This is a genomic window from Bacteroides sp. AF29-11, assembly GCF_003602895.1.
Lineage (GTDB): Bacteria > Bacteroidota > Bacteroidia > Bacteroidales > Bacteroidaceae > Bacteroides > Bacteroides uniformis.
This window is the reverse complement of the sequence record NZ_QTLY01000008.1, coordinates 115,343-173,013: the sequence shown is the minus strand read 5'-3', so window position 1 is coordinate 173,013 and position 57,671 is coordinate 115,343. Positions and strand designations below refer to the sequence as shown.

Sequence of the window (57,671 nt, the reverse complement as noted above, 5' to 3'; positions counted from 1 at the left end):
TCCTTGACAGGTATGAGACGATAAACTGCTATCTGGACCGGGACGAAGCCGGACGGCGAACGCTGGAAGCACTCCGAAAACGCTACGGCAACAGGATAGAGGACCGTTCTGCCTTGTACAAGGGGTTCAAGGATTTGAACGAGTACCTGCAAAACAGGTTGCCGCAGGATTAAGACAATGAAGTATAACAAATTAAAAATCAGATCGGATATGAATACATTGAACCAAAAAAGAGGACTGACGGGACTGTTGTCCGTCCTGTTCCTGAGCCTTACGGCTTTTCTGTTTACCGCCTGCAATGACGATATGGACGTGCAACAGGCTTATCCCTTCACGGTGGAAACGATGCCTGTCCCCACGCGCATAGTGAAGGGCGAGACCGTGGAGATACGCTGTGAACTCAAGCGGGAAGGGCGTTTCTCCGATGCACGTTACACCATACGCTATTTCCAGCCGGACGGCAAGGGCACGCTCCGCATGGATGACGGGATGGTGCTGCTGCCGAATGACCGCTATCCGCTCGACAGGGAGGTGTTCCGGCTGTACTACACTTCCGCATGCGAGGACCAGCAGTCAATTGACATCTATTTTGAGGACAACAGCGAACCGGTACAACTGTTCCTGCTCAGCTTTGATTTCAACAACGAGAGGAAGGATGAGACTGAAGAGGATACGGAAGGGACGGTGGTCGGTCCCGGAAGACCTTGGATCAGGGATTCGCTTGTCATTGTAGGACCGCCTGTGTCGAAATCTGAAAAGGATTCCGTATGCGAATGATTGTAGCGGCTTTATGCCTGATTATGACTTATAGCGGTATGGTGGCACAACCACGGGGAGGCGGTTCTTCGCCTCCCACCGCCTTACAGATTCCGGCTTCACTCTTCGAAAAGGCAATCGCCTGTATCAAGGAACATGAAGGATGGCATGGAAATCATTTGCCTTATGTAGGATATGGCCATAAGCTGTTGCCGGGCGAGACATTCACGCCGGACATGAGCGAGGCGCAGGCGGATTCTTTGTTGAGGGCGGATCTGATAAGGCGATGCCATACTTTCCGATATTTCAAAAAAGATGCATTGCTGCTTGCTGTCTTGTCTTACAATGTGGGAGAATACAGGCTTTTAGGTTCTAAAAAGATACCAAAGAGTACCCTTATTCGAAAACTGGAAGCTGGCGACCGCGATATCTATCAGGAATATATCAGTTATTGCTGGTTTAATGGTAAACGTCATGCAGGCCTGCTGAAACGCCGAAAAGCAGAATTTGCTCTATTCTTTATCCCATAACTTTCTAATAATATCCTTTGAATATCCAATTTTGGATTCTTCAAAGGATATTTATTACTTAAAATGAGTAACTTTGTACTCAAAAAGAGACAATGAACAAGGTGTATAAATATAGAGCCAATATTGCTTTATCAGATAATGGAAAGAAAAGAGATATATCTCAGTTACATAATAATCTTTTCTATGCTGCAACTTTTCGGGAATTAAATGATCCTTTTGAAGGTTCTGTAGAATTACCAAAATCTGATATTCATGAAAAGTGGGTGACTCCGTTGATTCAAGATACGTATAATGTGGGAATATACTCTCTTTCTAAGCCTAAAGATGATGAGAAATTTCCTTGTAATGAACTGCTATGGGCTCATTATGCCAACTCACATCAAGGTTTTTGCATTGAGTATGATTTAGATCTTCTTATGGAAAATACATCCCCAAAATTTGACATTAGAAATAAAATTAATGTAGTATATGATAGGGAAAGACCTACTGTGGTAGAAACAGATAACTTATTTCAAGTACAGCAAAAAGTATTTGGCACAAAGTCAACACCTTGGGAATATGAGAATGAGGTCAGACTTGTTTTCGATAAGAATGGAGTAAAACCTATTGCGAAAAATGCCGTAACAGCAATATACTTAGGTTTAAATATTAGTTTCGAGAATCGTCAAGAGATAATTAAAACTTTTCATTCTTGTGGAATTGACATTTATCAAATAGAACGAATAGACAATCTCTATAGATTAAAGGCAACAAAACTAAAGTTTGATTTTGATTCATTTGAAATCGTTAATGTCAACAAGCGATTGTTAGTAGATAATTATATGATTTTATATGGTTCTGAAAATAAAGACAAACATTCTCTTAAAGACTTTGTTTTACGTTTTAGAAAAACATTGAAACGGCCGTCAAATATTACAATTATAGATGATATACGAGCGAAAGAGATTTTATTAAATTATAAACCTCGAAATGAAATGTCTCAATATGAAAAAGATATACAAGCTAATCATTGGATTGGATACTCTTCTTTTGATGCCCCAGAATTAGTAATGACATATCCCGATAAATAATAAACTATCGGATATGGTATTTGTTGACATATTCTATTTTTAAGTCAGGATATTTTCATTATATATTGTAAATGTTTGCAAGTATCTCCTTTTCAGTCTTGCTAAAGGAAATATTGTTTGCACGTTGGTATTCAATGTATTCCTTCTATTTCCGTTCTGTAATGGTTATCTGCGCTTTGGCTGCGGACAACTTAGACAGGGCGGAATCAAATCCGGTGCTCAAGCCGGTTCGTTTGTCATAATAGGAAAAGTAAGGATGGATGTCCTCCTTGGGATGCAGGCATTGTAACCGCGACACACGCCAGCGGACAATCCAACTGCGACGTTCATACAATTCACGTAGAAGGTCATATGTGTGCAGCACAATACGGTCGCGTGCCTGAGTGCGGTACTCGATGGAAATATACACCCATTTTTCGATTTTAAGTTCTCGTTCCGCTTTCGCGTGTTCCCTGGCATACTCTATCCAGTCATCCATCCTTTTCTGTGCCATAATCAGTTTTGTTTAATTGCAGATTGTCTTGCCTGCCACATCTTGTGTGCAACGATGACTTCCTGCCGTTCCTGCTCCAGCAACGCTTCCGTTTCGGGAGTATAGCCGAGAAAACGGATATAACCGCCGTTATACCCTGTAAGCTTGCATTGGATGCCGGCTTTCTCCAATTTGTCCATCCGTTTCTGCGCCAGTTTCGCACTTGAATAATCCTTCGGCCAAAAGTAATGCTCGCCATGTGAGCCGTAATGGTCTTCACCGAGTATCATTTCACCGGAATGCCTCCTGTGTTCGATAAAGTCAAAACGGGCTTTGCCCAATGCCTGTCTGATAGCCTTGTGCGCAGCCCCTTCCGGATGCTTGAACTCTTCAGGTCTGTCCTTCTCCTTGCAGGCAAGTTTTGGCAACTCCACTTTATACGGTTGTTTGTAGCTGCCTATTCCGAGAGTCAGGTAAAAATTGGTGTGGAAATAGTCCGTCATCGGGTCGCTGTCATCGAAGTTGTACGACATCACGAAATCGCAGACATTCAGCATCACCTCTTTCGCACGATCAGTCAAGGACTTGTCGGATGAGATATTGTAATGGTTGATATCATCATGAACCTTCCCGGATTCTTTGGTAAAAGCCTCGAAATCCGCTTTCATCAGCCGGATGTAGATGGAATGGTAGTTCTCACGTTTGACCGAGAATTTGTATCTCGGATAGGTCTCCTTGAGCCATGACCGTACCAGTTCCACGATTTCAGGGGCGTGCTGCCCCTTGTAATTGCGGCCTTTCCAACGGTATTCGTTATACACGTACTCGGTGTATTCCTTTGCCGTGGCTCCCGAATAGTCGTGTTCATACCCGGTCGAAGTCGCGGAAACATCCGGTCTGTCCTTCCAGACCTCAAAAAGCCTTTCAAACTCGGTGTTCACCTGTTGCATGATTGCAGTATCACCACCCTTGTCGGGATGGTGCTGCAATGCCAGACGGCGGTACTCCTTTTTCAAGTCCGCCAAAGAGTGTATGTTCTGAAAATAAGTCATAGCTGTAAGTTTTTATGCCCCTGCGAGGCGGTTGATAAAATATTCCCTGTAGTCAAAGTCAAGACCGAGGTTGCTACACGCCATATCAATATCATCTTCCCTTAGATCGTCCAGTTCCTGCAACTCACGCAGGTCCCGGATTTCGGAGTCCAGATACTCCTGTGCTTCTGCCTGGCCACAGTTGCATGAACTGCAAATCAGATTAATGATGTTTGTCTGCATAATATTTGATTTTCAATGTTTATACTTTTGTTCCTGAAGCGTTGGCCGTCATAAATGGAGACGGCACGCTCCACCAATAACTTGCGATTGTTTTCCGACAGGGCGGCATAGAATCGTTCCGCCGCACCGAAGATAGAATCGTTGGCAAGAGAGTTCCATTTTTCCCAGAAATGTTTGCTCATTCCGCCGAATACGATTTCGCATTCCTCCTTGCTCCAGGCATTCCACATATAGTAAAAGAAACTGGAGACCGCGTTTTCTGCTGGATAGTTCATGATTTTTCCGTTTGTGGTTCAACATCCTTTGTTTCTTCCAACTGGTGCCATACGGCATCATACATCTCGTGAAGCCAGTCTATGTTCTTTGCGCCGAGTTCAAACGGGCTGTAACACTCCACCTCATCTCCGCTTTCCTTCTCTTCGGCAATGACGGTCAGGCTGTTGTCTGTGACCCGGAGTCCTGTCTCCTTGCACTCGTATGGATCTCCGTTCTTGTTGAACCATACCACCCAGACCGGATCATAATCCTCCTCTTCGGGAAACCGTATCGCGTTCATGGCATGGTCATGGAGCAACTGCCGTATCGCCCCGATGATGTCCTCCCGCAACTTCTCGATCCTGTCTTCAAACACCAGCTTGGGGGATTTCCCGCCTTTCTGCCTTACGGAGAGGATCTGCAAGTCCGGATGGCAGTCGAAGTCCCAGTCCGTCACCTCATCGTCATCGCGTGTCGTGTGGATGTTGCCGCCCAATACCAGCCCGCAGTCTTCCGATACCATTCTTTCCGCTTCTTCGCGGTCCTCCGCCGCCACTGTGTAGGTACCCTCGAAGATGTACCTTACTTGTACATTGTACTTTGTCATAATCTTCTATTGTTTGATTGTTAACGATTTGATTCTTGTCAGGATACAATGCGTACCGCATCCCCGAAAAAGGAATTATCCACCCCATATACATGTTGGACTGAATAGTCATACTTGGATTTTTCGTCATCCAGTCGGAAACGGAAGCCGTTACAGCCCTTGACTTCCAACTTCAGGCGTATATCCTGTTTAAGTTCCATTTCAAGCAGGCTTCCGCCGCCGAATGTAGAACTGAACAGCCCGCAACAGTTGCCCTTCGGGATGATAACTTCACTCAGCGAGAACTCTGCATTGTACAGTTCGTTCAAGTTCACACGTCCGATATAGACCAGCAGGTTCGCGCCGCAACAGGAATTTATCAACTCCTCGTAGAACTGCTCGTATGAAACCTGCTCCTTGCCGTTCCGGCTTCTGCGGTTCGGGAAACGTCCGTATGTCTTGTAGCCGTGTTCCGTCAGGAGTCTCTTCACTCTCGCCGGATTGAGGTTCAGGCAGTCTACCATGTCCCCGAAGTAGGATTCCTCGTACCTGTAACCGCCCTGTGATTCAAACCAGTTGGAGTTGATGCAGTCGTAGTTGGAGAGCATCTCCACTCGGATGGGAATGTTGTCCGTGTGCCTTATCAGGTCCTTTATCACATCCGAGTCGTTGCGGCTGTAAACCTCGTCCCGGATTTCATCCTCGTGCTCATCGAAGAAGGTATCCACATCCTCTTCACCGAAATCATTGAAAACTGTACATTCCTCTTTCAATTTGGCGATTATCTCACGGACAGCCTCCCATTCGGCATCGCTGTACCACTCGTCCGCCTTTTCCCACAAATGTTCGGGGCTTTTGCTGTCAAGACATTTTTGAACCAGCCACCGATGGTTGTCAAGATTGTCATCATAATCCGTCCAAATCAGTGTATAGGACGGTTCCATCAGGGATTTGATGAAATCCAATGTCAATGTTTTCTGTTCATCCATTTCTGTTACCTGTGTACGGCAGGGTTTGTTTTCCCGTACATACCGTTATAAATGACAGAAGCGACCTTCCGGCCGCCTCCGTGTTCGTTTCATTACCCATACAGTTCCTTTACTATCCCGTCATACTTGTCCTTTTCCATTTCCGTATTCCGGTTGAAGTGGAAATGCGCCGTGTACCGGTATCCAATCCTCGGCTCTCCTCCGCACTGCTGTATCGCCAAGTCTATGTCCCAGTCAATATCACCTATGCCAAGTGATATGCTTGCGCCATATAGCAGGCACCGGGCAAGTTTCAACGCGGAATCTTTCTTGTCTTCCTTGCGGAGCCTGTCGAAAGCCATCATCGCAATCTGGCGGTTTGAAATCTTCATTATTTCCATATGCTTTCACTTTTAGAGTCAGACAATTCCGGCCAGTTGCTTGAATCGCGCAACTATTTCATCGCGTTTGCTTCGGGCAAGTTCTTTATATTTCCGACGGATGGCACAATTCTCCTCATAGGATTTGTTAAGTTCATGTTTGTATGAATCCATAACCAGTTCGGGATATTCGCAGAAAAGGGTCTTGAACGCTTTTTCCCATTTGCGTCCTTGCCATGCACCTTCTGCCACCAATGTTATGAATCCGAACATTTGTTCGTCCGTCCTGACATCCAAAGCATAGTAATAATCGGTTCTTGGCCACACGTTGTTGGAATGCTGCCAAGTTTCTATCTGCTTGGTTTTAGCATTGTATGCCATTCTTGTTATTATCTGGTGACTCATATTGATATGTTTTAGTTCATTATCGTATTATCCCTTTCCCTGTCACGGCTTGCCAGCGTTCCGAAATGGATGCTGAATATGCGCTGTTTGAAACAGAGCGGCGAGTTGTACTCCATCCGTTGCCACAACGTGAAATGGTTGTCCGAGTAGGACCACCGGAAATGTCCTGACAGGGAACCGAAAGCGGGATTGGCATTCAGTCCGACGAGCATCCTGTTCACGTCCATGATGTTGTTCGCTGTCAGGATGATGTTCAGGATTTCCACGAAGGCCATCTGTACGAATCGGTCTGTCGGCAGGACCGGCCCGAGAAAATTGATATTCATAAGCGTGTTTTTTTTAGTCGTAATTGTCATCGAATATCTCGAAGCGGGGAATGCCCGGCTCGAAATAGTTGCCCGATATGCCCGGGTAGTACAGCAAACTATCATCCCCGCTGTCCGGGCAAGGTTCGTCATTTATATAGGTCGCGTTCCCGAAAAGTTCGATATAATGCGCCACCAGCAGGTGAGGGTCTTCCGTGCCGATGTCGTGCCCGTAACGGTCACACCAGTCGAAGAAGCAATCCTTGTCGGGTTCCTCCAGTTGTTCCATCGCTTCCCTTATTTCAAAAAAGTTGGGACACAGCCATTCCCTGTTGATGAGCGAGTCCGGAATGTCCTCCCATCTCGTGTACCTGTATTCCGGGGTTTCCTCTTCCGGAAACAGCTCGGAGCAGGTACACAGGAATTCCCCCATGTCGCCGAAGTCGGCCATTTGCAGCAGGCTGTCTTTTTCCTGCCTCGTGTCTATGAGATGCTGCGTGGTCACTGCCACTTCTGCCTGATTCAAGTCCATGATATTTTTCATTACGGTTTATGATGCGGAACCGGGGATTTCATTCCACAGGCGTATAAAGGTCCGCGCCCCGGCAGTGCAGGGTTTTTCGGGGAAATACCGGAGCCTCCGGCGAGGATGATTTGCCCGAAAACCGCCTGCGGCCTGACCTTGCTCTGCCGGAAAAGGGTGCGGGCTACCTTTGCCTGTGGAATGTAATCTGCGGTTCTCATAAGTTTCTCCATTGTTTCAACTCATTATTCGCTGGCTTCCCCAGCTGATGTGTATCTTTCCCTCGCTGTCGCGTTCCCTGACCAGCAGGCTCTCGATGACGGACATGGTGACGTCGAACTCCTCGAAAATCTCGGACTGCTCCTTCACTTCTCCGGTCTTGATGAACTCGTTCAGCCGTTCTTTGGTCAATACCAGGGCCATCAGGTTCTGCTCCACAGAATCCTTGTAGGTGACATAATGCACGTCCTTCAGCTCTTTAGAGTCAAGACGTATGAAGCGGAAATAGAACTGTTCCATCTTCGGGATGTTCCATTGGAGCGATTCAAGTATCACGTCGTTGCAGGTGGGGATGTTCACCGAGCTGCTCAGGCTCTGCTGCGTGCAGACCAGTATGCCGTTTACGGTGGAGTCGAACTCCGTCACGATGCTTTGCCGTTTCTTGAAAGCCACGTCTCCCTTGACCACGAATACCGGCCTGTCGGGAAAACATTCGCGGAGACGGTTCCCGTAGAGGTCGAATGCGGCTATGGACGTGCAGCCGACGGCCACTTTGCCGGGAATCTTCCGTATCAGTCTCTCGATGTACCTTGTTTTTTTCGGAATCCCGTCACCGGAATAGCCCTCTATCAGGTGGGGGACGGAACAGGCCTTGATGAGTAGCTTGATCTGCCGCATAAGACGTAGTCCGGCATCCTTCTTCGTGTCACCCGTGCTGTTGTAATACAACTCGCAGATACGGCAGAACTCCTCGATGATGACACGGTAAACCTCGCGTTCGCCATCGGCAGGGCTGACGGTGTGTGTCCGTATCTTGTACTTCTCGCCGGCAAAGTCCCTGAACTTGCGGGTGATGACGGTCTTCCCGATAAGCTCTGCAAGTTCCTCTTTGTTATAGACATCCTGGTTCTGTTTCTCTATTCCGAACACGGTGGATTTTCCCGGACAGTGGCAGGCGCGGAAAAGTACATGCCCCCTGAAAGCAGGGAACGGCTCACCGTAATGCGGGTTGTTTTCTTCCTCTATCTCCTTGTCCCTGTTCTCGTGGTACACCCGGCTGCTCCAGCAGATCATATTTACGGAGTTGTTGTACAGCAGCTCGAACTGGCTGTACAGTTCTGCGATGTTGTTTCGGGTGGTCGTTCCGGTATCGAGTATTTTGTACTTGAACCTGCGGAAGAGTCCGAGGATATGCCTTGTGCGCTGTGACGAAGGGTTGGTTATCTCGTCCGATTCGTCAAAAACGAGGCATAGTTTTCTTGAGGAGCGTTTGACAAATTTCGTCAGCCCCCGTTTCAGTTTGCCGAGCATGGAGGTGGAGAGCACAATGAACACGCCTTCCGGTACGGTTTCAAGGTCGGCATTGTTCCGTATAATCCTGAACCTTTCCCTGTTTATGGAGAGAAATGGTATCCATGTCATGTTGGTGGCAATGGCGGGGGCCTGTATGATGACGTTCCGTACCTTGCGGAATTTGAGCAGGTATTTGGCACGGTGATAGACCGCCGCTGTCTTGCCCGATCCCTGCTGCCAGTTAAGCAGCGCGTAGCGTTTCTGCAAAACGAGGTTCAGGTCGTGCTTCTGGAGTGCGGTGAACTCGCATACGTCACCGTCCTTGTTGATGAATGTCACCCTGTCAAGGTATTCCGCCAGTTGGGTGTCCGGCTTCATGTCGGGAAACTGCCGGTTCTGGATTTCATATTGCCTGCGTTTCCTACGGATCAGCTTCTCTGCCACATGGATTTCACGCATGTTCTTTTCTGTCAGGATTTCCGGCATGGGCAGTTCGGTGCGCCCCAACACGAGGTCGTTGATGCCTGCCGCCTTGTGCGAAACCTTGTCTAACAGTCGTGGGGCGTACTGTTTCAGTTTGAACCCGTAGGAGGTCTTTACCAATGCCACTTCCTTGCGTGGCACGACATTCTGCGAGGTGATGTACCTACGGATGACGGCAAGCACTTTCTTCGGGGTAAGCTTGTTCTTTTCCCATTGCGCGACTTGTTCCCGTGTGGCGTTCTCCGGCGGTTTCTGGTTGCGGAACTTCGTGACCAGTGCTTCCGCCTTGCCGATATGTTTGTTCAACTTGGCGTGTGCCTTCAGTTCGTACATGTACTTGGCGAGCCTATACTCGAACACTTCAAGCTCTTCCTTGTCTATCCTGTTTGTCTCGCGCATCAGGTCGAAACGCAGCCTGTGTTTCATCGTCCTTGCTTCGCTGATACGGTTCTTCAATTCTTCCGCCGTTATGAATTCCTCCGCGTTGTAAGCCTGCATCTCGATATGAACCGATTTGCGCAGGAATACCATGATTTTCGTATTGAAATCGCGGACTCCGACGGAGGCAAAGGCTGACGGAGACAGTTTTGTCTGTCCGACAAAAGAAAAGTTGTTATTGATACTGGCAACCCGTGTTTTCTCCCAAAATTCACTCTGCATAAACGAGCCGGGTACTATGGCCATCAGGATTCCTGCCGGGTTGAGCACGTCGTATGCCTTGTCTATGTAGTATTCCTGTGACAGCTTGTAATCGAACTTCAGGTTGAAAGGTGGATTGCCGATGACTACATCGAAGCGTTGTTCCGGATAATACTGCCGGATGTCACATTTTTCGATATGCGCGTCCGGATAGAGGTATCGCGCCACGCTGACGGCTTTCCCGTCTATGTCGAAGCCGTAGGTGTTGTGCTGGTTGGGCAGATGATTGAAGAAATTGCCCATACCGCAACACATGTCAAGTATCATTTCGGAAGTGTTGGGAGAAAGCATCTCCACCATATCCCTGCACACTTCATGCGGGGTGAAGAACTGTCCCATCTCAAACTCCTTCTTCGCTTCGGCGTACTCGTTGTAATTGGCGAAATCGGATTGCCTGAGGTTGTGAAGCCCTCCGATGCCAGTGTAGCAGTTATAGATGCTCTCCGCCGGAATGAGGTCCTTGCCGGAGTCTATGGCGAAAAGTATCTTCTCGTTGACCTCGGCACGCATACCTTGCGGTATCTGTTGGGGAATGATGGCATACATATTCTGTCGGTTGTTTACGGTTGAAAATGAAAACACCCCGCAAGAATCGTCTTACGGGGTGCTGTGAGTTTTTTCTTCATGATCAGTTCTCTCTTAGCGTGATTTCATCAAGGCGGAGACGCTTGAAACAGTTTTCGGCAGTCGTGCTGTCCTTGAACTTGACATCTATGCGTCCGTTCTTGTAAAACCGGATTTGCTCGGCGTTGATCGTCGTGAGGTCGTACCAGCCGGAAACATCAACATTGTCAGCCTGGAAGCCGGTAATCATATTGCTTGAACCATGAATGGTGTCATCGGCACCGAACGCGATGCCTTCACAGAAGGTTTCTATGTCGCCCCGATAGTTGTAATGAATCTGGTTACGGTTGTATGACAGATAGAACTCATCAAATCTCAGAATTTCAGGGAATGTGATTTTATCTTTCTTCAGTTCCGGCTTGACCTTGCTCCAGCATGATGGACGGACTACTTTCAAGAACCTGTTCAACAGTTCCTCCTCTGCTGTTTCCCTGAAACTTTTGCCGCCAAGATGTTCTATGACAGCATCCACGTAGGTTTCATAGATTGGACGGAAGCCCATCGGAAGGGTATTTTTCTCAATTTCCGGTACGGGGACAGAGACATTATATGTCTTGTTGAAATAGGAGATGATACGGCTGGCGAAATTAGCGTTGGCATTACAGTTCTTGTCAACCATATCATTGAGGATGTCAAACGGTTTGAACTCGTTGTGCGAATAGTCGTCCCTGTCGTTATGGTAGGAATAGAAATCACGCATGGATACCTTGCCGTTCTCCTCGTAGTGGAACTTGCGTTCCTCCCGGTACTGTTCCGCTTCCTCTTTGAAGATGGCGTACCAGCGGTCTATCCGGTCGAGTGTTTTGTAAAGCATGTCCTGTTGGTTCTGACAATAGATCCGGTCTTGCTCCGTAATCTTGTCCTCGTTTTTCACCTGCACGCTCAGGATACCGGAAAGCAGGTCGGGAGCGTTGCCGGCCTTAGTTGCTGTTGTCGTTTGCATATCAGTTGGATTTTTAAGTGTTAGAAGTTCTGTGATTTGATTCGGTAGAAGCAGGTGATGTGTTTTTCCATGTCCTTGACAATCTTCACCTGTTCGGGATAAAAGTTGAGCCTCCGTTCTTCGGCCGGAGCATCAATCTTTTCCCATTCGGCGAGAGGAAGGAAGATATATTCCCGACGGAAGCACCATACCACGATGTTGTTTTCCCAGTTGCCTTTGAATACCGTTCCCTCGTAGTCCTTCAGGAATTGCTGGAACTCTTTTTCATTACTGAAAGCTGCATCAAAACCTTGATAGAGATTTCTTGCGGAGCCGCTTGTGTCTTTGGTGAGGTAGAATTTCCGGTAAGTTTCGGTAGTGAAGCTCCCATATTTGGGACTGGGTTCGGCATAGAACCATAACGGCACTTTGGCTATGAATGTCACTGCACCATTGCCACACGCGCCGCAATGTCCCCAGTCCTTGAACGCGCCTTCCGTCCATCGCAGGAACTTCATATCTTCCGGATTCACTCCGTGGAATGCCCCTCCGCTGACGCTCAGACGGATATTCCCGTCTTGTTCCCACACGAAAGGCACATACGGCTGTTCGCATATGGAAAGATGCCCATCCTTTGTATGGTGTAAATTCTCAATGAGGGCGTTTCCGTAATAATCCCCGTCTTCGGTCACATAGACCAACCTGTCTCCGATTTGCGGTGTAATCTCCGAACGTGTCCGTTCGATGAGCTCAACATAGTTGTTGGCCATATCCACATCTTCCTGCGTCAGCCCGTGCTCGTTGTCGTATGAAACATTCCATTCTTTGAGTGTTTCGATACTGTACTTTTCTTTTGTTGCCTGCTGTAACATGACAATTGATTTTTGTTAGTCCGGCTTTTCGGGGCCGGAGTTCCCGTAACTACAGGCTATAAAAGGTCGTGTCCCGTACATGCAAGGTTGGCGGGAAAAATACCGAAAGCCCTCCGGGCGAGGATGATTTTTCCACGACACCCGGAGGGCTTGACCTTGCATTGTACGAGCAGGACACGGATTACCTTTGCCTGTGAGTTAGGGGGACTCGGCTGCGGTATGGCTGTTCTGTCCGATATGGATTATTTCATAGATTTATAACGAGATTATGCCCGGAAAATTCCGGTATTCTCGGAAAAAATGCTATCTTTGCATCAAGATAAAGAGTTATTTGAAAGCATGAGGAATATAGTGATTCTGAACAGTCTGGCATTTTCTTATCCGTTGCCCGTTCTCATGCGAGTTGAATATAATTCGTTGATAGTCAAATAAAATTCCCAAAACTATCACAAATATAAAGAAACTCTGGTATGGCTTTGTAAAGCTATGCCGGAGTTTTTTGTATGTTTTTCTTTGAGGGGCATTTCATTCACTAACCACCTTCCAATATTCAGCCATCGCCATCTTCTCCGCCAGATACGCATCAATCAGGTTGGTGTGTGCCTGCGTCCACGAGAGTTGTGCGGACAACACATCTGCCATGCTGGCTTTTCCTTCATTATAAGAGAAGGTGACAAGGCCCAGATTCTCTTCGGCGAGTATCATATTCTCCTGGGCCGTCTTGACTTGCTGTTCAGTTTCCGTCAGTTTTGTGGTGGCTGCGGAGAGCTCTTCCAGAATATTGTCCGTTACATAGCTTTGTTGCAGCTTCTGTATGCCGATATAGGCTTTCTGTTGGCGGTTTGTCTTGAAGCGGGCTCCCCAACGGAAGATGGGGATGCTGACATTGACTCCTACGACGGGAGTATGAGGTACATCCTGCCCCATATAGGTGATTCCCGTATCCCAACCGGTAGCGAGGAACATGTTGACTTGTGGGTTGTAGCGGCTGAGGGCGGCATGCCGTTGCGCTTCACTGCGGGCGATGTTCACGGAGGTACTGGCATATTCTGCCCGGCGAAGCAGCACATCGTCCAGGCCCAGAGGTATGATGGAGGCAGTCGGTATATCTATTTCGGCTATGCTGTCTATGGGAGCGTCCGGTTCCGAGCCCATAAGGATATTCAGTTTTTGCAGGGCAAGGGTATGGTTTTGGCGTGCCTTGATGTACTGCAATTCGGCTTCCTTACGTCGGGTGGAAATCATCAGCAAGTCTGTGCGGCTGATGGCACCGTCATCAAAGCGGTCTTGGATGATGTCGTACTGCTGTTGTACAATATCCTGAAAGGTAGCCGCGGCTTTCAGACCGGCACGGGCGGCAGAGGCATTCCAATAGACGGCGTCACTTTGATAGTGTATCTGGTCGAGGGTCAGCTCTGTGGTAAGTTGGTCCAGTGCCTCTTCGGCTTGCGCCACTTTCTTTTGGGCTATTAGGGAACCTCCGGTATAAAGCGGCTGCGTCAAGGTGGCAAGTGCCTGATAGGTATAAGGGTGGTAGTCTCCTTTCGGACTGTTCCATTGGTCCAGATGATTGAGATTGGCGGTACCCTCGGCAGTGATGTCAATCTGGGGCAGGAAACCGGTGGAGGCAATCTTGCGTGCCTCGGTACTGGCGAATGTTTTCAGATGCTGTTGTTTCAGAATCTGGCTGTATGCTTCTACCTTGTCGCGGTATTCTTCGCGGCTCAGATATGCTTGTTGTGCCCCGGCATTCAGTCCTGAGCACAGTAATGATAGAATAAGTATATTTGTTTTCATCATTCAATTGGTAAACTGTAAATTGTTGAATGTTCTCTCACTTGATTTTATGAATGGCGCAATAAGCCACCGGCAGCACGAATAGTGTCAATGCCGAGGCTACCAGCAAACCACCCATGATGGTTGCCGCCATGCCGCCGAACATGGCGTCGAACAATAACGGCAACATTCCCAGGATAGTGGTACCCGATGCCATAGCCACCGGGACAATACGGGTGGTCGTTGCACTGATAACGGCTTCACGCGGTGCTTTTCCGGCAGCGGTTTCCGTATCAATCTGGTCCACCAGCACGATGGCATTCTTGATATTCATTCCAATCAGCCCCAGCAAGCCGAGGATGGAGAAGAAGTCGAATGATTTCCCCAATACCACCAGTCCCAGTACAATACCTATAAAGATAAGCGGCAGCATCAGCAGGATAACAATCGGCTTCCGGTAGCTGCGGAACAGAAACAGCAAGGTGACGAACATAAGGAAGAATGTCAGCGGCAGGTTAGCTGCCAGTGCGGCATTGCTTTCTGCCTGGCTTTCCTGCTCTCCGAAGTATTTCATGGTGTAACCTTCGGGCACATCAATCTCTTCTTGCACTTGCTTCCATATACGGTTGAAGGCGGCAATGGCATTCACACCGCGGCGTGGGTCGGCCTGCGCCATCATCACCATCTGCCGGTTGTAGTCTTTCACATTGGAGAACTTGTACTGGAAGTCGAACCGGCTGACGACTTGTTCCAGAGTGGTTGTTTCGCGTGCAGTGCCGAATACGGGGAGTGTACGCAAGTCGTTGATGCGGAAAGAGTCGATAGTTTTATCCTTCAACAGAACGGGAAGTACCTGGTCTCCTTCCCTGTATTCCCCAAGTGTCATGCCGTTCGTACCGATCTGGATACTCTGTGCCATGCTTTGACGGGAGATACCCAACGGTTGTGCACGCTCCTGACTGTAAACGGGATGCCATACCGGTATCTTATTGCCCCAGGAGTTGCGCACGTTGATAAGTTCGCCGTCACGGTGCATGATGTCCAGAGCCTTGTTGGTCAACATGACCAGCGTATCCGTGTTATTGCCGATGAACCCGATTTCAATGGCGGCATCTACAGCAGGAGAGAGTTTGAACAACATGGTACGGGTGATGGCATTGGGATAGTTGGCCTTCATGTAGGCATCAAGGTTCTCTTCCTGCTTCTTGGTATATTTGCTGTCCGTTACTTCCACCAGGATATTGGCGAAGTTAGGTTTGGGACCGACGGAAGTGGAGGCCAGATAGTAACGCAACGGTGTGCTGCCGAATGTGACGGATACCCGTTTCACTTCCGGCTGCTGCATCAGATGCGCTTCCACCTTTTTCATTTCGGTTTCTACTTCGCGGATGCTGTACCCGTCCGGATAGAATACATCTGCCCGAAAGTAGGGCTTGTCCAGAGAAGGGAAGAAGTTCTGGGGCATCAGCCCCATGACGATGAGGGAGAGGATGAACAGTGCTGTAATGCTTCCAAGGGTCAACGCCTTCTTGCGTATCAGTGTGCTGAGGATGGAGGCGAATTTATGGTAGAAAGGCTTGTCGTATGGGTCCTTGCTACCATCTTTAGCCTTTGCTTTCAGTATGAAGTTGCCAAATGTAGTGGTTTGTGTCAACGCCAGCACCCAACTTAATCCCAGGGAAATGGCCAACACTACGAATAGCGGTTTCACGATTTCGGCTACGGAAGAGGGAGCCAGATACAGTGGCAGAAACGAACAGATGGCAATGAACGTTGCTCCCAGCAATCCCCATTGGGGACCGGTGGCACCGTCTATCAGCGCTTTTCGGCGGTCGATGCCGCGGGCAATGGCAATTTGGGCATTATCTGTCACCACGATGGCATTGTCCACCAGCATTCCCATGGCTATGATGAATCCGGCGAGGGAGGTCCGGTTCAGACCTACGCCAAGAAACGACATAATGAGCAGTGTGCCTCCGATAGAGAATATAAGGGAAGAGCCAATCAGTACTCCTGCACGCATGCCCATCACCAGCATGATGATTACAATCACAATCAGGATGGATTCTATCAGATTGATGATGAACCCGTTGTTGGCTTCTTTGGCAATCACGTTTTCGGGATACAGACTTTCCAGTTCCAGCCCCACGGGGATGAGGGGCATGAGTTCGGCAAGCCTCCGGTCTACCAGTTCACCGGTTTTTACCACATCCTTTGTCGGGTCGGTGGAGATGCCGATACCGATGGCGCGCTTTCCGTTGACGTGCATGATATTGCCGGGAGGTTCCATGTATCCCTTTTCAATGATGGCGATGTCACCCAGCTTGACTTGTCCGCCGGAGGTAGTGATAACCTGGTTGCGGATATCATCGACAGTCGTGTAGGTACCGTTGGCCACAATGCGTAACTGTTGTTCTCCGGCGCTGATTTCACCCGTATTGATAATCTGGTTCTGCGATTGTAGCAGGCTGGCCAGCTGCTTGGGGTCGATACCCATTCCTGCCAGCTTGTTTACGGAGATGAATATATGGATGACCTCTGTCTGTGTACCGAAAAGGGCTACCTTCATCACACCGTCTGCCGTGATGACTTGTGTCTTGATTCGTTCCGCCCAGTTTCTCATTTCTTCATAAGAGAAACCGTCGTCACCCACCAGGCCGTAATAGATGCCGAAAACGTCTCCAAAATCATCCGAGACGGTCGGTACAGAAGAGCCTGCGGGCAGTTGGGGCTGTATATTGAGCACTTTACGCCGCAGTTCGTCCCACTTCTGCGGAATGGATGCGGCAGAGAGTGACGGTTGCAGTTCGAAGGTTATCTTGGAGAGTCCGTACATAGACTCTGACTTTATCTTGTAGACGCCGCTCATCGACTGTATTTCTCGGGAGATGGGTTCGGTGACGAGCCGTTCCACTTCTGCCGGCTCCGCTCCCGGGTAGCGTGTCATGATGACTGCCGACTTGATGACGAAAGGTGCGTCTTCCTTCTTTCCCAACCTGCCGAATGACAGTATACCGCCGATAAGCAGCACAGCCAGAAAGAAGTAGACTATCTTCGTGTTGTCTAATGAATATTGGGCTAGATTCATAATGAATATTTTTTAGATAAATGGGGAATGTAATGTGCCAATGTGATTAATCACATTAGTACCTTTATTGCTTCTCCTTCTGTCAGCTGGTATACTCCGGCCGTCACAACGGTTTCTCCCGGTTCCAACCCTTTAGAAATAAGCAGGTTTGCCTCTCCCGTTGGAGAATAAACGGTCACTTCGCGGCGACTGACTTTATTACCTTCCACCCCCCATACATACGTTTTCCGGTTTTCACTGTCGCCAAATACGGCGCTTAACGGTACATTCATCAGCTTTTCTTCCAGAAAGGGAGCGACATCCGATGCCAGCTTTATTTTGCATGTGAATCCCGGTTTTACGTCATAACGTGTACGGTCAAAGTGCGGGTCGTCAATTGTTATTGTCACCGGAATACCCGTCCCTGCTGTGGAGATGTCAAGATACTCTTCCAGTCTGGCATCGAAAGCCTCTGTGGGGTAGCTGTCGAACACCACCTTGAACTTTACGTCCTTGGCACGGAGCAGATAGAGATAATCATCCGGTACGGTGAACTTGATTCGTAGCTTCTGTGTATTTACCAGCTGTACAACCCCTTCTCCTGCATTGACACGCTGATAGTTCTCTACCAGCCGTTTTTCGATGGAACCCTCGAAAGGGGCTGTCAGCCGCGTATCCCGCATATTGTTGCCGGACAACTCGTAAGTGGATTTTGCTTTCTGATAGTTGGCTACGCTGATTTCGTATTCCTGCACGGAGATAGCCTGGCGGCCAAGCAGCCGTTTGTTACGTTCCACTTGTGCGGCAGCTGTTTCGTAGGCAGCCTTGTCGGCTGCATATTGCAGGGAGATGTCGCGTGGGTCGATGGCGGCAATCAGTTGCCCCTTTTTTACCCGCTGTCCCTCTACAACCGGGAGGCTGATGATTTGTCCGCTGACGCGGAAGGCAAGTCTCACATATTCCACGGCTTCCACTATTCCGGAGAAGTCTTTGCGGATAACCGACTGTGAACTGACTTGCGCAGTCTTCACCGGTCGGATAAGGGTATTGCTACCCTTTTGTTTTTGCCCGCACGACGTGATGAGCAACGCCATGACCAGGGCGAAAAGAAACATTTTTTTCATTGGTAAACAAGTATATAGTTATTCGTTCAGGTATATATAAAAACATAAAACCGGGAAAACAACCAAATGTTCTCCCGGTTATAGGATAAATGATGATTTAATGTGCCAATGTGCTAATTGGCTGCGCAATGTTTATGCTGCGCTATCACGCCGCAGGTCATTGGCACATTGGCATATTAATTTTCAATTCCGTCCCCCGTTCCAGCGTATATGGGTGTCCGTAGACTTGTATGTCCACTTTGCTGCCTGCTGTAAGCGAGATTTCGATTTCTTTTCCTACCCGTATGTGAAGTGTGTTTTTCAGATAATTCACCTTGAATGAATAGCTGTCCCATTTTTGCGGTATGACAGGGGAGAAACACAACGTCTCCTTCAGCACCTGCATACCTGCAAATCCGCGTACAATGGCCAGCCAGCTGCCGGGCATACTGGTTATGTGCAGACCTTGGTCTGCTTCGTTGTTGTAGTCGTCCAGGTCAAGCCGTGTGGCATGCAGGAAAAGCTGGTAAGCTTTTTCCACTTTGCCGATGCGTGCAGCCAGGATGGAATGGATGTGGGGAGAAAGGGAGGATTCGTGTACGGTCATCGGCTCATAGAACTCGAAATTGCGGCGGACGGTTTCCGTGTCAAAATAGAAATAATAGAGGTAAAGTCCGAGCAACACGTCACTCTGCTTGATGTAGCAAGAGCGCAGAATGCGGTCCCATGACCAATGTTGGTTGATGGGGCGTTCTTCGGCAGGAATGTTATCTGTACTTTCCAGTACTTTATCCATATAGCCGTCATTTTGGATAAAAATACCCCGTTCCTTGTCTTCCGGCAGATACATGTGTTCGATGATGTCTCTCCACCGGGCACTTTCCTTCACTTGGTCGAGATTGGTGATGCGGCGTATGTGGGCATATTCATCTGGATATTGCTGTGCCACCATTTCCAGAAAACGGAGGGTCATCTTGAGGCACTGTATACAGGAATAGTTAGTGTACCAGTTGTTGTCCACATTGTTTTCGTATTCATCCGGGCCGGTAACCCCCAGTATGACATATTTCTGTTTGGGTTGGGAGAAGGATACCCGTTGGCTCCAGAAACGGCTGACGGCAATCATTACTTCCAGGCCATATTTAGCGATATAGTCCATATTGCCCGTCAGCGCTGCATGCTGAACGATGGCATAGACAATGATATTGTTACGGTGGATTTCCTCGAAGGTTATTTCCCACTCACTGTGGCATTCCTCTCCATTGTTGGTTACCTGCGGAAACAACGCTGCACCGTCCTTGAAACCCAGTTTACGGGCGTTTTCGATGGCTTTGGGAAGCTGGTTGTACCGATATGCCAGCAAGTTCTTTGCAATCTCTTTGGGAGTGGAGAGCAGAAAAAACGGTACACAACACAGTTCCGTGTTCCAATAAGTATTTCCGCCATATTTTTCTCCGGTGAATCCTTTGGGGCCGATGTTCAGGCGCGGATCATCTCCCCGGTAAGTCTGATACAGCTGGAATATGTTGTACCGGATACCTTGTTGCGCTTCCGGGTCCCCTTCGATGACGACATCCGTTTCGTCCCAGATTTCCTGCCAGGCCCTTCGATGCTCTTCTACCAGCGTATTCCAGCCTATGCTCTTGGCTTCGCGTGCCTCGGTCATGGAGTGCTCCACCAATTCACTCCGTTCGTGGTAAAGAGAAGAAGCGATGGCGGTGTATTTGATGAGTGTCACGTTGTCTCCGGGTTTTACGTCGGCACCTACGCTGAAACCGGTCTGCTTTTCCTTTTCTATCCGTATGGGGTTGGCAGTGGTTTCCTTGTTGTTTTTGAAGAATTGGTAAGTCATGGCGTAGCACACTTGTGCATCTTCCCGGCGGGTCTGTGTCCAGAGATAGGCACAGCTGCTGGTAGAACCGGAACGCAGTATGTTCCATATTTTCAGGTTTGGCAGGTCGGCATCGTCTACTATATTCCCGTCAAGGATGGGCACGAGTGAGATTCTGCCGGTATAGTTGATGGAAGACACGCTGTACTTGATGAGACAGAGGTTGGGTCTTGCCATATTTGTGATATGCTCTACATGGATGCGGAGCTGGTTTCCACGAGGAGACGTCACCTCCATGTCCCGGTAGGAGATACCTTCCTTCATATCCAGGCGGCGGTTGAAGCTGTCGACATCCCAGCCTGCCAAATCGAGTTCCTCATCGATGAGGCGCAGGTTGATGCGGCTCCAGTCGGCAGCCTTGGGTATACGGGTGTAATATGGTGGAAATCCGTTCTTCCACCATCCTACGCGGGTTTTGTCCAGGAAAGTGATGCCGGCCACAAATGAACCACGGTAACTGTCACTGCTGTAAGGCTCCTCAAAATACCCTCGTTGCCCGAAACGTCCGTTTCCGAGGCTGAATATACTTTCCGACATCCGTTGACGGTCGGGGTGGAATTGGTCTTCGATGATGTTCCATTCATCGGTCTTGAGGTATTTTTTCATGGCGACGTGTTTTCTGTAGTTATCGCCGTAAAGATACGCAATATGCGGAAATAAAAGAGAAGAGTGAGGACAAAAATAGTGAAAGGGGAAGGGAGGGGATTAAAAAAGATAATATAGCACACAGATGACACAGATAAGGCAGATGAACATGGATAAGTTTGTCTAATAATCCATGTTCATCTGCCTTATCTGTGTCATCTGTGTGCAGAAGTAGGAGCTTGGTTCTATTTCTCTCCCTTAGTCTCTTTAATTAAATATACACAGAAAGCACCTATTATCAGCATCACTCCTGCCAATACAAGCATATTGATTTCGGGGGGCAGTACTCCTTTGGGAGTAAACAAGGACAGAATACTGCCGCCCAAAGCTGCCGCAATAATCTGTGGAATACAGATGGTACCATTGAAAAGACCTAAGTAGGTACCCATATGTCCTCCGCTCAGTGCATTGGTCAAGATGGTGAACGGCAGTGCCAGCATGGCAGCCCATGCACAACCTATCAGCAGGAAGGAAATGAACAACATATACGGATTGTGCATAAAATAGGTGGAAATGAAACCTATACCTCCCAGAACAAGGCTGAGTGAGTAGACGCGGCGGCGGTCCTTGAACATCGGTATGCAGATGGCCCAAAGCACAGAGCCGATGGCTTGCACGGCAAACAGTACGCCTACCCAGTCGGCGGCATTCTGATATTGCAGGCTCTTGGTGTCGAGTACTACTTTGGTCACACCATCTACCAGGTGCTCTACTGTAGGAGCGTCAAAAGCATTGGCAGCGATGCTGCCGTTGGTATAGGTCCACATGAACATAAAGGCAAACCAGCAGAAGAATTGTACCAGTCCGATAGTCCAGAATGCTTTCGGAGCCTTGATGAGCAGCTTCAGCATGTTGGTCTTTTCATGTTCCTCTTCTTCGGTGATGCCGTGATACTCTGCATATTCGGCAGGCGGCATCTCTTTTACTTTGACCGAAGTGTAGATAACGCAGAAGATAAGGATGGCTGCTCCGATGTAGAATGAGTAAATCACCGAGTCGGGGATTACTCCTTGGGGAGCTGTATTGCTGATGCCAATCCATGCAAAGATGAACGGGAAGAGATAGCCTACCAGGCTGCCTGCATTGCAGAGAAAACTCTGGATGGAGTAGGCGAGCCCTTTTTGTTTCTCATTCACCATGTCACCCACCATCATTTTGAAGGGTTGCATGGCCATATTGATGGAGGTGTCGAGGAACATCAGCGATACCAGTCCGAAAATCATGGCTGTACTTACTGCCATGCCGAAGCTTCCGGCATTGGGTAGCAGGCACATGACGAGTACGGCCACCAACGAACCTATAAACAGATAAGGGATGCGCCGTCCGAAGCGTGTCCAGGTCTTGTCACTGGCGGCTCCCACAATGGGTTGTACAATGATACCTGCCAACGGCGGTAATATCCAGAAATAACTCAAATTATGCGGGTCTGCACCCAAAGTGGAAAAGATACGGCTGATGTTTGCACTCTGCAAAGCATATGCAATCTGTACGCCGAAAAAACCAAAGCTGATGTTCCACAGCTTCCAGAAACTTAAATCGGGTTTTACTTTCATGATGGTTTAATATGTTTTATTATTTCGTAGTTCCTCTTATCACCAGATTGGTACGTACTATCTTGTTGTTGCTTTTCTCTTCTCCCTCCAGCTTTCCGGTCAGAATGCTGAAAGCGCTTTTACCTACTTCCTCGCCATGCTGCTCCACGGTAGTCAGCTTCGGGTCGGTGCTTTGCGCAATGGCTCCGTCGGTGAATCCGCAGATGGATACTTCATCGGGAACTTTTACGCCGACCAGTTTGCAGGCATACAGTATGCCCGAAGCTGTCTCGTCGTTGATGGCAAAGAAACCGTCAGGGCGGTCTTCGCTTTCCAGCAGGTCGGGAGTGATGGAGATGGCACGTTCACGGGTGTCGCACAACAGAATCATGCTGTCGTCCACCGGAATTTTATACTTCTTCATGGCATCCAGGTAGCCGTTCCGGCGATTTTTGGTAATCTCCAGGTGGGGAGCCGCACCATAGAAAAGGATACGCTTGCATCCGGTCTGTATCATGTATTCCACGGCGGCAAAGGAGCCGGCATAATCGTCCACCACCACTCGCTCGGTTTTCAGCCCCGTGCAGATACGATCGTAAAAGACGATGGGAATATCGTTGTTCAGTAGCTCCTGGTAATGGTCGTATTGGGAAGTGTCCTTGGCAAGTGAAGCGATGACTCCGCAGACACGGGCGGCAAGGAAAGAATGCACAATCTTCACTTCCTGCTCGTACGATTCGCTGCTCTGCGCCACTATGATATTATATCCGGCATTTGCCGCCGCTTTCTCAATTCCGCTCAATACGCAGGAAAAGAAGTGGTGTACCAGTTGGGGGACAATGACGCCGATGGTATTGCTGCGGCTTGCGCGGAGATTTACGGCCAGTACATTGGGCTTGTAGTTATGTTCGCGCGCATAGGCATGGACAAGGTCACGAGTTTCCTTGCTGATGTCCGGATTGTCTTTCAGCGCTCTTGACACGGTGGAAGGGGAGACATTCAGCGCCCGGGCAATATCCTTGATGGTAATCTGCGGTTTATTCATGGTATAGTTTTGAGGACAAAGATAAGGTAAACTTCCCTAATCCGATTGCAAAAATAACGTAATATGGTAAATTGTGCTTATTCGTTGAGGTTTATCGGGTTGTAAGTTTGTGCAAACGATTGCGGTTTCTTATCTTTGTCCGGACCTTTAATGAATATAACCTTGAGTATGTACAAATATATTCTTTTTGTTTTTATACTTTTACAGACTGTCCTTCCTTGCCATATGTGGGCACAGAAGCCCGATTACCGGTTGTTTCAGAATATCAGTTTAGGGACAGAGGCATCTGTCATCAGCTGTTTTCTGCAAGATACACAAGGACTGATATGGATAGGTTCGGATAAAGGTCTGTTCAGCTATGACGGCTATTCCACCCAACCGCATTTCATTTTTGGCGAACGTAGCAATACGCGTATTTATTGCGGAGAAGTAGTAGACAGTACCTATCTTTATCTGGGAGCAGACAACGGGTTATTGATATACAATTACCGGACAGATACTTATGAGGAACCGGGAATTGATTTTCCGACGGACATCCGTACACTGGTGATGTACGATGGGTTGCTGTGGTTGGGCACACTGAACGGGCTGTATACGTATCATCCACAGACCCGTGAGATTTCTTCCGTAAAAGAAGGTATCCCTCATCAGACAATTTACTCTCTTATCCATTCTTCAGACCATCAGCTTTACATTGGTACCTATAATGGCTGTTGCCGCTATACATCCGTTACCGGACGTTTTGAAATGATAGAACTACCTGCTAGCAGGAATAAAAGTAATCTGTTTGTAAACTCTTTGTTGGAAGATGCGGTGAGGAAATGTATTTGGATAGGTACGGAAGGATGTCTTTTCAAATATACTCCTGCCGACGGGCAAATACAGAGAATTGATGCTTTTCATGACAATTCTGTCAAATCAATGGCTTTGGATGGATATGGGCAATTGTTGGTGGGGACAGACAATGGACTGTACATATACGGAGAAGATTCACCTTTACAGCATATCGTGCATGATTCGCGGAACCTCCAGTCACTGTCCAACAACATTGTATGGACTGTTTATGCGGATTGTGAACGGAATATCTGGCTGGGGACGGACTATGGCATATCCATGGCACGTTGTAAAGAGACATTACGCTATGTTCCCATATCGCGGATTACCGGGACGGGGGAAGGAAACCAGTTTTATTCCATGTTGCGTGATGTGCATGGTAATTTTTGGTTTGGGGGAACAAATGGACTTATCCGTTTCACGTTTTCTGAGAAGGAAAGGCCGGAAGGCCGGGTGCCGGGAAAGGGCAGGGATGTTACCTGGTACAAGATGGGAGATAAGAATTTTCCTTTGACCCATAACCGGGTACGACAGTTGTATGAAGACCGGGACGGATACCTTTGGGTGGCAACAGACGGGAGCATCAGCCGCTATGATGAGGAAAGCCGCCAGTTTATACCTTATAGTATAGTAGACAGTACCCGTCGCTACAATACTAACTGGGCATATGGTCTTTTCGAAGACAAGAATGGAAAGTTATGGGTAGCTACTTGTTTGGGCGGTATTTTTGTCGTGGACAAACATAAACTGCTGCATGCCTCTACACACCCATATGTAGCCGAAGGAACCTATTCCATACACAATGGTTTGTCGGGTATGTTCATCAACCAGATGGTTCCCGACAGTGAAGGAAATGCACTGGCCCTGCTCAGTAGTGCCAACAGTGTTGAGAAAATAAATTCTTCTACCAATAATATTACCCATATTGCTTCAGGAGAGTTCAAGGAGGGGCAAAGGCCCAATTTTGTCTTGTGTGCCGAGGATGGTTGTATTTGGATTGGCTTTCCCGGTGGAGTAATGCGTGTGGAGCCTTCGGATAATAGGGTAAAGGTTTTGCCGTTCGATGCTTTCAATCATTATGAAGTGCTTTCCATGATAGAGGCTGAAGGAAAGATATGGATATCCACTACTGACGGATTTTGGGTGGCAGACCAGCGGACATTGGAAGTGCGACGCCTGAGTATTGCCGACAAACGTTTTACCAGCTTGTTCTTTGATAGGAAAGAGGGTGAACTATACTTGGGCACAGCGGATGGCTTTGCCATTTCCTCCCCGGATGCATTGCTGGCGGAACATCCGGAACGCCCGTTATTGCTGACAGCCCTTTATGTGAATAACCGGCTTTATTTGCCCGGTTCGGAGAAAAACTGCCGGAGCATCCGTCTTATGGAACAGATAAACTTGGAGTACAACCAGAATAATCTTGCTTTTGAACTGTCGGATTTGCCTTACTCGCTGGAGGAGAAAAGCAGGATTGTATATCGTCTGGAAGGGGTAGAGCGTGAGTGGACTCTTCTGGCTCCCAATACCAACCGCATCATTTATAATAATCTGGATTATGGAAACTATCGGTTAATGGCAAGTAAGCTGGATTCCTATGGCAAACCCTTTGAACAAATATATAGTCTGGATGTCCATATCCTTCCACCATGGTACTATACTTCGTGGGCGAAGGCATTTTATATGCTGTTATGCTGCGCTTTGATTGTTTGGACCATTCACTTTTTCCGTGTGAAAAACCGCTTGAAGCTGGAACATTTGGAAAAGGAGAAGATTTTGGAACAGTCGCGTGCCAAACTGGAATTCTTTACCAATCTTTCCCATGACCTCAAGACACCTTTAAGTATGATTATTGCCCCTATCAGCAGGATGTTGCCGGAAATTAGGAATCAGCAGGAGAAGAAGCAGCTCGAATTGGTTCAGCGCAATGCCATGAAACTGAATTCATTGATTCATCAAGGGCTGGACTTGAACCGGGTGGATAGCGGCAATAGGACTTTATTGATTTTATCACAGATAGAACTGGTCTCTTTTGCACGTGATTTGCTTGCACTCTATACAGAAGGAAAAATGAAGGAAAAACAGCTCGCTTGTGAATTTCGGACGAATCGGGAACAACTATACATTCAGATGGATGCCATCAAGTTGGAGTCTGTTTTGGATAATCTGCTTTCCAATGCTGTAAAATATACGCCGGAAGGCGGAACCGTTACTCTTTCTTTGGATGCTCCCGAAGGTGGGAGGGAGGTGTATATTTCTGTGGCAGATACCGGTACCGGAATACCAGTTCAGGACCAACCGTATATTTTCCAGCGTTTCTTCCAATCATCCAAGACTGCGGGAAAAAATGAGGGAACTGGAATCGGACTTTATTTGGTGAAAACCTATACGGAATTGCATGGTGGCAATGTTCGGCTGATGTCAGAGGAGAATGTTGGTACTACGGTAACCCTGACTTTGCCGGTTGTGAATCAAGAGCAGACAGCTCCGGTAGGGGTACCTGATTCATCACCGGATATTCTTTCACCGGATGCTCCTCTTGTATTGATTGTAGATGATAATGCGGAAGTGGCGGAATTCATTTACCAGATTCTGCATGCCAAATATCGCTGTCGTGTGGCAGAAAATGGCAAATCCGGATTGGAGCTTGTCATGGAATTGCTGCCCGATTTGATTGTTTCGGATGTAATGATGCCTGTAATGGATGGGTTAGAGATGGTACGGCGTTTGAAAAAACATATCCCTACATCCACCATCCCGATCATTCTGCTGACGGCTAAGAGTGATAAGGAGACAGAACTTGAGAGTATACAGTTACACGTTGATACCTTCATAGCCAAACCTTTCGAGCCGGATATCCTGCTCTTGCGGGTAGAGCAGTTACTCTCCAGCAAGCAGACTCATGAGGCCAAGGCGCGTATGGAGGTACTTGCTACTCCGAAAGCGATAGAGGCCGTTTCGTATGACGAGAAATTTCTGGCAAATGTCACCCGCTTGATAGAAGAGCATATTTCGGATTCCGAGCTGAATGTGAATACTCTTTGTGACTGGGCGGCGACCAACAACAAGCAGATGTACCGCAAACTGAAACAGCTGACGGGAATGACCCCTGTGGAATATATCAAGTCCATCCGCATGAAAAAAGCAGCCATGTTGTTGCAGCAGAAAAAGTTTACAGTGGCAGAGGTAATGTATATGGTAGGCTTTTCCAATCACTCTTATTTTTCTAAATGTTTTCAGGCAGAGTTCGGACTTCCCCCTAAACAATACGCGGCAGAATAATGCCGCTTTTACAAGGACAAACCCTCATCAGAATATATCTGGTGAGGGTTTGTCCTTTTTTTATCCTCTTATGTCCGATATCTGCTTTCGGGGAAAATGATGTTGCTCTAAATTTGCCGGTGAAAGGCAAGACTTGAATTTGATAGCGGAAGAATAGACTCCTGGTTACAGATACTTTCTTACGTACAAATATACAGATAATTGATATTGTTAACTTTAATTTATTGAATGCATGAAGCAAGTTAATCTTAGAATCTATCGGATGATTCTGCCCTTAATCCTAGGGCTATTCTTGTCAGTAGGCACTTATGCACAAAGCATCACTGTGAAAGGGCATGTTAAAGATGCCCTGGGTGGAGTGATAGGTGCAAGTGTAGTAGAAAAAGGAAATACCACAAACGGGACTATCACCGATCTTGACGGTAATTTTTCACTGAATGTACCCAAAGGTTCTACTTTGGTAGTTTCTTTTATCGGTTATAAGACTCAGGAGGTGGTTGCAGCTTCCAGTGTAGTCGTGACCCTGCAGGAAGACAGTGAATTGTTGGATGAGGTTGTGGTCATCGGTTACGGTGTGGCTAGGAAAAATGATTTGACCGGGTCTGTAACGGCAATTAAACCGGATGAAATGAACAAGGGGCTGACGACATCTGCCCAAGACATGATGCAAGGCAAGATTGCCGGTGTCAGTGTTGTTAACAATGGTGGTGAGCCGGGTGGCAGTGCCACTATTCGTATCCGTGGCGGTTCTTCATTGAATGCCAGTAATGACCCGTTGATTGTAATTGACGGACTTGCCATGGATAATTATGGAGTGCAAGGAATGTCCAATCCATTGGCTTTGGTGAATCCGGCTGATATAGAGAGTTTTACTGTGTTGAAAGATGCTTCGGCTACAGCTATTTATGGTTCCCGTGCCTCCAATGGCGTTATCCTGATTACTACTAAGAAAGGACAGAGTAACTCTAAACCCCGTATTTCTTATAATGGTAATGTGTCCGTCAGCATGGTTACGGACAAACTGGATGTACTGAATGCCAAAGAGTTCATGAAACTTGTACAGAACACATATGGTTATTCTGATGAAGAGTTTCTGGCGAGTGCGGAATATCAGGCATTAGGATATATGAATGCTCAGGGCGAGCATCTTTTTGCCGATACCGACTGGCAGGACGAGATTTATCGTACGGCAGTCAGTACCGACCATAATATCACTGTTTCCGGTGGATTGAAAAATATGCCTTATCGTGTTTCCCTGGGCTACACCAATCAGCAAGGTATCCTGAAAACATCAAGTTTTGAGCGTTATACGGCCAGTGTGAATCTTTCCCCTTCTCTTTTTGATGAGCATTTGAAGGTTAACTTCAACGCAAAGGGCATGTATTCTGTGACAAGCTATGCCAATACCGATGCCATTGGAGCTGCCACTTCAATGGACCCTACCAAGCCGGTTTATGGCGGGACGGAATTTTATGATAAAAACTTTGGTGGATATTGGGAATGGCCCGAAGCAGTAGACTGGAAAGATTCTGAATGGGGATACAACATCAATACTTTGGCTACGGCCAATCCCGTCGGGATGCTGAATAACCGTTCGGATAAAGGAAAGTCAAAAGTGCTGATGGGGAACATTGAACTGGATTATAAGATTCATGGTTTCGAGGATTTGCATTTGCATGTTAATGGTGGTATGGATGTGGCAAGCGGCAAGTCCAACAAGAATTACAACCGTTTTGACCTTGACAATTATTATTATGGACGTGTCGGTTGGAATACACAAGATACATACAATTTGTCATTGAACATGTATGCACAGTACATGAAGGACTTCGGGAAAGCGCACCATTTTGATATCATGGCCGGTTATGAATGGCAGCATTTCCACAAAGAGACAGATTACTATTATTATGGAACTTACCCTGATACGAACCTTGAACATGCCGGTGAAATCTATAATCCGTCAGAAAATACACTCTACAAGACGGAGAACTATCTGGTTTCTTTCTTTGGCCGTATGAACTATTCTTTACTCGACCGTTATCTGCTGACCTTCACCTTGCGTGATGATGGCTCTTCCCGTTTCTCTAAAAAGAACCGTTGGGGATTGTTCCCGTCCGTTGCATTGGCATGGAAGGTGAAAGAGGAGGGTTTCTTGAAAGATGTGGATGCTGTTTCCGATTTCAAGTTTCGTGCAGGTTATGGTATCACCGGACAGCAGGAAGGCATTGGCGATTATACCTATTTTGCTTCATATACCCCCAATTCGGAAGGAGCATATTATCCAGTTTTGGGTAATGGCATCACTTACCGTCCGGATGCCTATAATAATGACTTGACCTGGGAAAAGACCACTACTTATAACATTGGGGTTGATTTGGGATTCCTGGACAACAGAATCACTGCCAATTTTGATTATTACTATCGCAAGACGAAGGATTTGATTAATGATGTTTATGTAGCTGCCGGTTCCAATTTCAAGAATAAGGTGACGAGCAATATCGGTTCACTGCATAATAAGGGTTTTGAATTTGCAGTGACATGGAGAGCCATTCAGCAGAAGGATTGGCGTTGGGAGTTGGGATTCAATCTGACACACAACACTAATGAAATAGACGAGCTGGTGAAGAGTACAGGTGACAAATACATCATTCGTCATGGAGGAATTGCCGTTGGTGATAGTGGTTCCAATGGAATCAAGGGATATTCCGTAGGCGAAGCTGTCTCTGCCTTCTACACCTATCAGCAAGTCTATGATGAGAAAGGCCAGCCGATAGAGGGCGAATTCGTAGACCGTGACAATAATGGCATCATCAATGACAACGACCGTTATTTCTATAAGAAATCAGACCCGGACGTATTGATGGGACTTTCCTCGAAATTGATTTATAAAAATTGGGATTTTAGTTTCTCGCTGCGTGCTAGTCTGGGTAATTATGCTTATAATGCTGTTGAATGTAGCCGTTCTGATTTGTCGGTTACCGGTATTTATTCGGGCAATGCATGGCACAATGTGCCTCAGATGTCACTGGCCAAGAACTGGAAGAAAGTGGATGCCCTGGATGCCCTTTCTGATTATTTCATCCAGAATGCCTCTTTCTTGAAGTGTGACAACATTACGCTGGGCTATTCTTTCGACAAATTGTTCGGGCAGAAAATCAGCGGGCGTGCTTATCTCACGGCCCAGAATGTGTTTACGATAACCAAGTACAAAGGTCTGGATCCTGAAATCAACGGTGGATATGATGGCAGTATCTATCCTCGTCCTCTGGTGGGAATTTTCGGACTCAGCCTTAATTTTTAATCCTTTAAAACTAAGAATAGTATGAAATTCAACAATATGAAATCATTAATTCCGGTTGCTGCCTTTACACTTATGATAGGGTTTTCGTCTTGTGTGGGAGATTTGGATGTAAAGCCTATCAATCCGCAGCAAACCATGACTTTGGATCAAAATGCTCTTTTTAACAAGATATATGCAAGTTTCTGTTTGACCGGACAGACCGGCCCGAGCGGTAATGCGGATATTGACGACATGGACGAAGGACGTTCAGAGTTTTTCCGCATGGCATGGAACCTGAATGAGCTCACTACGGATGAGGCACACTGGATATGGCTCACAGATACCGGTATGGATGAAATGCTCCACAATTCTTATGGAGCGAGTGCCGCATTCTCTATCGGACTATATTATCGTCTTTATTTTACTGTCACGTTGTGTAACTTTTTCTTGGAGCAGATTCCGGATGATGGCGGGACGTCTTCCATGCAACGTGCGGAAGTCCGTTTTATCCGTGCTTTACAGTATTATTACATCATGGACTTGTATGGTAACGCAGCATTTACGGAAGAAGTCTCTTCTGAATTGGCAGAACGCTATACACGTACCCAGTATTTCGATTATATTGAGAAAGAACTGAAAGAGTGTGAGGCTGATATGGCAGAACCGGGACAGAATACTTATGGGCGTGTTGACAAGGTAGCTGCATGGAATTTGCTGGCCCGTCTCTACTTGAATGCTGAGGTTTATACCGGTACTGCCCAGTGGCAGAATGCCATGGATTACGCAGAAAAGGTGATAAACAACGGGTATTATCATCTGTGTACGGAGGGAGCTACCAATCCGGTGACTGGTGAGGTTTATTCCGCCTATCAGATGCTTTTCCTGGCAGACAACAATACGAATGGGGCACAGTATGAAAACATTTTTCCGATACTCTTTGACGGGGTTACTACAAAAAGCTATGGTGGGATGAATTTTCTGGTTCTTGCCACTTATAATTCAACAATGGATGTTACGATTCCTTCCGGCACGAATTGCAGCTGGGGAAAGTGCGCCCGGGTCCGCAAGCAATTGCTTGACAAGTTCTATACGGCAACTCCTCCTTCGGGAAAGACGGTTGCGGAAATGACAGCTCCGGCCAATGATGACCGTGCTCTTTTCTATGGTGACGGCTTTTCCGCTTCCATTAAAGACGAAACGGATGCGACTGCAGGTTTTGCATGTGTGAAGTTTCGTAATGTCCGTTCGGATGGACAATCCAATCAGGTGGTCGATTATGTAAATGCGGACCTTCCTTTTTTCCGTGTTGCTGAGGCTTATTTGATTTATGCAGAAGCTTCTACCCGTTTGAACGGGTCTAATACGGATGCAAAGGAGAAAATCAATGAACTTCGTTCCCGTGCCAATGCTGCCCAGAAGAATCTATATACGTTGGATGATATTTGTGATGAGTGGGCGAGAGAATTCTGGTTTGAAGGCCGCCGCCGCATGGATTTGATACGGTTCAATAAATATGCCGGTCAGGCATCCTATAAATGGGAATGGATGGGAGGCACTTATGAAGGTGCGCAATTCAGCAATATCAGAGCGATTTTTGCGCTTCCTGAAAACGATTTGGCGAACAATTCCAACTTAATTCAGAATCCGGGTTATTAATCAAAAAAAGAACAGAATATGAAAAGATATTTATTCACTTTGTTGTTGGCGGGATTGGCGATGTTCACTGCATGTACAGATGATAGAGACTCCAATCCGACAGTACAGCAACCCAGTACTTTCGAACTGAATATGCCTGCCTTAGGAGGCGGTGTATATGACTTGGCTAACACAGACTCCATTAGGTTGACCTATGAACAACCAGACTATGGTTATACGGCTCCCGTCAAGTATTATGCGCAGATTTCTGTCTCCGGTACCTGGAATGACGCCACTTCTGCAGAAGCGGATGACGCTACATATATCGAAATGGACGGCTCTGTCACAGTATGTGAGTTTGGTGCGGCGGCTGATTTGGTGAACAAAGCTATCATGAAATTGGGCAATTATACTGACCCGAGCCAACTGCCTGCTGAAGGGATATCCTTGTACGTGAGAATGAGGGCAAGGCTGAATGCCGGTTACGAGTGCTATTCAAATGTCATAGAACTTTCTGTTGCTCCCTATTATGTAGCTTTGGTATCAGCTGCTCCGGAACTGTGGTACTTGATTGGAAGCTGTATCGGTGATGGTTCTTGGGGAAGCGAAGTAGGTACGGGAGTCATTCCATTGTCACCGGTGGAAGGTGCCAAGTATGATGATGTTACGGGTAAGGGAGAATTGACCTATACCGGTTACTTCCCGTCCGACAAAGGTTTCAAGATTGTAAGGGTGCCCGGTGAGTGGGATGACCAGTGGGGAGCTGATGGAGGTGACTTCAACAAACCGCGTCTCAAGGATGCCGATGGTGAGGGAAGTGATTTTTATGTTCCTGCCAGTGGATATTATAAGATTTCCTTGAACACGAAAGAGAACACTCTCTCCATCGTTGCCACTGATGAACCGAAAAATGTTTATGATGGATTATTGATTTCCGGTGACTTCAACGGTTGGGGTACTGATACGAAGATGATTCCCGTAAATACGGTTGAAGGTGTGGTCAATCATGTCTGGAAGTATGAGTTGGATGCGACAAGTGGAGATACCACGGCAAAATTCTTATATGCTGGATGGACCCCCAACTGGGGAGCTTCCACTTTCCCATATGGATTCGGAGTGAACGGAGGTGCCAATATTCCGGTAGTTGCCGGCAAATACGTAGCTATCCTGAATGACATTGACGGTTATTATCATTTCTTCAGCAAATAATTAATGAAATAATAAGGTAAGATTCGATATGAAGAAAAAAGTATTGTTTTCAGGAATTCTGCTGGCTTTCCAAGTTTTGTTGGGGCATGCCCAGCAGCGTCTTTTGGGGGGAGATATTTCTTTGCTCCCCTCTTACGAGGCGGCAGGAACTGTATATAGAAATGCAGTTGGAGAGCCGGTTGCTCCCCTTGACTTTTTCAAGGAACAAGGTTGGAATGCTGTTCGTGTACGGCTTTTCGTTGAGCCTTCCAAAGCCTCCGCGGAGCATAAGGGAGAAGGAGTATGCCAGGATTTGGATTACGTAACCAAATTCGGACAACGGATAAAGGATATGGGTTATCAGTTCATGCTCGACTTTCATTATTCCGATACATGGGCTGACCCGGGGAAACAGTTCATGCCGGACTGTTGGCTGGATGCCGAAACGGCCTCATTGCCTGACAGTGTGTACCGATACACTAAAAACACCCTTCGGTCTATGGTGGAAGCCGGTGCATGTCCCGATTTGATACAAGTAGGAAATGAGATAACGAATGGGATGATGTGGCCTGCTGCCAAAGTCGATCCGTTGGGAAGTGATAACTGGGATTTGTTAGTGAGACTTTTGGAAAGTGGCGCCAGGGCTTGCCGTGAAGTCTGTCCCAAAGCAAAGATAATTATCCATACCGAGAAAGCCGGCGAATGGAATAAAACCAAGACCTACTACAATCGTCTGCAGCAGCTTGATTATGATATTATCGGACTCAGTTATTATCCTATGTGGCACAAGGCGGTGGGGGTACTTGCCGCTACGCTCGATTCTTTGGCAGTCCACTTCCCGAATAAGGAGGTGATGATAGTGGAGACTGCAGCTTATTATTCGCACGAGAATGACAGATGGGCAAAAAGTGCGGACGAATATTCCGAGTTTTATCCGGTCAGTGCAGAAGGGCAACGTATCTTCACTCGTGAGCTGGTAGCTGAACTGCGCCGTCATGCCAATGTAACCGGGCTGTTCTGGTGGTTTCCCGAGGAGAATGCCAGTGGCAATACTGTGACGGAGGGATGGTTGAACCGTGGACTCTTTGATAACCATACGGGAAAGGTGCTTCCGGCAATGGAAGAGCTCAGACGGTTTGTACAGCCGATTGACCGTTGATTTCAAATTATTGGGAACCTCATCCCTTAGTAAATGTGCTAAATTATTATATTTGCGGAAATAATTAAGATAACGCCATGAAACACATGAAGTTTTTGACTTTCTTTTTTTGTATTGCCTTTGCTGTATTTGCATGCAGCAGCAATAATGAGACAGACCCCAACGCAGGTGGACTTCCCGATAAGGAAGAGCCTCTTACTACGGACTTTGCTAAAGGTGCCGACATAGGCTGGTGCACCGAATATGAATCCAAAGGATACGACTTCTACAATGCTAAAGGCGAGAAGCGTGAATGCACGGCTTTGATGAAGGAGCTGGGACTCAATGCCATCCGCATCCGTGTATGGGTAGACCCGAGCGACAACTGGTGCAATACTGCCGACGTGGTGGTGAAGGCCCAAAGAGCCAAAGCGCTGAATATGGATGTGATGATAGATTTCCACTACAGTGACTGGTGGGTAGACCCCGCCCAGCAGAATAAACCTGCCGCATGGGTTGGTAAGAATCTGGCGGACTTGAAGAAAGCTCTCAGCGACCATACGGTGAGTGTGCTTCGGGAACTGAAGGCGGTCGGTGTCACTCCCAAATGGGTGCAAGTGGGCAATGAAATCCGTCCGGGCATGCTGTGGGATAAAGACAAGGCTTTGAGCGGCGCATCCTATGACGTGAAGGAATCCGACTTGAAAGATGCTCCGGCAAACGCTTCTTCCGAGGTGGTATATCCCATGAATTGGGCCAATCTCGGCGCATTTATCACTACCGGATATGATGCCGTGAAGTCGGTCTGCCCCGATGCCATCGTCATTGTTCACCTGGACAACGGATGGGACAATGGTTTGTTCAACTGGTTTTTCGACGAACTGAAGAAGAACGGAGGCAAGTGGGATATGATAGGTATGTCACTCTATCCTTACTGGTCGCGCGATGCCAAGCCGGAATATACAGCGGCTGATGCCGTTATTACGGACTGCATCAAAAATATCAAAGCGGTAAGTGCGAAGTATAACTGTGATGTGATGGTGGTGGAAACCGGTATGGAGTGTGCCGACGACAAAGGGAACCTGGCAAGTGCTTCCGTACTGGCAGAAGGGAAACGCCAACTGGCCCGTGTCCTGAAAGAGTGCAAAGAGAATACTGACGGACGCTGCAAGGGTGTGTTCTACTGGGAACCGGAATGCAGGCCGAACCAATATCGGCTGGGGGCATTCACTGAAGACGGCCGCCCCACTGTGATAATGGATGCTTTTAAATAATTATATTAACAAAATCTTTTAAAGAAGAATGAGAAAGACAATACTTATCTTTTCCTGCTGCGCCTTTTTTGCCTTGGCGGCAATGGCGCAGCGTACAGAAGCATTGTTGGAAAAGAACTGGAAGTTCACCAAGGGAGATGTTCCCGAAGCAACACAAACAAATTTCGACGACAGTAAGTGGGAAACAGTGACCATTCCTCATGATTGGGCCATCTTTGGTCCGTTCGACCGCAACAACGATTTGCAGGAGGTAGCGGTTACGCAAGACCTTGAAAAGCAAGCTTCCGTAAAGACCGGGCGTACCGGAGGGTTGCCTTATGTGGGTGTCGGTTGGTATCGTACGGCTTTTGATGCTCCTGCCGACAAGCAGGTCACTCTGGTTTTCGATGGTGCTATGAGTGAGGCTCGGGTCTATGTCAATGGGAAAGAAGCTTGTTTCTGGCCTTTCGGATATAACTCTTTTCATTGCGATGTTACCGGTTTGCTGAATGCCGACGGTAAAAACAATGTGCTGGCTGTCCGTCTGGAAAACAGGCCCCAGTCCTCCCGTTGGTATCCGGGGGCGGGATTGTATCGCAATGTCCGCCTAGTTACTACGGAACGTGTCCATGTTCCAGTTTGGGGTACACAGCTCACCACACCGCATGTTTCTGCTGAATACGCTTCCGTGCGTCTGCGTACTACAATACGGAATGCCGGTGATGCGGATGTTCGTATTTCTACTGATATTATTGCGCCGGACGGTAAGATAGTAGCCCGTAAGGATAATAGCCGGAAAATTAATCACGGACAGCCATTTGAGCAGAATTTTCTGATAAATGCTCCGTCTCTGTGGTCCCCTGAGACACCTTATTTATATAAGGCAGTATCTAAGATTTATGTAGATGGCAAACAGACTGACGAATATACCACGCGTTTTGGTATCCGCAGCATTGAGATTATAGCTGATAAGGGATTCTTCCTGAATGGTAAGCACCGTAAATTCCAGGGGGTATGCAATCACCACGATTTGGGCCCGTTGGGTGCGGCTGTCAATGTGGCTGCTCTTCGCCGTCAGTTGACATTATTGAAGGATATGGGATGTGATGCAGTCCGTACCTCCCACAATATGCCTACACCCGAATTGGTGGAACTCTGTGACGAGATGGGCTTTATGATGATGTTGGAACCTTTCGATGAATGGGATATTGCCAAATGTGAGAATGGTTATCACCGCTATTTCAACGAATGGGCAGAAAAGGATATGGTAAACATGCTGCATCATTATCGGAACAATCCTTGTGTGGTAATGTGGAGTATAGGAAATGAGGTTCCTACCCAATGTAGTCCCGAGGGCTACAAAGTGGCTTCTTTCCTGCAGGATATTTGCCATCGCGAAGACCCTACACGCCCCGTTACTTGCGGTATGGACCAGGTGACTTGTGTGCTTGCCAACGGGTTTGCGGCAATGATTGATGTACCCGGTCTTAATTATCGGGCTCACCGTTATGTGGAGTCTTATGAGACTCTTCCACAGAATATTGTGCTCGGTTCGGAGACGGCTTCCACTGTAAGTTCTCGTGGTGTCTATAAATTTCCCGTACAGAAGGGTGCCAGTGTGATGTACGATGACCATCAGTGCTCCGGTTATGATGTGGAGTGTTGTTCCTGGTCGAATCTTCCCGATGAGGATTTTGCTTTGGCTGATGATTATGACTGGACAATCGGACAGTTCGTCTGGACGGGCTTTGATTATTTGGGTGAACCTTCTCCTTATAGTACGGATTCCTGGCCCAGCCACAGCTCCGTTTTCGGTATCATAGACTTGGCAAGCCTCCCCAAAGACCGTTTCTATCTGTACCGCAGCCTATGGAACAAGCAGGCAAATACCCTGCATGTCCTTCCGCACTGGACGTGGCCGGGCAGGGAAGGGGAGAATACTCCGGTTTTTGTTTACACCAGCTATCCCAGTGCCGAACTGTTCGTCAACGGAAAGAGTTATGGCAAACAGCGGAAACTTACTGCTGATGAAAGCCGTGCTTTGGAAGGTCAGGACTCCCTTGCTTTGCAGCGTCGCTATCGCTTGATGTGGATGGATGTTCCTTATGAACCGGGCGAAGTGAAAGTGGTAGCTTATGATGCTTCCGGTAAGCCTGCAGAAGAAAAGGTGATTCGTACCGCTGGCAAGCCCCATCATCTGGAGCTGGTTGCCGACCGCACCCGCTTGTCTGCCGATGGTAAGGACCTGGCATATATCACAGTCCGTGTCGTGGATAAGGACGGTAACCTTTGTCCGGCAGACAGCCGCATGGTAAACTTCTCGGTGAAGGGTGCCGGAAAATATCGTGCTGCTGCCAATGGAGATGCTACCAGCCTCGATTTGTTCCATCTGCCCAAGATGCCGGCTTTCAGCGGTCAGCTGACGGCTATTGTGCAGAGTGGCGAGCAAGCCGGTGAGATTGTGTTTGAGGCAAGGGCTAAAGGATTGAAGTCCGGAAAGCTGGTACTTTATACTTCAGAGAAATAAATAGCACTATTTGCTTCCACTCTACCACACCTGCTCTGTAACTCTTTGTTCATCGGTATTTGAAGTGCGGTGGAAGCAACAGAAAAAGGTGGAAGCAAATTTTGCTTCCACCTCTGTTTTTAGGGCCGACATGATGTTAACTTGTTGTAATGTAACAAGTTAATATCATGTCGGCCATTTTGTTAATATCGTGTTAATGGCATATTAATATTGTGCAGACACGTTATTCATATCCTGAAAGTATGTTGCTTGGTTTATACATGCATGGCATTTCTTCAGTAAAAGCTTTGTGTTTCTTTTGTTTTGTCTTGATGTTGTGTAGTGCTTAACGGTCGTAAAGCGATTTGTTGACGGCCGTAAAGCGATCTGCCAACGGCCATCAACAAATCGCCTAACGGCCGTTAGGCGGTGAAAATCTCTGTACTTCAGCAGAATAAACATATATGTTATGTGCAAGAATACCACATGTAGAGTGGAGAGAAGCGCTGTATTATGATATATCAAGTGATTTTTCTATCTTGTGCAACCGCATGCAATCGTTTGCACTGTTCGTTTCCCACATTTTACACTCTCTTTATACTTTACTAAAGTAATAAAGCATATTTTTGTTGCGTCATGCTTTGGGTACTTGAAAGACGTTGGAAAGCGAAAGTACGAAAATTATTTTTCGAATAATATATATAGGTAATTAATATTGTTAACTTTAATTTATTAAATGCATGAAGCAAGTTAATCTTAGAATCTGTCAAACGATTCTTACCCTAATCTTAGGGCTATTCTTGTCTGTAGGCGCTTATGCACAGAACATCACTGTGAAAGGGCATGTGAAAGATGCCTTGGGTGGCGTGATAGGCGCGAGTATAGTGGAAAAAGGGAATGCTACAAATGGTACTATTACCGATTTGGATGGTAATTTCTCATTAAATGTTCCGAAGGGTTCCACTTTGGTTATTTCTTTCATCGGTTATAAAACTCAGGAAGTGGCTGCGGCTCCCAGTATCATCGTAACTTTAGTAGAAGATAGCGAATTGCTGGACGAAGTTGTTGTTGTGGGCTATGGCCGCACTAAGAAAGATGACTTGACTGGTTCGGTTACTGCTATTAAACCGGATGAACTCAGTAAAGGTATCACCAACAATGCGCAGGATATGTTGGTCGGTAAAGTTGCCGGTGTGGACGTTATCACTGCGGGAGGTACCCCGGGCGCCGGTGCGCAGATTCGTGTACGTGGCGGTTCTTCTCTGAATGCTTCTAATGACCCGCTGATTGTAATCGATGGTTTGACTATCGATAACGAAACTCCGAAAGGCATGAGTAATCCTTTGGCGATGGTCAATCCGAACGATATCGAGACTTTCACCGTTTTGAAGGATGCTTCGGCCACTGCCATCTATGGTAGCCGTGCATCCAATGGCGTTATCATCATTACTACGAAGAAAGGTAAGAGCGGATCTGCTCCCAAAGTATCCTACAATGGTGACATGACCATCTCTATGGTCCAGAAAAAGTATGATGTGCTTGATGGCGATGAATTCCGCGATCTTATTAATAACATGTGGGGCGACAAAGCCGGTGAAGTCGGTATGGGCAAGGCCAATACCGACTGGCAGGACTTGATTTTCCGTACAGCCATCTCTCACAGCCACAATGTATCGGTGTCCGGCGGTTTGAAGAACATGCCTTACCGTTTGAGTGTGGGATATAATTCTTCTGACGGTATCGTCGAAACCTCTTGGATGCGTCGTGCCAATGTCGGCTTGAGCCTTTCTCCCTCTTTCTTTGACAATCATCTCAATTTGAAGATTAATGCCAAGTATATGTACGAAAAAGACCGTTATGCTGATGCAGGCGGTGCGATAGGAGCAGCCCTCTCAATGGATCCTACGCAGCCTGTTTATTTCGACGCTGATGATGAGCGTGCTCCTTTCTTTGGCGGCTATTTCCAGCATACGCAGGCACCCAAGGACCTCAATCCCGAGTGGAAATATACTAATAACCCCAACGCTCCCCAGAATCCCTTGGCTCTGCTGATGCTCAAAGAAACGAAAGCTGTAGCCAATGACTTTACGGGTAATTTTGATGTGGATTATAAGGTACATGGCTTTGAGGATTTGCGTCTGCATGCAAGTTATGGAGGTCAGTACACAGAGAGCAAGCAGGACGATATAACTTCTAAATATGCTTATAGCCCCAACTACTACGGTTGGAACGGCGTGACTCAGACTTATAAATATAGTATCACTGCCAATGCTTATGCCCAGTATGTGAAAGAAATCGGTGCACATAACTTTGACATTATGGTTGGTGGTGAAGAGAGCCATTTCCACCGCAGTGGTTATGACTACGGGCAGGGTACCGACCCTTACAATGGTGAACCTCATGACGCTAAGCTGAGAGAAGAACAGGCATGGGCCACTCACAGTTCTTTGGTTTCTTACTTCGGCCGTTTGAACTATACTTTACTCAACAGATACATGCTTACGGCTACGTTCCGTGCCGACGGTTCCTCTCGTTTCTCTGATGACAACAGATGGGGTTACTTCCCTTCAGTGGCATTGGCATGGAAAATCAATGAAGAGGCATTTATGAAAAAGCTTACCTGGTGGAACGAGTTTAAGCTTCGTCTGGGTTGGGGTATGACCGGTCAGCAGGATATCAAAACTGACTTCGGTTATGAAACTCATTATACTTCAAGCGACTCTTTTGCCCAGTATCCCTTTGGTGATACTTACTATGGTACAATGCGTCCATCGGCTTATAACCCCGACTTGAAGTGGGAGACTACTACTACTTATAATGCTGGTTTCGACCTCGGCTTTTTGAACAACCGTATCACTGCTAATATTGATGGTTACTATCGTGAAACGAAGGATTTGCTGAACTCCATCACTATTCCTGTTGGTATGCAGTTCGGTTCTCAGTTGACCAAGAATATCGGTTCGTTGAAGAATTATGGTGTGGAATTCTCCATCAATGCAAAACCCATTGTTACAAAAGATTTCACTTGGGATGTAAGCTATAATGTCGCTTGGAATCACAATGAGATTACCGACTTGGTAGATGGTGAAGTAGGCTATTATGCATGGGCCGGAGATAAAATCGGTCGTGGTAACAATACTTTGATCCAGGCCAATACGGTAGGTGAATCTACTAACTCATTCTTTGTATATCAGCAAGTATATGACGAGAATGGCAAACCCATTGAAGGTATGTATGTGGACCGTGACGGTAACGGACGTATTGACAATGGTGACCGCTATTTCTACAAGAAACCCTCTGCCGATGTCATCATGGGCTTTACCACTAAATTCCTCTATAAGAATTGGGATTTGAGCATGTCTTTCCGTGCTTCCCTCGGTAACTATGTTTACTATGACTTTTTGTCCAACCGTGCAGTGGTCAGCCAGTCTGGTCTGTATTCCAACAGTGCTCTGCACAACTCTACTCCCGAAGCTGTGGCATTGGGCTTTACAGGTGTAGGAGCCGGCAACGACAACTATTTGAGTGACTATTTCGTACGTAATGCTTCCTACTTGAAGTGCTCCAACATTACTTTGGGATATTCTTTCCCCGCACTGTTCAAGGTCGCAGGTCATGAAACATGTTCCGGCCGTGCATTCGTTACTACTCAAAATCCATTCATTATATCCAAGTACAAAGGTATCGACCCTGAAGTGGCAAGCGGTATCGACTCCAATCCTTATCCACGTCCTTTCAGTATTCAAATTGGCTTGAGCCTGAATTTCTAATCCGTTAAATGTATATAAAGATGAAACATATATTTTTGAAAACAGCCCTTGCCGCCCTTCTGATAGGTGGAGTGGCAACGTCGTGTATCAACGACTTGAATATTTCGTCCATCGACCCGCAATCCAGTTCGTCTTATGAAGATATGGAATTGCTGGCGAAAGTTTACAGTACGCTGGGCCTGACAGGGCAAAAAGGTCCTGCCGGTAGTGGCGATATCAGTAGTGATGAAGGTGAAAGTGGATTTTACCGTACTACATTCAATTTGCAGGAACTCTGTACTGATGAATGTCTTTGGGCTTGGCAGACTGACACCGATATTCCTCAAATCACCAATATCGACTGGACGGCTTCATCTCCTCGTGTGCAATGGACATTCCAACGTTTGGCATTTGATGTGACACTTTGCAACTTCTATCTTACTAACACTGAAGATAAGGCTGATGACCCCAATTACAAACTTTATCGTGCTGAGGTTCGTTTCCTGCGTGCTCTTCATCTGTGGTATTTCCTTGACCTTTGGGGCAAAGCTCCTTTCAAGACTACATACGACATTTACGAGTTGCCGGTAGAGAAGGCCGGTAAAGACCTTTACGACTGGATTGACCAGGAATTGACCGATATAGAACCGCAGCTTGCTGAAGTGGGTGAGTTCAATAATTCCGCCAATTTTGGCCGTGCCGACAAGGGAGCTGCTTATATGCTTCACGCCCGTTTGGCCTTGAACTCGGAGGTTTATACTAAAGGTGCCGTGAAAGATTACCAGAAGGCTATCGACTATTGTAACTTGCTTGATGGAAAATACGAGCTTTCTAAAGCAGAGAAGAATGGCTATACCGGCTACGAACAGGTATTTATGGCCGACAACGATCAGAACGTACAAGCCATGAAAGAAATCATTCTACCCATTCGCCAAGATGGTGCCAAGACAAAGTGTTATAGTGGTGCCAACTATTTGGTAAGTTCCACTCGTATCCCCGGAATGCCCTATATAGGTACTTCCAACGGCTGGAGTTGTAACTTCTCTCGTGCTGCTTTGGTTAAGAAATTCTTCTCTACTATCGAGGATTGTCCGCTTGCTACTGAGGCTGCTCCCAAAGATGCTACCGAAGCTGATATTATTGCGCTTGATAAGGCGGCAGGTACTACAACCAAAGATGTGCAGGCGAAAGCGAATGATGACCGTGCATTGTTCTATTCCGGTTGCGGTGGCGGACTCCGCAAATTGCAGGCCGATCAGATTGCAGGCTTCAATTCCGGTCTTTCTATCGTGAAATGGAGCAATATCCGCACAGATGGTGCAGCCACCTCACACAATGAATTCCCTGATGTGGACATTCCTTTGATTCGTTATGCCGAAATGTATCTGACCCGTGCCGAGGCTAAGTTCCGTTTGAGCGGTGACCCACAGCAGGCTCGCGATGATATTAAAGTTTTGCGCGACCGTGCAGGCGCTTCTACTCCAGCCACCATCACCGAACAATATATCATTGACGAATGGTGCCGTGAGTTCTATATGGAAGGCCGTCGTCGCAGTGACTTGATTCGTTTTGGCCTTTTCACAGGTGATGGGTACCTCTGGGATTTCAAGGGTGGTGTAGCCGAAGGCAAGAGCGTGGAAGATTTCTTCAACGTGTATCCTATTCCGGCTGATGACATCAATGGTAATAAGAACTTGACTCAAAACCCGCGTTACTAATAGAATAATTGTCGAATTTATTAAAATCGAAACAATAATATGAAAAAAATATTGTTAAGAATGTTGCTTCCCGTCCTTGCATTGGTGTTGGTCACCTCTTGTGAGAAGGATATAGATAGCAATCCTACATTCCACGAAAATACTACAGGATTTGTATTGAATATGCCTGCCAACGCAGCCAATAATGTATTGGACTTGCTGACTGCCGATGAACTCACTTTTACTACCAGCCAGCCGGATTATGGTGGTATACCTTTGAGCGTTAACTATGATGTGGAGATTTCCTTTGACGATTTTAGCGCAGAAGAACCTGTGTATAAGGTAGTGACAAGTTCCACTTCTACTTCCATCAAAGTGTCGGGCAAGAGAATGAACGATGCTGTAGTTACTATGTTCCAGGATGCTAATGAAGGTGTGGAATATCCTTCTAACGAGGTGAAAGACCTTTATGTGCGTTTGCATGCTAACGTGAATAAGTTGGAGTTGGGCAGTTGCTACTCTAACGTAATCAAACTGCAAGTGAAGGCTACCTATCAGGCCCCGAGCATCACGTTGCCCGAAAAGTTGTTCATTGCAGGTTCTGACATTGGTGAAGCTTGGAAGACTTGGAAGCCGTTTGCCGGTGTGTTCGGTCTGGACGGTAATTATTTTACAGTGGTATATATTGCCGACGGAGGCGCTTTCAAATGGGGTACTTTCGCTGAACAATGGTTGGGCTATGCCGATGTGAAGACTTACGCTGACGAGGCCGGAGCCGGAATCTCGGATGATGGTGGTAACATCAAGTTTGCAAAAGGTGGCTGGTATACACTTTGCTTCAAGGCTAAGATTAACGGTGAAGCCATTGACTATACTCTGACCGTATATCCTGCGGCTCTTTATATCATTGGTAATGCTACCGGTGGATGGGATGAAGCAAGTCCTGCCTTGCAGTTGACGGCTCCTGCCGATGGTAGTGGCATTTGGGTGTCTCCGGCATTTGTAGGCGGAGGCGAAATGCGCGCTTACGTAAAAGCTGGTACGTTCGAGTGGTGGCGCACAGAGTTTACACTCTTCGAAGGTAATGTATTCTGGCGTAATCTCAACATTCCTGACAGCTGGGCCAACGACAAGGGCTCTGATTACAGTGTGGTTCCTGCTGCAGGCCAGAAGCTGTACGTCAAGTTCGGTACTCCGGGTGTAGATGCCAACGAAACGGGTGAGGTGAAATAACCTGAATGATAATCTATTTTAAAAGAAAAACATTATGAAGAAAAATCAAATACTCGCAGGTATGTTCCTTGCCGGAATTACCTTAGGTGCTTGTACGGATGATTATACGGATTGGGCTAACCCCCAATCCAATTCTCCGGAGGATGCTGCTGCCAAATATGAGATTAATTATGCGGCGGGTACTGACGCTGCCATTGTGATGGACGATGTATATGCCAAATACGCTGATGATGCAGAAGGTCTTAAAGTAGATTCGGTTGTGATTGCTTCATTGTCAAGCAGCAATGCGAATATAGCTTCCATTGCCTTCAAAAGCGTAAATGTGAATGGCGTCGCCATTGATGCAGCGTTTAAAGACGGGAAGGTTAAGGTAAACACGTTGGAACTTGACTTGGCTGTTCGAAAAGCTTTTAACAGCCGTGCCCACGTGGAGCGTACTCTGGATGTAAATGTGGATGCCGCAGCCAAATTGACTACCGGTGAGGCTGTATCTACATCGGGTACTGCACAGGTGAAGTTGACTCCGGTTACTACTCCCGCTATCAGTGAGAAGGGATATTGCATGATGGGTGATTTCCAGAAATGGAATGCAAATGAACCTATTGTGATGGAGAAGATTGGGGATGGTCTTTACAAGGCAGTTGTGACAACTACTGCCGAGAAGTCTTGGTTCAAGTTCTATCGTGCTTACGATACAACGAATCCTTCTTGGGACGACGACATCAATCCCGGTGTATTGGGAACTTTCGAAGATGGCGATGTGGCGACTGAAAACTTCCTGACGTGGGTTGGCGATCCTTCTTGCCCCAGCCCACAAGCACCTGCCATTAGCGGCATCAATGATTTTATAGTTACGCTGGATGTTGTCAACATGAGCTTTAAAGTTGCCATCAAGACAATCGACCTCTTTATGACCGGCAGCAACTATGGTTGGGGTGATACATGGAAACAGTTAACTCCGATTCATAGTGCCGAAGGCGAATTCTGGACTATTGTATATCTGGAAGCTGGCGAACAGATTAAATTTGCTCCGCAAGCCGGTTGGGGAAATGACTTTGGTGGCGAGGCAACGATTAATGACGAAGCCGGTGCCGGCTTGACTGCTGATGGCACCAATCTGTTAGCTAAGAATGCCGGTTGGTACTTACTGCACGTAGTGAACACAACCGACCGCATAGTCAATGTGCTTGCTCCGAATATTTATCTGATTGGCGGTACTGCTGCTGATGGTAAATGGGAGGTTGCAGACGTTAACAAGTTCACCGTTCCTACGGGAAAAGACGGCGAATTCGTTTCTCCCGCCTTTGGCGCTGCCGATGAAGTGCGTATGTGTGTGAACTTTGGCGGTTACGACTGGTGGAAGACTGAATTCATCGTTCTCGATGGAAAGATTGTATATCGTGGTAGTGGTAATGATCAAGAACGAGTAAAGGTTGCTGCCGGTCAGAAAGCTTACTTGAACTTTACTGACGGCATAGGTTCTTTCAAATAATCTTTTTTTTAAATAAGAATAAAGCCCTTTTTCTCGCAATGGAAAATACGAGGAAGAGGGCTTTTATGTTTTCGTTAAGCAATCATTTACAGATATTGATATGAAGACTTTTAGATTAATGTCCACTTTGTTTTTTCTGTTTGTATTGTGCTTGGGAATTCATGCACAGCAGCGTCTTCTTGGTGGGGACATCTCTTTGTTGCCAAGTTACGAAGAAGCAGGAACCGTATATCGTGACGAAGCAGGAAAAGCTGTCGCTCCCCTCGAATATTTCAAGGAAGAAGGTTGGAATGCCATTCGTGTACGTTTGTTTGTGGAACCGGACAGGGCTTCGGCAGAGCATAAGGGAGAAGGCGTGTGTCAAGATTTGGATTATGTGATGAAACTGGGGCAAAGAATAAAAAAAGCCGGGTATCAGTTTATGCTTGACTTCCACTATTCTGATACGTGGGCCGACCCTGGCAAGCAGTTCATGCCGTATCGTTGGAAAAATAGCGGTGTAGCATCGCTTCCCGACAGTGTCTATCAATATACCAGAAAAAGCCTTGAAGTGATGGTGAAAGCCGGTGCATGCCCCGACTTGATACAAGTGGGGAATGAGATAACCAACGGGATGATGTGGCCTGCGGCGAAGGTGGAGCCGCTTGGAAAGGATAACTGGGACATACTTGTAAAACTATTGGAGAGTGGTGCCAAGGCCTGCCGTGAAGTATGTCCACGGGCAAAGATTATTATTCATACAGAGAAGGCGGGCGAATGGGACAAGACGAAATCTTATTATAACCATTTGCGACAGCTCGATTATGATGTTATCGGACTTAGTTATTATCCTATGTGGCACAAAGCGGTGGGAGTTCTTGGTGCTACGCTCGATTCTCTCGCTGTAAATTTTCCCGATAAGGAAGTCATGATTGTGGAAACTGCCGCCTATTATTCGCATGAGAAAGACCAATGGGCAAAGAGTGCGGACCAGTATTCTGAGTTTTATCCCATCAGCACTGAAGGGCAACGTATCTTTACTCACGAACTGGTAGCCGAATTGCGCCGTCATGCCAACGTGACCGGCCTATTCTGGTGGTTTCCCGAAGAAAATGCCTGCGGAAATACGGTGACGGAAGGTTGGCTGAATCGGGGGCTTTTTGATAATCGCACTGGTAAATCGCTTCCGGCGATGAAGGAATTCAGTGGGTTTATCCGTTAACTTCATCCAAAGTCGTCAATGGATTGAATTGTATTCTAATTATAATGAACGCGCAAATCTAAAATAGATATGAAAACCAGATATTTTATTGCATTATTCGCTTTATGCTTGTGCCAATGGAGCGCTGCATGGCAAGGTTTATCTTCTGCTGATTTGGTGGAAGTAAAATCCACATCTTCAATAAAAGTAGAACCGGCCTTTTGGTGGTGCGGTATGAAAAATCCCCAACTGCAATTGATGGTTTATGGTGATGATATAGGCGCTTACAAACCTGTCATTAATTATCCGGGAGTTGTGCTGAAAAGTGTGCATCCAATGGAAAGCCCCAACTATCTGGTATTATACTTAGATGTGGAAGAGGCAATGCCGGGGAAGTTCGATATTGAGTTTGTGAAAGGAAAGAAGAAACTGAACTGCTCTTATGAATTGAAACAACGTCAAGGAAATGGTGATGAAAAGGTTGGATTTAATTCTTCTGATGTTGTTTATCTATTGATGCCGGATCGCTTTGCTAATGGCGATGAAAGCAATGACCAAATAAAAATGAATTATCCCTATGCTGTAAATCGTAAAGATGTCAATGCCCGGCATGGCGGTGATTTGGCGGGTATTATGCAACATCTTGATTATTTGGATAGTTTGGGAGTTACTGCCATCTGGACAACACCCGTGTTGGAAAATGATATGGGAGAAGGTTCTTATCACGGTTATGCCGCAACTGATTATTATAAAATAGACCCTCGGTTGGGGACAAATGAAGATTATGTCCGGTTGGCAGAGTGCCTGCATCGGCGTGGAATGAAATTGATAATGGACATGGTCTTCAATCATTGTGGAAGCAAGCATCCTTGGTTGCTTGACCCGCCAATGCATAATTGGTTTAATAATTGGGATAAGGACAAATATGTTGAGACCAATCATGATAAAACCGTCTTTTTTGATCCTTACGCCTCGGATATAGATAAGGAGGAGATGACAGATGGCTGGTTCGTTCCCACAATGCCCGACTTGAATCAGAGGAATCATTTTGTGGCTGATTATTTAATTCAGAATTCAATATGGTGGATTGAATATGCCAATTTGGATGGTGTACGTCAAGATACATATGTATATCCCGATCCGGACATGATGGTACGTTGGTGTCGAGAAGTGTTTGAGGAGTATCCCAATTTCAATATTGTGGGCGAAGTGATGATTCCTAATAATACGGTTGGTGCTGCATATTGGCAACAAGGCAGTTTGGTTAATGAGAAGGCCGATACGGGACTAAAGTCTGTGATGGATTTCCGTTTAAGGGAAGTGGCAAGTAAGGCTTTTCATGAAGAAACCTCCTGGAATACCGGTCTGCAACTCGTTTTTGAACATTTGGCTTATGACTTTTGCTATTCTGATATTAATAATGTGATGCGTTTGCTTGAGAACCATGATTCTGATCGTTTCTTATTGGAAACTCCGAGTTCTTTGGATGCCTATAAGCAGGCAGTTGTCTTGTTATTGACAATTCCTGGCATTCCGCAATTGTATTATGGGCAGGAACTGTTGATGACTGGTACTACAAAAATTGATTTTGGATATATACGTCCGGATATGTCGGGAGGATGGAAAGAAGATGCACTCAGTGTTTTCGAAGAGAGTGGGAGAACGGCTATACAGCAAGAAGCTTTCGGTTTTATGAAAAAGTTACTGCATTGGCGTAAGGGGAATGATGTTATTTCCAAAGGCAAGATGAAGCACTTTATGCCTCGCAACAATATATATGTATATGAACGTTCGTACAATGGGAAAAGTATATTGGTCGTGATGAATGGGGTAAATAAAGAGGTCGATTGGGATTTGGCTCATTATAAGGAGGTAATAGGAAATAAAACCGATGCAAGGAATGTGCTGACAGATACTGATGTGAAGTTAGGAGCAATTATCCGACTACAACCGAAAGAAGTGCTTATGCTTGAATTATGATTGCGTTGCGGATCAAATACTTTGTTTGTCTTGCTTCAGAAGACATTTTCAGGGCCAGCTAAGAGTTGAATGCAGTTTTACCCTCATGCTCTCATAATGTACTGCATCCCTTTATTCATCGGGCATATAGCTATGAGAGTAACCATGAGGGCAAGGCGTTACTATGCTTGATTACAGATGTTTGTTGTATTAAAACACCTTGTATGTCAACAGTTCACTATAGTGAGCGTTATTGTTCACGTAAATGAATAGTTCGGCTTACTGCCGAAAATGTGTGTTTTTGCACAAAACTCATATCAGAAATGTGAGAAAGTTCACGTTTCTGATATCAAAAACGTGAAATGCTATGTTTGGAAGAGAAGTATTTAAGCATCTGTCAGCATGGAAAGCAGACTTTGTGACATCTTTAGAACGACGAAAGATTCCTAACGAATTATCCGGCAATTATCTTTTTTGCATGGAAAAAGAATCAATTCACAGACAACGAATCTGCTGAATATTCCGTTATTCTTGGCAGACAAAACGAAAGAACTGCTTGCCATGCAAATTTTCCGTAACCTTACTGCTGTTTTCCATCTTGTTTATAGCCCTATGTAATCCTTGAGCAGGGCAATGACTCGAAAATCTGATGGCATGAAGAAGATAAAGTTTATTTCTTTTGTTATCTTTGTGTCGTTAACGGCAGAAAAGGACGGATTAAATAGAAAAAATAGCAGGAGGACAGCAGATGGACCCATTGAAATACATAGTACCCGGCAGAAAGAGACTTCCCTACGGCATGATGAACTTCGCGGATATCCGCCAAGACAATTATTATTATGTGGACAAGACCCGCTTCATCCCCATGATAGAGGAGGCGGACCGCTTCTTCTTCTTCATCCGTCCGCGCCGCTTCGGCAAGAGCCTCACGCTGAATATGCTGCAACACTACTACGACGTGCGCACCCGCGACAAGTTCGAAGCCCTTTTCGGTGACCTGTACATCGGGCAACACCCCACGCCGAGCCGCAATAGCTATCTGGTGCTCTATCTCAACTTCTCGGGCATCAGCGGCGAGCTGAACGACTACCGCAAGGGGCTGGACGCGCATTGCGGCATTACTTTCGAGAACTTCTGCAAGATATACGCCGACCTCCTTCCGCAAGATACTCTGGAAGGACTGCGTGCGGTGAGCGGAGCCGTGGAGCAGTTGGATTACCTCTATCAGGCTTGCGCACGTGCCGGACAGGATATGTATCTCTTCATCGACGAGTACGACCACTTCACCAACGCCATCCTTTCCAGTCCCGAAAGCCTGCACCGCTATACGGATGAGACGCATGGCGAAGGCTATCTGCGCTCTTTTTTCAACAAGGTGAAAGCAGGAACTTATTCCAGCATCAAGCGTTGCTTCATTACCGGCGTAAGCCCCGTGACGATGGACGACCTGACCAGCGGTTTCAACATCGGCACCAACTACTCCCTCGCGCCGAAGTTCAACCAGATGATGGGATTCACCGAGGAGGAGGTGCGCGGAATGTTGGCCTATTATTCAGCAAACAGCCCCTTCCACCACAGCGTGGACGAGTTGATAGAGATGATGAAACCGTGGTACGACAACTACTGCTTCGCGCAGGAATGCTACGGTGAAACCACGATGTACAACTCCAATATGGTGCTTTACTTCGTCAAGAACTACATTGATGATGGCAAAGCACCACGCAACATGATAGAGAGCAACATCCGCATTGACTACGAGAAACTGCGTATGCTCATCCGCAAGGACAAGGAGTTTGCCCACGATGCTTCCGTCATACAGACTCTCGTGAGTCAAGGCTTCATCACCGGTGAACTGAAAGACAGCTTCCCTGCCGTCAGCATCACCAATCCCGACAACTTCATCAGTCTGCTCTACTACTTCGGAATGCTCACCATCAGCGGCACGTATAAGGGAAAGGCAAGGCTCACCATCCCCAACATGGTGGTGCAGGAACAGCTCTATACCTATCTGCTGAATACTTACGACGATGCCGACCTGAGTTTCAGCAGTTACGAAAAGAGCGAACTTTCCTCGGCTCTGGCTTACGACGGCGACTGGCAATCCTACTTCGGCTACATTGCCGACTGCCTGCACCGCTATGCCTCGCAGCGCGACAAGCAGAAAGGCGAGTCCTTCGTCCACGGCTTCACCCTTGCCATGACTGCGCAGAACCGTTTCTACCGTCCCGTCTCCGAGCAGGACACGCAGGAAGGTTATGTAGATATTTTCCTCTGCCCGATGCTGGAAATCTACTCCGACATGAAGCACAGCTACATCGTAGAACTGAAATATGCCAAGTATAAGGATTCCGAAACCCGTGTGGAGGAACTTCGCCGGGAAGCCATCGCCCAGGCCGACCGCTATGCCGATACGGAAACGGTGAAGCGTGGCATCGGCGCCACCCGGTTGCATAAGATTGTGGTGGTGTATAAAGGTATGGAAATGCGTATCTGCGAGGAAGTAGGTTGATTGGCTACAAAAGTTTGTCATTCAGCTTTCATAAAACATGGTGGTACGGGAACATTTGCTTGCCATGCAAACGTTTCCGTAAGCTTGCTGCTACTTTTCTCTTGCGTTAATCGGTTTGCCCTTTCTTTTCCGGCTATATTTGTGAAGTGATAACTTTGAATACTTCATATTATGAAAATTATCAATCAACGTAAGATTTCTGTTTTATGGCATTTAATATGCTTCAGTTTAGTGCTGGCATTCACGGCATGTAGTGACGATAAAGAGGAGTTACAGGAGTATTTGACCCCTGCTTCTGGTAGTGAATCAATCTTTGAGCAAGGTTTTAGCTTTGGTGAAGCTGCTTCTTCGCAAAGCGTCAGTTTTGAGGCCGGGCAGCAGTGGACAGCCGAGCTGAGTGGTGAAGATACCGGTTGGTGCAACATCAGTCCGGCAAAAGGTACGTCCGGGAAAGCTACGATTATGGTTTCTGTCGGCAAGAATGAGACAGGGAAAGCGCGGACGGCACAATTGAATATTGTATCCGGTTCGAAGAAGAAAGAAATATCTGTCACTCAGGCTGCCAATGCGATTGTAGCTCCGGATGGTTTGAGTTTTACACCGGCAGCACCGGATGCCGACCAGTCCCTTGTAATTACTTTTAAAGCGGATGCAAAGTCTGCTCTCTATGGGCATAAAGGAGATGTGTATGTGCATATTGGTGTGGTCAGTGAAGGAACTTGGCTGTTCGTTCCGGCAGAGTGGACGGAAAACAAGGATAAATGTAAGATGACTTCAACCGAAGCCAACGTATGGAGCATTACGCTGAGCCCGAATATCCGGGAATGGTTTGGAAGCGGGAAGACACCGGTGAACCGGCTCGGAATAGTGATTCGCAGTGCAGACGGCAATAAGAAAGGGATAGAATCGGATTCCTTTGTTGAGGTGACCGACACAAAATATGAAGGTTTTGTTCCTGGTGAAATTAAAACTGCAGCAGTGCCGGCCGGTATGGTCGAGGGTATCAATGTAGTGGATAATTCTACGGTGACACTGGTACTTTATGACAAAGATGCGAATGGGAATCATAAGGACTTTGCCCATGTAGTGGGCGACTTCAATAACTGGACATTGGGCAATGACGAAAAATCGCAGATGTATCGTGATGATGCTTCCGGATGTTGGTGGATTACGTTGGCGGGGCTGGATGCTGGCAAAGAGTATGCTTTCCAATATTATGTAGGTACGAAGGCGGGTGAAGTGGTTCGCCTGGCTGATGCCTATACGGAAAAGATTCTTGATCCTGATAATGATAAATATATTCCGGCTTCTACCTATAACGAAAGTATGGCTTATCCTGAGGGAGGAGTAGGAATCGTTTCGACCTTCAAGATACAGAAAGACAGTTATAACTGGAAGGTCAATGACTTTAAAATAGCAAATCCTGAGCAATTGGTGATATACGAATTGCATCTACGTGACTTTACCGCCTCCAGCGACATCAATGGTGCAATGGGCAAGCTTTCTTATCTGAAGGCTATGGGAGTCAATGCCATCGAACTGATGCCGGTGCAGGAGTTTGACGGAAACGACAGTTGGGGGTATAATCCTTGCTTCTTTTTTGCGATGGATAAGGCTTATGGCACAAAGGCCATGTATAAGCAGTTTATTGACGCTTGCCATGAGGCGGGTATGGCAGTTATTCTGGATGTGGTCTATAATCACGCTACAGGAAACAATCCGCTGGCTAAACTTTATTGGGATGGTGATAAGACTGCAAAGAATAATCCATATTTCAATGTGGAAGCACCTCATCCTTATAGTGTGTTCCATGACTTCAATCATGAAAGCCCGTTAGTGCGTAAGTTTGTGAAGCGCAATCTGCAATTCTTGTTGAAGGAATATAAGGTGGATGGGTTCCGCTTTGACCTGACGAAAGGATTCACACAGACTTCTTGTACTGAAAGCACGGCATCCAATTACGATGCAAGTCGCATTGCTATCCTAAAGGATTATAATGCTGCCATCAAGGAAGTGAAAGAGGGCTCTTATGTTATCCTGGAGCATTTCTGTGATTCAAAGGAAGAAAATGAACTGGCTGCAGATGGCATGCACTTATGGCGCAACCTGAATAATGCCTATTGTCAGTCGGCTATGGGATATGCTGAAAATAGTTCTTTTAGCAGCCTTTATGAGAAAACACCTGCATGGGTAGGTTTTATGGAAAGTCATGATGAAGAACGCGCAGCTTACAAACAGTCGCAATGGGGTGAAGGTATACTGAAAACCGACCTTGATGCTCGCATGAATCAGTTGGCGCTGAACACTACATTCTTCCTTACTGTTCCAGGTCCTAAGATGGTTTGGCAATTTGGAGAGATGGGATATGACATTTCCATTGAGGAGAATGGACGTACGGGCAGGAAACCGTTGCATTGGGAGTATCTGGAGAATACTAACCGCAAGGAGCTGCACGATGTTTATGCGGATTTAATGAAATTGCGTAACGCCCATCCGGAATTGTTCGATTCAAGTGCCATCTTGACATGGAAGGTCGGAGTTTCTGATTGGGACAACGGTCGTTCATTGTTGGTAGAAAGTGTAACGGGCAAGCAGCTGGTTGTTATGGGCAACTTTACGCATAATGCGGTTGATGTAGCTTTCCCGGCAACAGCTGGTAACTGGACCAATTATTTTACCGGAAAGAGTGAAACAATAAATACACAGGTCAATGTACCGGCTCATGGATATGTAGTCTACACTAATTTCTAATTTCGGTAAAAATCATTCATACATCTTTATCAGCACCCGATTCAGCCAGTTCCAACGGAAACGGAACCAGCGTCGGGTGCTGCTTTGTTTTCCCCCGAAGCGGAGAACGAACTCACGGTAGCCATGCCTGCGGAAGGGAAGTCCCACGTCCATGAACTCTAAGTGGCGGTATCCGCGTTGTTTGGCATCATCCAGTGCTTTCCATACGGCAAGAATCCCCGGATATTGCAGGGCATAAGTCTTGCGCATGCCACCAGAGAACCATAGATAGGCGCTATCATCTGAATAAATGCATGCGCTGCCACCGATAATCTTCTCCTTATAAGTGACGATGAAGATTTTGCTTTGCTGCCCTTTTGTCAACTGGTTTTCGAGATGCTGAAAGAACTTGATGCTGGGGAAGTGGCGCCGTATCTTGGAAGAATATACGTGGCGCAACATCTGGGCAAAACAGAGAATCTCCTCTTTGGTACGTGCTTCCCGCACTTGGGCGCCGTTTTTGAGCCCTTTCTTTATTTGCCGGATACGTGACGGGCTGAAACGCTCTTCCACCTTTTCGACGCTGTGCAGCGAGTTGCGCACCCGCAGCCAATTGATGGCGATGTATTGGTTGTCCCGGAAAGATTTGTATCCGAACATGGCATTTTCCAGGTTGCGGAACTCGATGAGAAAAGAATCGCGCAATGCTTCATTGGTAAGCCTTTGCAGCATGTCACTGAAGATAATCTCTTTGTCTGCCTCGTTATTGAAATATTCTCCCGTACCGTACACCTCACATCTTTTGATGATGCCGGGTGGAAACATGCGGACACTTTTACGTATGGCGGCAAGCAGTTTCGCAACGGGCTTGTCATCTTCGGATGCCACAATGAGTATGGGGGTATACCCCGGAGTTGCCTCGTAGATTCGGAACAACTCTGTGGAATGGAAGGTGTTGGTGCCTGGCAGGTCAGGAACCTTGCTCCCACGGTAATATGTAGTGAGTTTCAAAGGCATGGTCTGCAAATTTAAAAAATAATCTCGTATCTTTGCAAAAATTATTGTTAATGTGTCGATGTGCACATTAGCATATTAGCACATAAAATCATTATGGAAAGTTTCAGTGAATTGATAAAAGCACGCCGCAGCATGCGGAAGTTTACAGAAGAAGAATTGACACAAGAACAAGTCGTTACTTTGATGAAAGCAGCCTTGATGGCACCCACGTCGAAACGCAGCAATGCATGGCAGTTCATAGTGGTGGACGAGAAGGATAAATTGAAGGAATTGTCCTATTGCAAGGAGCAGGCATCGCAGTTTATTGCCGATGCGGCATTGGCAGTAGTGGTTGTTGCCGACCCGCTGGCAAGCGACGTGTGGATAGAAGATGCCTCCATTGCTTCCATCTACCTGCAACTTCAAGCCGAAGATATGGGGCTGGGAAGCTGCTGGGTGCAGGTGCGCGAACGTTTTACGGCTTCTGGTATGCCTTCCGGCGAGTATGTGCACGAGGTGTTGGATATTCCTTTACAGCTGCAGGTGCTTAGTGTTATTGCTATCGGCCATAAGGGGATGGAGCGCAAGCCTTTCAACGAAGACAATCTGCAGTGGGAAAAGATACATATCAATAAGTACGGAGGAAAGTAACAGTGAGTGCAGCAAAAGCAAACAATAACCGTGATACATATAAGGCCACTGCCATCACACTGATTGTATTCGGCATTCTTTACTTGGTGGACAAATTGGTGCATTTTTCTGCAATCGGCTTGCCGTGGGTGATGAATAAGGATAATTTTCTATTGTATACCGCAGTGATTTTTCTGCTGTTCAAGCATGACAAGTCAGTGGGATTGGTATTGATAGGTTTGTGGCTGATATTGAACTTCGGGTTGATAACTGCCTTACTCGGTACGATGTCCGCTTATCTGCTGCCGTTGGCGTTGCTGGTATTAGGGACTATTCTGTATTGGTTGGCAACAAGATAAGCGTATGGCAGGAAGAAGTATAGAAGATACGTCCATTGCCTTTATCGGTGCCGGAAATCTAGCTACTAATCTGGCAAAAGCTCTTTATCGGAAAGGGTTTCGTATTGTGCAGGTCTACAGCCGTACAAAAGAATCGGCGCAGGGATTGGCACAGACGGTGGAAGCTGCATATACCACGGAGCTGCAGGCGGTTACGAAGGAGGCGCAGCTTTATATCGTTTCGCTGAAGGACGCGGCTTTTGTAGAATTATTACCCCAGATTGTTTCTGGAAAGGAGAATGCTTTATGGGTGCATACAGCCGGCAGTATTCCTATGAATATTTGGC

Annotated in this window: 42 protein-coding genes (2 of these 42 running past the window's edge); 22 read left to right on the top strand and 20 right to left on the bottom strand. The window is 46.8% G+C overall.

Annotated features, from left to right (window positions below):
- The 4 genes from DWZ03_RS14755 to DWZ03_RS14740 all read left to right on the top strand — a co-directional run.
- Positions 1–173, top strand: the 3' portion of a protein-coding gene (locus DWZ03_RS14755) for a toprim domain-containing protein (RefSeq protein WP_120130326.1). Its footprint begins 700 nt before the window's first position; 173 of the gene's 873 nt are visible here — the last part of the coding sequence; the start codon falls outside the window, past its left edge; it ends in the stop codon at positions 171–173.
- 37 nt (positions 174–210) lie between these two features.
- A complete protein-coding gene (locus DWZ03_RS14750) occupies positions 211–777 on the top strand; it encodes a DUF3872 domain-containing protein (protein ID WP_120130377.1) in 567 nt (188 codons plus the stop codon).
- On the top strand, positions 768–1,286 hold the full coding sequence (locus DWZ03_RS14745) for a glycoside hydrolase family protein (RefSeq protein ID WP_120130325.1): 519 nt from the start codon (positions 768–770) through the stop codon (positions 1,284–1,286). Before DWZ03_RS14750 ends, DWZ03_RS14745 begins: the two co-directional genes overlap by 10 nt.
- A 92-nt stretch (positions 1,287–1,378) precedes the next feature.
- A complete protein-coding gene (locus tag DWZ03_RS14740) occupies positions 1,379–2,356 on the top strand; it encodes a DUF2971 domain-containing protein (protein ID WP_120130324.1) in 978 nt (325 codons plus the stop codon).
- A 145-nt stretch (positions 2,357–2,501) separates the two neighbouring features.
- Here DWZ03_RS14740 and DWZ03_RS14735 read toward each other — a convergent pair whose 3' ends face one another.
- From DWZ03_RS14735 to DWZ03_RS14635, 19 genes are all read right to left on the bottom strand, one after another.
- The gene (locus DWZ03_RS14735) at positions 2,502–2,849 is read right to left on the bottom strand and encodes a hypothetical protein (protein WP_195349047.1); all 348 of its coding nucleotides are present in this window, start codon (positions 2,847–2,849) and stop codon (positions 2,502–2,504) included.
- Positions 2,850–2,851: 2 nt separating this feature from the next.
- Entirely contained in the window at positions 2,852–3,880 is a 1,029-nt protein-coding gene (locus DWZ03_RS14730; protein WP_120130323.1) for an LPD29 domain-containing protein, read from the bottom strand.
- 12 nt (positions 3,881–3,892) lie between these two features.
- Positions 3,893–4,102: a hypothetical protein gene (locus DWZ03_RS14725; protein ID WP_120130322.1), complete on the bottom strand. Its 210-nt coding sequence runs from the start codon at positions 4,100–4,102 to the stop codon at positions 3,893–3,895.
- Positions 4,078–4,377, bottom strand: a complete 300-nt coding sequence (locus tag DWZ03_RS14720; protein ID WP_120130321.1) for a hypothetical protein — start codon at positions 4,375–4,377, stop codon at positions 4,078–4,080. The genes DWZ03_RS14725 and DWZ03_RS14720 overlap by 25 nt, the downstream gene beginning before the upstream one ends.
- Positions 4,374–4,964 (bottom strand): hypothetical protein, encoded by a 591-nt coding sequence (locus tag DWZ03_RS14715; RefSeq protein ID WP_120130320.1) that lies wholly within the window; start codon positions 4,962–4,964, stop codon positions 4,374–4,376. The genes DWZ03_RS14720 and DWZ03_RS14715 overlap by 4 nt, the downstream gene beginning before the upstream one ends.
- 38 nt (positions 4,965–5,002) lie before the next feature.
- Entirely contained in the window at positions 5,003–5,932 is a 930-nt protein-coding gene (locus tag DWZ03_RS14710) for a hypothetical protein (protein ID WP_120130319.1), read from the bottom strand.
- Between the two features lie 92 nt (positions 5,933–6,024).
- Complete coding sequence (locus DWZ03_RS14705) at positions 6,025–6,312, bottom strand: hypothetical protein (RefSeq protein ID WP_120130318.1); 288 nt, start codon at positions 6,310–6,312, stop codon at positions 6,025–6,027.
- An 18-nt stretch (positions 6,313–6,330) separates the two neighbouring features.
- Positions 6,331–6,696, bottom strand: a complete 366-nt coding sequence (locus DWZ03_RS14700; RefSeq protein WP_120130317.1) for a hypothetical protein — start codon at positions 6,694–6,696, stop codon at positions 6,331–6,333.
- 11 nt (positions 6,697–6,707) lie between these two features.
- Positions 6,708–7,022, bottom strand: a complete 315-nt coding sequence (locus DWZ03_RS14695) for a hypothetical protein (protein ID WP_120130316.1) — start codon at positions 7,020–7,022, stop codon at positions 6,708–6,710.
- A 13-nt stretch (positions 7,023–7,035) separates the two neighbouring features.
- Complete coding sequence (locus DWZ03_RS14690) at positions 7,036–7,533, bottom strand: hypothetical protein (RefSeq protein WP_025834085.1); 498 nt, start codon at positions 7,531–7,533, stop codon at positions 7,036–7,038.
- A gap of 228 nt (positions 7,534–7,761) precedes the next feature.
- The gene (locus tag DWZ03_RS14680) at positions 7,762–10,764 is read right to left on the bottom strand and encodes an N-6 DNA methylase (RefSeq protein ID WP_120130315.1); all 3,003 of its coding nucleotides are present in this window, start codon (positions 10,762–10,764) and stop codon (positions 7,762–7,764) included.
- Positions 10,765–10,846: 82 nt separating this feature from the next.
- Complete coding sequence (locus DWZ03_RS14675; RefSeq protein WP_025834089.1) at positions 10,847–11,785, bottom strand: hypothetical protein; 939 nt, start codon at positions 11,783–11,785, stop codon at positions 10,847–10,849.
- Between the two features lie 20 nt (positions 11,786–11,805).
- Positions 11,806–12,636, bottom strand: coding sequence for a DUF4121 family protein (locus tag DWZ03_RS14670; RefSeq protein ID WP_120130314.1), 831 nt, complete (start codon positions 12,634–12,636; stop codon positions 11,806–11,808).
- Between the two features lie 525 nt (positions 12,637–13,161).
- Positions 13,162–14,436, bottom strand: coding sequence for a TolC family protein (locus tag DWZ03_RS14660; protein ID WP_087332746.1), 1,275 nt, complete (start codon positions 14,434–14,436; stop codon positions 13,162–13,164).
- Positions 14,437–14,470: 34 nt separating this feature from the next.
- On the bottom strand, positions 14,471–17,500 hold the full coding sequence (locus tag DWZ03_RS14655) for an efflux RND transporter permease subunit (RefSeq protein ID WP_009036568.1): 3,030 nt from the start codon (positions 17,498–17,500) through the stop codon (positions 14,471–14,473).
- 50 nt (positions 17,501–17,550) lie between these two features.
- On the bottom strand, positions 17,551–18,603 hold the full coding sequence (locus DWZ03_RS14650; RefSeq protein WP_120130313.1) for an efflux RND transporter periplasmic adaptor subunit: 1,053 nt from the start codon (positions 18,601–18,603) through the stop codon (positions 17,551–17,553).
- A 157-nt stretch (positions 18,604–18,760) separates the two neighbouring features.
- Positions 18,761–21,079, bottom strand: a complete 2,319-nt coding sequence (locus DWZ03_RS14645) for a family 65 glycosyl hydrolase domain-containing protein (protein ID WP_117866971.1) — start codon at positions 21,077–21,079, stop codon at positions 18,761–18,763.
- A 224-nt stretch (positions 21,080–21,303) separates the two neighbouring features.
- Positions 21,304–22,671, bottom strand: coding sequence for an MFS transporter (locus DWZ03_RS14640; RefSeq protein ID WP_005826335.1), 1,368 nt, complete (start codon positions 22,669–22,671; stop codon positions 21,304–21,306).
- Positions 22,672–22,690: 19 nt separating this feature from the next.
- Entirely contained in the window at positions 22,691–23,695 is a 1,005-nt protein-coding gene (locus DWZ03_RS14635) for a LacI family DNA-binding transcriptional regulator (protein WP_005826336.1), read from the bottom strand.
- A 168-nt stretch (positions 23,696–23,863) separates the two neighbouring features.
- On the opposite strand from DWZ03_RS14635, the gene DWZ03_RS14630 reads away from it, so the two are divergent.
- From DWZ03_RS14630 to DWZ03_RS14555, 15 genes are all read left to right on the top strand, one after another.
- Positions 23,864–27,811 (top strand): two-component regulator propeller domain-containing protein, encoded by a 3,948-nt coding sequence (locus tag DWZ03_RS14630; RefSeq protein ID WP_120130376.1) that lies wholly within the window; start codon positions 23,864–23,866, stop codon positions 27,809–27,811.
- Positions 27,812–28,043: 232 nt separating this feature from the next.
- On the top strand, positions 28,044–31,112 hold the full coding sequence (locus DWZ03_RS14625; protein WP_034528579.1) for a SusC/RagA family TonB-linked outer membrane protein: 3,069 nt from the start codon (positions 28,044–28,046) through the stop codon (positions 31,110–31,112).
- A 21-nt stretch (positions 31,113–31,133) separates the two neighbouring features.
- Entirely contained in the window at positions 31,134–32,747 is a 1,614-nt protein-coding gene (locus DWZ03_RS14620; protein WP_009036575.1) for a RagB/SusD family nutrient uptake outer membrane protein, read from the top strand.
- Positions 32,748–32,765: 18 nt separating this feature from the next.
- Complete coding sequence (locus DWZ03_RS14615) at positions 32,766–33,935, top strand: SusE domain-containing protein (RefSeq protein ID WP_009036576.1); 1,170 nt, start codon at positions 32,766–32,768, stop codon at positions 33,933–33,935.
- Positions 33,936–33,963: 28 nt separating this feature from the next.
- Positions 33,964–35,073, top strand: a complete 1,110-nt coding sequence (locus DWZ03_RS14610; RefSeq protein ID WP_057089222.1) for an arabinogalactan endo-beta-1,4-galactanase — start codon at positions 33,964–33,966, stop codon at positions 35,071–35,073.
- A gap of 77 nt (positions 35,074–35,150) precedes the next feature.
- On the top strand, positions 35,151–36,326 hold the full coding sequence (locus DWZ03_RS14605; protein ID WP_120130312.1) for an arabinogalactan endo-beta-1,4-galactanase: 1,176 nt from the start codon (positions 35,151–35,153) through the stop codon (positions 36,324–36,326).
- 28 nt (positions 36,327–36,354) lie between these two features.
- Positions 36,355–38,832: a glycoside hydrolase family 2 TIM barrel-domain containing protein gene (locus DWZ03_RS14600; protein ID WP_098032305.1), complete on the top strand. Its 2,478-nt coding sequence runs from the start codon at positions 36,355–36,357 to the stop codon at positions 38,830–38,832.
- Between the two features lie 719 nt (positions 38,833–39,551).
- Positions 39,552–42,581: a SusC/RagA family TonB-linked outer membrane protein gene (locus DWZ03_RS14595; protein ID WP_098032304.1), complete on the top strand. Its 3,030-nt coding sequence runs from the start codon at positions 39,552–39,554 to the stop codon at positions 42,579–42,581.
- Between the two features lie 20 nt (positions 42,582–42,601).
- Positions 42,602–44,278: a starch-binding outer membrane lipoprotein SusD gene (susD, locus tag DWZ03_RS14590; RefSeq protein WP_165859864.1), complete on the top strand. Its 1,677-nt coding sequence runs from the start codon at positions 42,602–42,604 to the stop codon at positions 44,276–44,278.
- 39 nt (positions 44,279–44,317) lie between these two features.
- Positions 44,318–45,490 (top strand): SusF/SusE family outer membrane protein, encoded by a 1,173-nt coding sequence (locus DWZ03_RS14585; protein ID WP_009036583.1) that lies wholly within the window; start codon positions 44,318–44,320, stop codon positions 45,488–45,490.
- 34 nt (positions 45,491–45,524) lie between these two features.
- Positions 45,525–46,982: a DUF5115 domain-containing protein gene (locus DWZ03_RS14580; protein WP_009036584.1), complete on the top strand. Its 1,458-nt coding sequence runs from the start codon at positions 45,525–45,527 to the stop codon at positions 46,980–46,982.
- Positions 46,983–47,082: 100 nt separating this feature from the next.
- Positions 47,083–48,183, top strand: coding sequence for a glycosyl hydrolase 53 family protein (locus DWZ03_RS14575; RefSeq protein ID WP_016273191.1), 1,101 nt, complete (start codon positions 47,083–47,085; stop codon positions 48,181–48,183).
- 69 nt (positions 48,184–48,252) lie between these two features.
- Complete coding sequence (locus DWZ03_RS14570) at positions 48,253–50,142, top strand: glycoside hydrolase family 13 protein (RefSeq protein ID WP_009036586.1); 1,890 nt, start codon at positions 48,253–48,255, stop codon at positions 50,140–50,142.
- A gap of 727 nt (positions 50,143–50,869) precedes the next feature.
- Positions 50,870–52,630, top strand: coding sequence for an AAA family ATPase (locus tag DWZ03_RS14560; RefSeq protein ID WP_009036587.1), 1,761 nt, complete (start codon positions 50,870–50,872; stop codon positions 52,628–52,630).
- Positions 52,631–52,801: 171 nt separating this feature from the next.
- On the top strand, positions 52,802–55,381 hold the full coding sequence (locus DWZ03_RS14555) for an alpha-amylase family glycosyl hydrolase (RefSeq protein WP_009036588.1): 2,580 nt from the start codon (positions 52,802–52,804) through the stop codon (positions 55,379–55,381).
- A 12-nt stretch (positions 55,382–55,393) separates the two neighbouring features.
- Here the strand turns inward: DWZ03_RS14555 and DWZ03_RS14550 are convergent, their stop codons facing one another.
- On the bottom strand, positions 55,394–56,377 hold the full coding sequence (locus tag DWZ03_RS14550) for a GNAT family N-acetyltransferase (RefSeq protein ID WP_005835764.1): 984 nt from the start codon (positions 56,375–56,377) through the stop codon (positions 55,394–55,396).
- A 93-nt stretch (positions 56,378–56,470) separates the two neighbouring features.
- Here DWZ03_RS14550 and DWZ03_RS14545 point away from each other — a divergent pair, with 93 nt between their 5' ends.
- The 3 genes in view from DWZ03_RS14545 to DWZ03_RS14535 are tightly spaced (at most 4 nt apart) and all read left to right on the top strand, a layout consistent with a single transcriptional unit that may run on beyond the window.
- A complete protein-coding gene (locus tag DWZ03_RS14545) occupies positions 56,471–57,007 on the top strand; it encodes a nitroreductase family protein (RefSeq protein WP_005826354.1) in 537 nt (178 codons plus the stop codon).
- 2 nt (positions 57,008–57,009) lie between these two features.
- Positions 57,010–57,345, top strand: a complete 336-nt coding sequence (locus tag DWZ03_RS14540; RefSeq protein WP_087332736.1) for a hypothetical protein — start codon at positions 57,010–57,012, stop codon at positions 57,343–57,345.
- Positions 57,346–57,349: 4 nt separating this feature from the next.
- A protein-coding gene (locus DWZ03_RS14535) for a Rossmann-like and DUF2520 domain-containing protein (protein WP_117749326.1) crosses the window boundary here: on the top strand, positions 57,350–57,671 show its start. Its footprint extends 476 nt past the window's final position; 322 of the gene's 798 nt are visible here — the first part of the coding sequence; the start codon lies at positions 57,350–57,352; its stop codon lies beyond the right edge, outside the window.

Excerpts from the sequence above, each read along its gene's own strand:
- DWZ03_RS14750 (WP_120130377.1), top strand. The coding sequence starts at position 211 with ATGAATACATTGAACCAAAAAAGAGGACTGACGGGACTGTTGTCCGTC.
- DWZ03_RS14745 (WP_120130325.1), top strand. The coding sequence starts at position 768 with ATGCGAATGATTGTAGCGGCTTTATGCCTGATTATGACTTATAGCGGT.
- DWZ03_RS14740 (WP_120130324.1), top strand. The coding sequence starts at position 1,379 with ATGAACAAGGTGTATAAATATAGAGCCAATATTGCTTTATCAGATAAT.
- DWZ03_RS14735 (WP_195349047.1), bottom strand. The coding sequence starts at position 2,849 with ATGGCACAGAAAAGGATGGATGACTGGATAGAGTATGCCAGGGAACAC.
- DWZ03_RS14730 (WP_120130323.1), bottom strand. The coding sequence starts at position 3,880 with ATGACTTATTTTCAGAACATACACTCTTTGGCGGACTTGAAAAAGGAG.
- DWZ03_RS14725 (WP_120130322.1), bottom strand. The coding sequence starts at position 4,102 with ATGCAGACAAACATCATTAATCTGATTTGCAGTTCATGCAACTGTGGC.
- DWZ03_RS14720 (WP_120130321.1), bottom strand. The coding sequence starts at position 4,377 with ATGAACTATCCAGCAGAAAACGCGGTCTCCAGTTTCTTTTACTATATG.
- DWZ03_RS14715 (WP_120130320.1), bottom strand. The coding sequence starts at position 4,964 with ATGACAAAGTACAATGTACAAGTAAGGTACATCTTCGAGGGTACCTAC.
- DWZ03_RS14710 (WP_120130319.1), bottom strand. The coding sequence starts at position 5,932 with ATGGATGAACAGAAAACATTGACATTGGATTTCATCAAATCCCTGATG.
- DWZ03_RS14705 (WP_120130318.1), bottom strand. The coding sequence starts at position 6,312 with ATGGAAATAATGAAGATTTCAAACCGCCAGATTGCGATGATGGCTTTC.
- DWZ03_RS14700 (WP_120130317.1), bottom strand. The coding sequence starts at position 6,696 with ATGAGTCACCAGATAATAACAAGAATGGCATACAATGCTAAAACCAAG.
- DWZ03_RS14695 (WP_120130316.1), bottom strand. The coding sequence starts at position 7,022 with ATGAATATCAATTTTCTCGGGCCGGTCCTGCCGACAGACCGATTCGTA.
- DWZ03_RS14690 (WP_025834085.1), bottom strand. The coding sequence starts at position 7,533 with ATGGACTTGAATCAGGCAGAAGTGGCAGTGACCACGCAGCATCTCATA.
- DWZ03_RS14680 (WP_120130315.1), bottom strand. The coding sequence starts at position 10,764 with ATGTATGCCATCATTCCCCAACAGATACCGCAAGGTATGCGTGCCGAG.
- DWZ03_RS14675 (WP_025834089.1), bottom strand. The coding sequence starts at position 11,785 with ATGCAAACGACAACAGCAACTAAGGCCGGCAACGCTCCCGACCTGCTT.
- DWZ03_RS14670 (WP_120130314.1), bottom strand. The coding sequence starts at position 12,636 with ATGTTACAGCAGGCAACAAAAGAAAAGTACAGTATCGAAACACTCAAA.
- DWZ03_RS14660 (WP_087332746.1), bottom strand. The coding sequence starts at position 14,436 with ATGATGAAAACAAATATACTTATTCTATCATTACTGTGCTCAGGACTG.
- DWZ03_RS14655 (WP_009036568.1), bottom strand. The coding sequence starts at position 17,500 with ATGAATCTAGCCCAATATTCATTAGACAACACGAAGATAGTCTACTTC.
- DWZ03_RS14650 (WP_120130313.1), bottom strand. The coding sequence starts at position 18,603 with ATGAAAAAAATGTTTCTTTTCGCCCTGGTCATGGCGTTGCTCATCACG.
- DWZ03_RS14645 (WP_117866971.1), bottom strand. The coding sequence starts at position 21,079 with ATGAAAAAATACCTCAAGACCGATGAATGGAACATCATCGAAGACCAA.
- DWZ03_RS14640 (WP_005826335.1), bottom strand. The coding sequence starts at position 22,671 with ATGAAAGTAAAACCCGATTTAAGTTTCTGGAAGCTGTGGAACATCAGC.
- DWZ03_RS14635 (WP_005826336.1), bottom strand. The coding sequence starts at position 23,695 with ATGAATAAACCGCAGATTACCATCAAGGATATTGCCCGGGCGCTGAAT.
- DWZ03_RS14630 (WP_120130376.1), top strand. The coding sequence starts at position 23,864 with ATGTACAAATATATTCTTTTTGTTTTTATACTTTTACAGACTGTCCTT.
- DWZ03_RS14625 (WP_034528579.1), top strand. The coding sequence starts at position 28,044 with ATGAAGCAAGTTAATCTTAGAATCTATCGGATGATTCTGCCCTTAATC.
- DWZ03_RS14620 (WP_009036575.1), top strand. The coding sequence starts at position 31,134 with ATGAAATTCAACAATATGAAATCATTAATTCCGGTTGCTGCCTTTACA.
- DWZ03_RS14615 (WP_009036576.1), top strand. The coding sequence starts at position 32,766 with ATGAAAAGATATTTATTCACTTTGTTGTTGGCGGGATTGGCGATGTTC.
- DWZ03_RS14610 (WP_057089222.1), top strand. The coding sequence starts at position 33,964 with ATGAAGAAAAAAGTATTGTTTTCAGGAATTCTGCTGGCTTTCCAAGTT.
- DWZ03_RS14605 (WP_120130312.1), top strand. The coding sequence starts at position 35,151 with ATGAAACACATGAAGTTTTTGACTTTCTTTTTTTGTATTGCCTTTGCT.
- DWZ03_RS14600 (WP_098032305.1), top strand. The coding sequence starts at position 36,355 with ATGAGAAAGACAATACTTATCTTTTCCTGCTGCGCCTTTTTTGCCTTG.
- DWZ03_RS14595 (WP_098032304.1), top strand. The coding sequence starts at position 39,552 with ATGAAGCAAGTTAATCTTAGAATCTGTCAAACGATTCTTACCCTAATC.
- susD (WP_165859864.1), top strand. The coding sequence starts at position 42,602 with ATGAAACATATATTTTTGAAAACAGCCCTTGCCGCCCTTCTGATAGGT.
- DWZ03_RS14585 (WP_009036583.1), top strand. The coding sequence starts at position 44,318 with ATGAAAAAAATATTGTTAAGAATGTTGCTTCCCGTCCTTGCATTGGTG.
- DWZ03_RS14580 (WP_009036584.1), top strand. The coding sequence starts at position 45,525 with ATGAAGAAAAATCAAATACTCGCAGGTATGTTCCTTGCCGGAATTACC.
- DWZ03_RS14575 (WP_016273191.1), top strand. The coding sequence starts at position 47,083 with ATGAAGACTTTTAGATTAATGTCCACTTTGTTTTTTCTGTTTGTATTG.
- DWZ03_RS14570 (WP_009036586.1), top strand. The coding sequence starts at position 48,253 with ATGAAAACCAGATATTTTATTGCATTATTCGCTTTATGCTTGTGCCAA.
- DWZ03_RS14560 (WP_009036587.1), top strand. The coding sequence starts at position 50,870 with ATGGACCCATTGAAATACATAGTACCCGGCAGAAAGAGACTTCCCTAC.
- DWZ03_RS14555 (WP_009036588.1), top strand. The coding sequence starts at position 52,802 with ATGAAAATTATCAATCAACGTAAGATTTCTGTTTTATGGCATTTAATA.
- DWZ03_RS14550 (WP_005835764.1), bottom strand. The coding sequence starts at position 56,377 with ATGCCTTTGAAACTCACTACATATTACCGTGGGAGCAAGGTTCCTGAC.
- DWZ03_RS14545 (WP_005826354.1), top strand. The coding sequence starts at position 56,471 with ATGGAAAGTTTCAGTGAATTGATAAAAGCACGCCGCAGCATGCGGAAG.